Here is a 57,671-nt window from a genome sequence, read left to right on the forward strand (position 1 = left end):
TGTGTTTTCGTTATTATAAATAGAAACTGTCTCGTCTGTTGACCAGCTCATCGAGCAATGATCTACCATCAGATTCTTGATGAACCTTGCTCCTAATGCATCGCCTTCAAAGTTTTTTTGGTCACCCATTCTGAAACGCATATATCGTATCATCACATTGTCTGCACCGACAAAGGTTTCGTAGTTGGCAACCGTGATTCCGTCTCCTGGAGCTGTTTGTCCGGCAATCGTAAGATTGCCTTCTTTTATTTTTAAAGGAGATTCCAGATAAATGGTTCCTCCTGTTTTAAATACAATATATCTCGCACCTTTCTGTTCTAAAGCATATCTTAAAGTTCCTTCTGAGCCGTCATCTGAAAGTTTGGTTACAAAATACACCTTTCCGCCACGGCCACCTGTTGTATATCTTCCAAAACCTTCTGCACCGGGAAAACTTAACACATTCTGAGCGTTAATGAATATGGAAATACCACATACAATTCCTATCGTGAAGAGTTTTGTGAACTGTTTTTTCATGACTGAAAATTCTTTGGTGTTTTTTAGGTTTAATTTATTTTAAACTTTTTGACGGGCTCCAGTTGTCTTTTCCTTTCAGAATATTCTGTGTGGTGTATTTTTTACTTTCTTCTTCGGTTATCTGATGTGACCAAGACACTCTTTTGGAAATATCAGATCCGTTTCCTTTGGAATTGAATTCCGCATACAAAGTGGTCTTTTCAGCATCAGGTTTATTCCAGTTGTGCCATCCTACAGGTTGTATGGTTGAATTAAGCTCGCAATTGACATAAACTGTCTTGGCAAAAGGTCTCCAGGGTCTTCCTAAGTAGACTGAATTTTCTTTTGCATTTCCAATGATTTTTGAATTAATAAAAACAAATCCGAATTCGTTTTCCTGTGGGGTAGAAGCGGCTGTAACGTAACTTGCTGTTTCTTTAGAATAAATTGTACAGTTTTCAAAAACAGCAGTTCCGGCTCCGAAGATATAATCGGTGGTTCCTTCTATATAGCAGTTTTTAAAATAATTTCTCGATGGTTTTGTTTTATCCGGTGAATCCTGAACTCCTTTTAAGTATAAAGTGTCCTGGTTTCCTAAGAACCGGCAGTTTTCAAAACTGATTCTGTCACCGGAAGTTAAAACTGCAACGGCTTGTCCCACTCTTCCTGAACTGTTTTCAAATGAAACATTTTTGGCTGTAAAATTATTGGAGTAAATAAAAACCGTAGAAGAACCTGTAGTTCCGATCTCTTTTCCTTCCGGATTCTTTTTTGATGCAAAATCATCGTAAGTGATGATCGTGTTTTGAGGATTTTCTCCTTCCAGTACAATAGCTCCTTTAGTTTCGGGAATGGTAATTTTTTCTTTGTAAATTCCTGCTTTAATTACAATTTTTGTTCTTGTGGAAAAACCATTTTCAACGGCATCGATGGCTTGCTGTACGGTAGTAAAGTTGCCTTTTCCGTCTTTTGAAACCACGATCGTTTTATCTTCAGTTTTAAAAGAAAGAAAACTTAGCAGGAGAATCAAAAAGATTGAAAATGCGGTTAAATTTCTAAGAAAAGAGGAAGCGTTCATTGAAAAATTTTTAGTTAAAATACAGACTTCTCTTTGTGGGATGAAGCCTGTATTTCTTTGATATGAATGTGAAATTTTTATCTAGTAACCATAATCCTGGGTAAGGTTATAGTTAGAGTTGATGACATCCAAAGCTATTGGAAGCAATTCTTTCCTGTTTGCCTGGAAATAGTACGCATAACTCTTGATAGGATCACCACTGATGTATGGCTGAGTCATGGCAAGTCTCCAGTTTACTTTTGTATAGCCAGAAGGTGTCGCCACACTTTGGTTCGGGCTATAGAAAACGTCTGATTTTGCAACTCCAGTCGCAGTATAGAAGTCGATGTCTGTAACGTTTTGTTGTGCTGTTTTCGTTTTATCGTAAGCTACTTTTTTATAGAAAATATATTCAGGAACATTAGCATAAATACCTGTACCATTCATGAATTGGGTAAGCTTAGTTCTCGTTTCGTTAATTTTTGTTTCCAATAAGTTCCAACGAATTAAGTCATATTTTCTAAGTCCTTCTCCACCGAATTCCAGTTGTCTTTCTTTTACGATATAATTAAAAAAACCCGTTTTGTCTGTTGGAATAGTTCCAACTTGTCCTAAATTTCCCGCATAAGCTCTTTGTCTTACAGCTAATACAGCATTTATAGCTTCTTGAGATGGTGCGCTATGGAGTTCGTTATCAGCTTCTGCAAACATGAGAAGTATATCTGCATATCTGATCATTGGCCAGTCGATTCCAAGATTCTGAGAAGTCCCGGTAATTGATGTCCAGGATTTTCTGAATTTTCCGTCATTCCAGTTAATAGAAGTCTGAAGTTCTTCTTGTTTTGAAGTATTTACTCTGAAGATCGCAATATTAACATCTCTTCTCAGATCATATTTTGTAAATTCATAGAAGTACACCGGAATTGCATTAATTCCTCCTGAAGATTTCCAGTCAGTATCATCATGTCTTAAGCCGTTATAATACCCGATTTTACTGTCTGTTTTTGAGTTTCCTCCAAATGCTCCGATGGCATAGATCACCTCATTGGTAGCATCCTGAGTGTTGGTGTGTAATGATCTGAACATTCCCTCATAACTAGGATTAAGCTGATGCTGTCCGGAATTGATAATGTCCTTACATTCATCATAAGCAATCTGATAGTATTTTTGAGGATTGGATCCCTGTAACATCTGTTGTGGAGCTCTTCTTAATGAATATCCGGCTCTTGCTAAAGCGATTCTTGCTCTTAATCCTTTCACAGCGCCTTTTGAAATTCTTTGTGCGGTTGTATTCCCTTCTGATCTCCAAGGAACAAGGTTTTCTGCTTTTAATAAATCATCCAGAAGTTTTTCATAGATAACATCTCTGTCTGTTTTCGCTAAATACACACTTGGAAGATCTGCTGAAGGAACATCCTGAAATGGGACATCACCCCAGTTTTTTATAAGGTCATAATAGAAAAGAGCCCTTAGTGTTAAAGCTTCTCCCAAATATCTGTCCATTAATTTTTTATCTTCGGCTGAACCTGTCTGGTATACCGGAGAGATTGGGATATTTTTAATAACAAGATTTGCTCTTTCAATCCCCGCATAAGTGTCTAAGAAAGGTCTTAAAAGCTCCGTATTGGTAGGGATGGCTCCAAAACAGCTTACCCCTCTTCTGTCATTGGCATTATAATCGCCAGAAGTTCTTAAATCATCTCCTGATTGAGAAAGGATAAGATTCATTCTCTGTCCGTAGGTATTGTCACCCATCGTACTGTTATATACTCCCACTAGAGCGGAAAAAGTATCTGCTGCAGAATCAAACTGTTGTTTTTCAGCAGTATTGGATAAGCTTTCTACTTCCAGATAGTCATTACAGGAGCTTAAAGATAGTACTCCCGCAACAGCCAATAGAATTGTTAAAAATTTATTTTTCTTCATAATATAGGGTTTAAAAAGTTATATCAACTCCTGATAAAATAAATCTGCTGCGCGGATAAGCTGCATAATCTACACCAGGTGTTAAAGGATTTCGTCTTGTATTGGCTTCAGGATCATATCCGGAATATCCAGTAATGGTAAGTACATTATTCATGGTGAAATACAATCTGAAGTTAGTAAGACCTAACTGTTTAGTAAATTCTTTACTAAGAGAATATCCTATGGTTACATTGTTTAATCTTAAAAAGGATCCATCTTCGATAGCATATGAATGAAGGAAATAAGCTCCTGCAGGAGGTGTCCATCCTGTGGTATTAGCGTTTAATGCGGCTAATGCTGTAGGATCGTTTACTTTATTTCCTGCATCATCAAACCATCTCCATCGGTTAGCTACCTCTGCTAACATATTATTATCTCTATATAAATATTGCGTTGAATATTCAATTTTGTTGGCATTATATACTTTGTTGCCTACAGAAAAATTAAACAATAAACTCATATCCCAGTTTTTATACCGGAACGTCTGATTGAAACCTCCATAAAATTTTGGCTGAGCATTTCCCAGATCAGTCATATCTTTAGTGTCGATAACGCCGTCACCATTCAGGTCCTGAAGCTTCAGATCTCCTGGCTGTACTGCTTTTGCCCCATTCGCCACCGCAGCTGAACTTGCAATCCCTGATTTCAGGGTATAGGTAAGGGTAGCCGGATCATAGTTAAAATCACTTATTTCATATCTCCCGGCTGTCACATATCCCCAGTAAGTTCCTACAGGTTTCCCAACCTGTACCAGGAAGTCATTTAAATTATTTTGCCAACCTGAAGGATAGTAATAGTAGTTGGCGCTTGCAGAGGCACTATTTCCTAAACTTTTAATTGTGTTTTTGTTTGAAGAGATATTCGCATCAATTTTCCACGTGAAATTTTTATTATTGATGATGGCACTTCCCACAGAGAATTCTATTCCTTTATTGGTAGTACTTCCTGAATTTTGATACTGATATTCATATCCTGAAGTCTGAGGAATTTTTGCTAAAAGAAGCAGGTCCTTTGTATCTGTTTGATAAAGATCCAGGGTACCATATACCTTTCCTTTAAATAGTCCAAAGTCTAGCCCAAGATTTTTTGAAGTAGCCGTTTCCCATTTTACATTTTTATTGGCCATAATATTACCCGTAGTGGCACCAGGAGTTACATTTGTTCCAAATGCATATCCATAGTCAGACGAGGTGATAAAAAAAGTATCGTATAAAAACGAGCCAATTCTGTTATTTCCAGATAAACCATATCCTAAACGTAGCTTCAAATCAGTAATGGTCTGGCTGTCTTTTAAGAATTTTTCTTCACCAATTTTCCATGCGGCAGAAGCAGCGGGGAAGTACCCCCATCTGTTGCCCGGTCCAAACACACTTGAGCCATCAGCTCTCATAGAAGCGGTTAAAATATATTTATTCTTATAAATATAATTGGCTCTGGTAAAGAATGAGGCTAATCGGTCCGGTACTCTTCCTGCTTTTGGAGCATCCTGCACCAAACCTGAAGGAGGAGCGGCAACCTGGATATTGGCAAATGCTTCCTGTGCGGAGATTGATTTTGGGAACCATTTAACATTGATTGCTAATGATTCTCCGTCTGTTTTCACAATCTCTTGTCCCACCAATACATCTAATTTATGATTACCAAATGTTTTCTTATAATTCAAAGTATTGGTATTGGTAATTCTTCTTGTTTGGGTCTGGCTTAAGAACACGACCGGCTGATCGTTGTTTTGTCTTGCAAGGCTGGTAATAGGACCTGAAAACTGGTTAACATATTCATCCCTCTGCACATATCCGATTACACTTCTGAATGTAAAATCCTTACTGATTTTATAATCCACGGTTCCGTTGAGCATTAAGTCATTTCTGCCGTTTTCCTTGATTTCATTGTTAGCTAAAAGAACAGGATTTACAAGGTTGGTCTCGTTGGCAAATAATGGGTCAAAATCGTCTACATTTACTGTAGATCCTCCTTCAAACGGTTGGTATCTTACGGCATTTCTTAATCTGTTGGTTCCCTGTGAGCCTGTAGAAGAGGTTCCTGCACCGAAAATCGTTTGTCTGCTGTATCTGGCATTCAATGTGAGGCTTACTTTTTTCGAAAGATCATAGTCATATTTGAAATTGGCCATGTTCCTTTTAAATCCTGACCCGATCATAATTCCGTCCTCCTGCACATTATTTAATGATAATGAGAAAGATGAGTTGTCAGATCCTCCCGTAATAGAAAGATTATGGGTAAAGTTGAATGCTTCTCTTCCGAAAACTTCATCCTGCCAGTCTCTTTTCTTAATATCTTTATATTTTGTAGCAAGTTGATCATAGGTACCGTATCTTGACTTAAAAGCATCAATATCTGTCTGGACTCCGGCTTTATTGTATAGTTCGTACTGGTAGAGCACATACTGATACGGATCTAATACGTCAATCGTATTCTGAATTTTTCTTACCCCTAAAAATCCGTTATAGTTAATAGAAGTCTTTGCTTTTTTGCGGCCTCCCTTTGTGGTAATCAGAACCACCCCGTTTGCTCCTCTGGCTCCGTAAATGTTGGTAGAAGAAGCATCCTTTAAAACTTCAATAGACTCAATTTCTTTTGGGGATAAAATGGATAGTGCATTATCCATCTGAACTCCGTCTACAATATAAAGTGGGGCATTGCTCCCCGTAATAGAGTTTCCTCCTCGGATCACAATGTCTACATCTGCGCCGGGCGAACCTTCACTTAGTGAAACCTGTACTCCGGCCATTCTCCCCTGAATTGCTTCTGCAGCATTGGTAGAAGGCATATCTTTGATCGCATCTGCCTTTACAGAAGAAACCGCATTCGTTACATCTTTTTTGGAAACTTTTGTATAGCCTACCAAAACCACTTCATCAATAGTGGTTTCTTTTTCCTTTTTTGGTTCTTTTTGTTGAGCCATTGCAAGGACAGGAAGTAGAAAAACAGTTAAATATAACCATTTTATCGATTGTACTTTTTTATCCATTTTGTATCCTTATAGTTTTAATTTTGGTTGAAAAGTTTTTTTCAATCCCTGTGTTTTTCTTGTGGATTTTGTAAGTATTTTCCTGTATTGTTTAGTAGTAAATATTTCTAAAAAACTTTTACGCATTTAAATGTGCAATCGATTGCGTAATTTTTCATTATAAATATCTTGGCTTCTAAACTAATATTATTTTCCAATATGCAAAGAAAAAAATATTATTTTTTCATTAATTCGGATGTTTAAAATCTTAAAATGAAGCAAACATTTGTTCGTTAGTTTTATTTAAATTATTGATAATTAATGAACTGTGTTTTTGTTTTTGCTGTTTGATTATTTTCAAAAAAAATGTAAAAATTCTTCTGTTTAAAGTTTAAAAACTTAAAATTTGCTTAAAAAATCACTCTTTTTGATCTTAAAAATTTCCCCAAAATTGATAGCCGGGAAGAAAATTTCAGCAGTTTTCCTGATTTTTGTCATCTTTTTAGAGGATTATGATAAGCTCTATTTTATACTTTATAAAAATTAAACTTATTATATATAATATAAAGACTAAATAATACTATTTTTTATCAAATTAACAGATTAGATTATCATTCGTTTTTTTGGCATGATTTTATATATAACTATAAGTTAAGTATTAATTTTGGTTAATCTAAAACATGAAATTTTCTTAAAATATTTCTTTTTTCTTCCTGTTTTTAATTTTATGTATTTGTAAATCATTGATTTATAATTTTAAATTAATTTTTTGTTAACTAATTGAAGAATAATTATATATTTAACGACAAGTATTCCTATTATTTTTTAGTGTAATTTTATGCAATCGATTACGCAATGTTTAACAGGTTTTGATAAAACCGCAAAAAGAAATAGTATAAAGTAGTATGTCACAATCAGAATTTCGTTACGCCCATCATCCTGAAGATGTAAAAAAATATACAACTGAAGAGCTGAGAAGGGAGTTTCTAATCAATGATTTATTTAATGAGGATAAGATAAAATTAGTTTATTCTATGTATGACAGGCTTATTGTAGGAGGTATCATGCCTTCGACACAGGCTTTAAAACTGGAACCTACAGACGATTTGAAAGCTCAGTATTTCCTTGACAGAAGAGAATTGGGGATCATCAACGTTGGGGGCACAGGAAAAGTTACAGTAGATGGAGAAGTATATGAGCTTGGAAACAAAGAGGCTTTATATATTGGTAAAGGAGCAAAAGAAGTTGTTTTTGAGAAAACAGGTGATGCACAGCCTTATTTTTACATCAACTCTGCTCCGGCGCACCATACTTATCCAAACAAAAAGATCACGAAGAACGAAGCTGAAATTGTAGAGCTTGGTGAAGAAAAATACGCAAACAAGCGCACCATCAATAAACTGATTGTAAATTCGGTATTAGAAACATGCCAGCTTCAAATGGGAATGACGGAACTTCATCCGGGAAGCGTTTGGAACACGATGCCTGCACATACTCACACAAGAAGAATGGAAGCCTATTTTTATTTCGACCTGGAAGAAGGACAGACGGTGAGTCACTTTATGGGGCAGCCTCATGAAACACGTCATATTTTTATGACCAACAGACAGGCGGTACTGTCTCCGGAATGGTCGATCCACTCAGGAGTCGGAACTTCCAATTATACTTTTATCTGGGGTATGGCCGGGGAAAATATGGACTACGGCGATATGGATGGTATCAAAACTAACGAACTAAAGTAATTTTTCTAATGAATTTATTTGATTTATCCGGCAAAGTAGCGGTCGTTACAGGCGGTACTCACGGATTAGGAATGGCAATGGCAGAAGGCCTTGCTGCTGCAGGTGCTGAATTGGCGATCACAAGTACTACACCGTCAAAATTAGAGGAAGCTTTAAATTATTATCATTCCAAAGGATATAAAGCGACCGGATATATTTTTGATGTAACGGATGAGCTTGAAGCCGTTCAGAAAGTAGCTTTAATGGAAGCTACACATGGAAAAATAGACATCCTTGTCAACAACGCAGGAATCATCAAACGTATTCCGGCAATTGAGATGGAAGTGGAAGACTTTAGAAAAGTAATCGATGTGGATCTTACGGGACCTTTTATCATGTCCAAATTAGTTGGAAAATATATGATTAAAAGAAAGTCAGGAAAGATCATTAACATCTGCTCGATGATGAGTGAGCTTGGTCGTGATAATGTAGTGGCATATGCTTCTGCAAAAGGCGGTCTTAAAATGCTTACTAAAAATCTGGCTACGGAATGGGCAAAACACAATATTCAGGTGAACGGAATCGGTCCCGGATATTTTGCAACTTCTCAGACAGAACCCATAAGAGTGGATGGGCACCCATTCAACGAATTTATCATCAGCAGAACGCCGGAAGGAAGATGGGGAAATCCGGAAGACCTTGCAGGAACGGCTATTTTCTTAGCTTCGGAGGCAAGTAAGTTCATCAACGGACAGATTATTTACGTTGATGGCGGAATTCTTGCAACCATCGGAAAACCTGCTAATGAATAACAACAGAATCAGACTAGAATGAAACCTTTTATTACAGATCAATTTTTACTACAAAATAAATACGCCGAAGAATTATACTTCAATTACGCAGAAAAACAACCCATCATTGATTATCACAATCACTTGATTCCTAAAGATATAGCTGAAGACACTGTTTTCGAAAATATCTCTAAGGTTTGGATTGCAGGAGATCATTACAAATGGAGAGCGATGCGTACCATGGGCGTAAACGAAAAATTCATCACAGGAGATGCTTCAGACAAAGAAAAATTTGAAGCATGGGCAAAAACAGTTCCGTATACCTTAAGAAACCCTTTATATCACTGGACACATTTAGAATTGAAAAGATATTTCGGAATCGATGAATTGCTGAACGGAGACAATGCATCAGAAATCTACGAAAATATCTCATCTCAGCTTCAGACTCCTGAAAAATCAACAAAAGGTTTATTAAAAATGATGAACGTAGAATCTCTGTGCACAACAGAAGATCCTACAGATATTTTGAATTACCATCAGGATTTGGCGAAAAGTGACTTCTCTATTAAAGTAAGTACGGCTTTCCGTCCTGATAAAGCAATTTTAATTGAAAACCACAACTTTGCAGATTATATTTCTAAACTAGGCGAATCTGCCGGAATTGAAATTAATTCTTACCAGACGTTATGCGATGCTTTACTTAAAAGAATTGAATATTTCCATGAAAACGGATGCCGACTGTGCGACCACGGATTGAATAACATTTCTTTCGAAGAAGCCTCAGATGCTGAAGTTGAAGCTATTTTCAATGATAAAATTTCAGGGAAAGTAATCGCTGAAAAGCAGGTAAATCAATTCAAAACCGCTATTTTATTATTCTTGGGTGAAGCTTACCATAAATATGGCTGGGTTCAGCAGTTCCACTTAGGTGCTTTGAGGAATAATAACGAAAGAATGCACAGAATTCTTGGACCGGATACAGGTTGGGATTCTATCGGTGACTTCGTTCAGGCTGAAACGTTGTCTAAACTGTTAAACACGTTAGACGGAAAAGATAAATTAACAAAAACCATTTTATACAACTTAAATCCTGCCGACAACGAAATTTTCGCCACAATGATCGGGAATTTCAATGACGGAAGCATCAAAGGAAAAGTACAGTTCGGTTCAGGATGGTGGTTTTTAGACCAAAAAGACGGAATGATCAAGCAGATGAATGCCCTTTCAAACATGGGATTGATCAGCTGTTTCGTCGGAATGCTTACGGATTCCAGAAGTTTCCTTTCTTTCCCGAGACACGAATATTTCAGAAGAGTATTGTGTAATTTATTCGGTGAAGAAATGAAAAATGGTGAATTACCTGACGATATTGAGCATATTGGAAAAATAATTTCTGATATTTGTTATCATAATGCCAAAAATTATTTCGATTTTTAATTAAATAAAAACCCTCGCAAATTTTGCAGATGATTATGCTTTAACAAATATCTGCGTGATCTGTGTAATCTGCGAGAGATAAAAATAAAATTTTTAACCATTAAGGAAATTAAGAAGTTAAGCTTAATTAAGTAAAATCAAATTGATTTAAAAAGTTAAAAGCGAAGCTTGACTTAATTCTTCAAAACTCCTTAAATAAAATCTTAATGGTTAAAAAATAAGTATCTGTAATAAGAAACTTCGAGATCTTAGCTAAGTGAAACGCCTTTGCGAACTTAAAAACATTTAGTAGTCAAAAAATCTTTGCGCACTTTGCGTTTAAAAACAGATATAAATTAAGAACATTTGTAAAAAAAATGAGCAACAAAATAGTCACATTCGGAGAAGTCATCATGCGACTTTCGCCACCCGGAAACAGAACCATGAAGCAAAGCCATGAGATGGAATTCTTTTTCGGAGGAACAGAGCTTAATGTAGCGTCTTCATTGGCAACAATGGGCTGTAATGTACGACATATCAGCAGTGTTTCTGATGATTTTGTGGGCGAATCAGCATTGTCTTTCATCAAAAGTTTTGGGATTGATACTTCTTTCATCGGCAAAAACGAACATCCTTTAGGATTATACTTTTTGGAGGTGGGTTCATCAGTTCGTGCAAGCAGGATTGCTTATAACAGATTGAATGGTTCTTTTTCGAATATTCAGCCCGAAAATATTGACTGGAAAAAAGCTCTTGAAGGCTGTACGTATTTTCATTGGACAGGCATTAGTCCCGGAATTTCCAAAACGGCTTATGAAACCTTAAAAGAGGGTTTGCAAACGGCTCGTGAATCAGGAATTGAAGTGACAACTGATCCTGCTTACCGTTCCAATCTTTGGAAATATGGTAAAAATGGAAACGAAGTTTTAAAAGAACTGGTTTCTTATTCCACCATTTTCATCGGAGGAGTAAATGAAATTAATGAGATTTTAGGAACTCAGTTTTCATCAGATAAAGAAGGCTTCTTGAAAGCTTGCCAAGAATTAAAACAACAATGTCCTTCCATTCATAAAATTTTCGATAAAATAAGAATCGGAGTTACGGCAAGCTCCCAGCAAACGCAGGGAAGAGCTTTTAGCAATGATACTTATTTTGAAACTGAACTTTTAGAAGTAAATCCTGTAGTTGACAGAATCGGGACAGGGGATGCTTTTGCAGCAGGATTAATCTATGGTTTAATCAATTTCGATGACGAAAAAGCATTGAATTTTGCTAACGCAGCTTGTGCAATAAAACATACCATTTTAGGTGACATTAATTACAGTAGTGTAGAGGATATTTTGGAAGTAATGCAGGGAAATTCGGGAGGAAGGATAAAAAGGTAGTTTGCTTCTGGCTATTTGCTTTTTGCAACTTGCTTATCATTCAAAACTAAACGTTATGGACTTGGTTAAGTGAAATGCTTTTGCGTTGAAAATAAAGACCTTGAGGTATAGTATACAAAGGATGGATTGAATTCCATCAAAAATTATTTTTAAACAAGATAATTAAACAAAATGACAAAAATTCAAACCGTTACCAACGCCATCATCAATCAGGGGATTTTACCTCTGTATTACAATGCTGATGAAACGGTAACTATAGAAATACTGAGATCACTTTACAAAGCCGGAATCCGTGCGGTGGAGTATACAAGCCGTGGGGAAGCTGCGTTACATAATTTCACCAAAATGGTAGAAGTTCGCAATGCAGAAATGCCAGAAATGCTTTTGGGAATAGGAACGATTAAAAATATTGCGCAAGCAGAAGAATATTATAAAGCAGGTGCAGATTTTTTCATCAGTCCGGGTTTTGTTGCCGAAGTAGCAGCATTTCTGATTCCAAAAGATATATTTTACAGTCCGGGTTGTATGACGCCGACTGAAATCATCACTGCGGAAGCTGCAGGAGTAACTTTCATTAAATTATTCCCTGGAAATGCTTTAGGGACAGGATTTATGAGTGCCATTAAAGATGTTTTTCCCAATCTGAAATTTATGCCGACTGGAGGAGTTGATACTACAAAGGAAAGCATTGAAAGCTGGTTCAAGGCAGGTGTTTCTGCTGTAGGAATGGGAAGTAAGCTGGTAAGCAAAGAGCTGATGCTTGCTAAAGATTATGTGACTATTGAAAATGAAACTAAAAAAGTGCTGGAAATTATTCAGACTTTAAAATAACAACTCAATTCAAAAGATTAATATGAGTTCAGTTAAATCTATTAAACCAACGAATTTCAGATGGACCATCTGCGTATTGCTGTTCATTGCAACAACCATTAATTATCTGGATCGTCAGGTTTTATCGTTAACATGGAAAGATTTTATCGCCCCGGAATTTCACTGGAATAATAACGACTACGGAAATATCACGGCTCTCTTCTCGATTTTTTATGCGATAGGAATGCTTTTCGCTGGAAAATTTGTGGATTGGATGGACACTAAGAAAGGTTTCCTTTGGGCGATCGGGATCTGGTCTATTGGTGCTGTTTTACACGCTTTTTGCGGAATTGCAACCTCAGGATTTCTTACCGGAAATTGGTTTGCGGGTTTTCACGGATCTAAAGAATTAATCGCAACGGTTTCCGATACGTCTGCCATCATCAGTACAAGTGTATCATTATTTATTTTTGCCCGTTTTGTGTTGGCCATTGGTGAAGCTGGAAATTTCCCTGCAGCGATTAAAACTACGGCAGAATATTTTCCTAAAAAAGATAGGGCATTATCAACCAGTATCTGGAACGCAGGAGCAACAGTCGGAGCGTTGGCTGCACCTATTACAATTCCTTTCATTGCAAAATCAATGGGATGGGAATGGGCTTTTATTATTATAGGAGCACTAGGATTTATATGGATGGGACTTTGGGTATTTTATTATAAAAAACCTCACGAGCATCATAAAGTTAACGAACATGAACTAACCTATATCCAGCAGGATCATGAAGAGATCCCGGCCGAAGAAAATGTGGTACCGGCTGAAGAAAGAAAGTTCTCTTTCAAAGAATGTTTCAGTCACAGACAGACTTGGGCATTTGCCTTTGGTAAATTTATGACAGATGGAGTCTGGTGGTTCTTTCTATTCTGGACTCCGGCCTATTTAAGTTCGGTTTATAAAATGGATTCCACACAAAGTGCATTCCCGCTATTCGTTCTTTACATGATCACCTTATTGTCAATCATCGGAGGGTGGCTTCCAAAATATTTTGTGGAAAAGAAGGGAATGAATGCCTATTCAGGAAGAATGAAAGCGATGTTAATCTTCGCGTTTTTCCCGCTATTGGCTTTATTAGCCCAGCCTTTAGGTTCAACAACGTACTGGATTCCGGTTTTAATTATCGGTATTGCAGGTGCAGCGCATCAGGCCTGGTCGGCAAACATTTTCTCCACAGTTGGCGATATGTTCCCGAAAAAAGCGATTGCAACCATTACAGGAATCGGAGGTATGGCAGGTGGAATTGGCTCATTTATTATCAATAAATCTTCAGGTGTACTATTCGACCACGCTCACAAAGCTTGGTCAACGGTAGATGGAATACCCTTACTGGAAAAATATCCGCAATACATCAACGAAAGATTACCTGATGGATTCTTCGAGCAATTGGAAAAATCAGGAGCAGTCGTTGTAGATGGAATTGATAAGGGGTATATGATTATTTTCTCAATCTGTGCCGTAGCATACCTTATTGCATGGAGTGTAATGAAAACATTGGTTCCAAAATATAAAGTGATTAAATAATTTTAAACCATTAAGAATATTTAAGGCGTTAAGAACTATTAAGAATTTGCAAGCAAATTAAAGGCACGAGCTTAAGAAATTTATTTCTCTAAAATCATCTTAATTCCTTAATAAAAATCTTAATGATTTAAATCAATATAGAAAGTAAATTGAATTAAAACTTTGTGGTCTTATTTAAGTGAAATCGAAGATTCGACGTAGGCCTTTGCGAACTTAAAAATACACATCAAATTTTAAAAAGAAATCTTAGCGTCCTTAGCGTTTAAAAACAACGCAACAATATTAGAAAAGATGGAAAATCAGATAAAACAAAAATTAAGTCGTGAATTAAACAATTCTCAGGAAAAGCTTCCCATCAAAATCGTACAGTTTGGTGGCGGAAATTTTATGAGAGGATTCACAGATTATGTGATTGATAAATTAAACAAAGAAGCGGGGTTCAATGCGGGAATTGTAAACGTACAGCCCACTCCAAATGGTTCGGTTCATAAACTGGAGGAGCAGGATAATTTATATACGCTTTTCACAAGAGGAATTAAAAAAGGAGAAATTATCGATGAAAAACAGGTGATTTCTGCCATACAGAAATCGATTAATCCTTATACAAACTATGATGAGTTTCTGGCACTGGCAAAAGAAGAAGAATTAGAATTTATCTTTTCCAATACAACAGAAACAGGAATTGCTTATGACGAAATTGAAAATAATTATCAAGGGCCACACAAAAATTTCCCTGCGAAATTAACGGTTTTATTGTACGAAAGATTTAAGCAATTCAACGGAGCTGCTGACAAAGGCTTAAGAATTATTCCTTGTGAACTTATTGAAGATAATGCATTTGTTCTAAGAGATATCACTATTAAATATGCACAGCTATGGAATTTAGGAGATGAATTTGTGCAATGGATTACACAAAATAATTATTTCCATAATACGCTGGTTGATAGAATTGTACCAGGTTATCCGAAAGACGATGTTGAATCTTATGAGAATCAGCTTGATTATGAAGACCAGATGATGGTTGTTTCTGAAACATTCCTGCTTTGGGTGATTCAGGATGCCGGTAATTTAAAGACAAGAATTCCTTTTGATCAGATTAACGAGCAGATTTTAGTGGTTGATGATATTCAGCCGTACCGATTAAGGAAAGTAAGAATTCTGAATGGAGGCCACACCTTAATGTTGGCTCCGGCAGTTTTATCAGGTAAAGAAACGGTAAAAGAATCCATCTATGATGCTTTTATAGGTAAATTTTTAAGTGAAACCATTTTCAATGAAGTTAATCCAACCTTAGGATTAGATATAAACGAATTGAAAGAGTTTGCGGAGGAAGTTTTTGACAGATTCAGAAATCCTTTCATCAAACATTATCAGGCAAGCATCGCTTTGTATTTTGTTTCAAAATTTAAAGTGAGAGTTCTTCCGAGCCTATTGGGATATATTGAAATTAATAAAAAATTACCGCTGAATTTAACGTTCTCTTTGGCGAGTTTAATCAGATTCTATCAGGGAAGTTTTGGTGAAAGATCCTTACCAATCAATGATGAAGAAGCTATTGTTGCTAAATTCAAAGAGATTTGGGCGAACGAAGATTACGAAAAGGTTGTGGAATTATCATTAAGTGAAACAACTTTTTGGGAAACAGACCTCACTAAGGTTGAAGGCCTTAAGGATGCAGTAGTAAAAGCTTTGTGGGAAATAGACCGTAATGGCGTGGAAACTGCATATAACAACTTTATACAATTTTATTCTTAGGAAATCATGCAAAAGAAAGTACTGAAAGTAAATCCTAAAGACAATGTTATCGTAGCATTGCAGGATTTGCATGCAGGAGAGTCGGTACATCTTGACGGTGCAGATTACACGATTCTCAAAGATATAAAAGCAAAACACAAATTCGCTGCTTTAGATTTTAAAGATGGTGACCACATCATTATGTATGGGGTAATTGTAGGAAAGGCAAATCAGCCGATCAAAAAAGGCGAAGTAATCACTACCGAAAATGTAAAGCACCAAAGTGCAAAAGTAGAAGGAAAAACGGCTACTTTAGGCTGGACTCCTCCTAATGTAGAGAAATGGAAAGACCGTACCTTTATGGGGTATCACCGCGAAGACGGACAAGTGGGTACTGAAAACGTATGGCTGTTTTTTCCTTTGGTATTCTGTGAAAACAAGAATATTGAAACCCTGAAAGATATTTTTGAAAAAGAATTACTGCATGATAAAGCAAGCAAACATCAACTGTTATTAAGGTCGTTATTGAATGGTGGAACCGATGCTGATGTTGCAGTGGAAGAGGAAGAACAGGATACAAGAATATTTAAAAATATCGATGTAAGATTCATTACCCATCAAGGCGGTTGTGGCGGAATTCGTCAGGATGCCGAAGCATTGGGAAGATTATTTGCAGGATATGTGAACAATCCGAATGTTGCCGGTGCTACGGTTCTCAGCTTAGGCTGTCAGAATCTTCAGGTGCAGATTTTTATGGATGCGCTTCACGCGCTGGCTCCAAATAATAAAAAGCCAATTGTTGTTTACGAACAGCAAAAGTCGGGTACCATAGATGAAATGCTTACCGGGGTTATTAAAGATTCTTATGAGGGTATTAAGAAAGCAAACGAAATAGAAAGAAAACCTGCATCCATCACTAAACTGAATATTGGTTTGGAATGTGGTGGTTCGGATGGTTTTTCCGGAATTTCGGCAAATCCTGTTTTAGGTGAAGTTTCCGATATTATGTCTGCAGTAGGAGGAACAACTATGCTTGCTGAATTTCCGGAGCTTTGCGGGGTAGAGCAGGAGCTGGTTAACCGTTGTGTGAATGATGAAGATGGAATAAAGTTCCTTAAGCTAATGAAAGATTTTGAAAAGTCTGTTGTAGCAGCAGGATCAGGTTTTGATATGAATCCATCGCCCGGAAATATCAAAGACGGTTTAATTACCGATGCGATGAAATCTGCAGGTGCTGCTAAAAAAGGCGGTGCTGCACCGATTGTGGAAGTTCTTGATTTTACAGAATATGCTACGAAGCCTGGACTTAATCTTTTGTGTACACCAGGAAATGATGCCGAATGTACAACAGCTTTAGCAGGATCAGGTGCTACTATTGTACTTTTTACAACAGGTCTTGGAACGCCGATGGGAAATCCGATTTCTCCGGTCGTTAAAATTTCTTCTAATTCTGTTTTGGCAGATAGAATGCCGGATATTATAGATTTTAATGCTGGTACTGTAATCACCGGAGAAAAAACAATTCCGGAAGCTGCAGACGAACTTCTTGAATTTATAATCAAAGTAGCAAGCGGCGAGGTAAAAACCAAAGCTGACCAACTTAATCAGAATGACTTCATTCCATGGAGACGAGGTGTCTCACTGTAGTGGATTATTATATTAAATATTAGGGTTGAAAATGCTTCTTACGCTTTTGTAAGGAGCATTTTCTTTTTGATAAGTAAAGAATTTCATAAAATCGCATATAAAACTACGGTATATCGTTAATTTAAATATTAAGAATTTCACTAAGTTATTGATAGTTAGTGTTTTGTGATTCACGCATAGTTGTTGGTAACACATATTTATATTTTTAAATAATAATTATGAGTACTAAAGAATTTAAAACGTTTAATATGCCTTGGGAAAAGGTATATGGATATGTACAATCTGTAAAAAATGGTAATACAGTATGGATTTCTGGACAGTTGGGGCACGACATGGATGGAAATCTTACAGACGGGATGGAAAACCAGTTCAGGCAGTCGTACAGGAATATTGAAAAGCTTTTAGCTGAATATGAAATGGGCGCTGGAAATGTTGTGGAAGAAGTAATTTATGTGACAGATATGAAAGAAGGTTTCGAAAGCAGAAAAATAACAGGGAAAGAATTTTATGGTGAAGAATGTATTGTGGCAAGTACCATTATAGGAGTAACAGAATTGGCACTTCCAGGTCAGAAAGTAGAAATTAAAATTGTTGCTAAAAGTTAACTTCGCAGATTAAACACAGAATCCGCAAAATTGTAAATCTTGCGGATTCTGTAATTATTAGAACTACTTTCTTTTCGAAGACTTTCTAATATAAATCTGCGGTTTTAAAACCACTTTTTTCTCAATAGAAACACCAGAAGAATTGTCTTTAATATGGTCTAAAAAGACTTGTCCTGCCATTTGTCCCATCGTAACGGGAGTTTGGTCAACTGAGCTTATCGGAAGCTCCATAAACTGGGTGAAAGGTTCATTAGAAAAACCAATAACAGCTACTTCTTCCGGAATCTTTATTTTACGCTTTTTCAATTCCTGACAGGCACCTAATGCGGCAAAATCACTCGAAGAAAAAATAGCATCCGGAACCGATTTTTTGCTCCAGAGTTTCTTTATCGCTTCAATACCGGCATCAATAGAACTTCCGGTAGATATGATGTTATCTTCGTTTACGGGTAAATGATGATCAAGTAAAGCCTGTTTGTAGCCATTTAAACGGTTTTGATAAATTTCCAGGTTGAGATCCCCTGAAAAATGGCAGATATTTTTGTAGCCTTCCTTGATGAGGTGTTCAGTGGCCATATAACCTCCTCTGTAATCATCTATAGTTACCGTACTGATCCCCGGAATATCTTTCTTACGGTCAAAAAATATGATCGGGGTGTTGGAAGTGTTTAAAATATGCTGAATATGCTCTGTATCTACGGTGGTTCTGGAAACAGACATGAAAATTCCGTCAACCTGAGCATTGAGCAATGTATTCAAATGCCTTTTTTCAATATTGACATCTTCATGGCTTTGACAGATAATGACATGATAGCCATAGGTAGAAAGTTCTTCTTCGATACCGCGAATAACCGATGAGAAAAAATTGGTGTTTACAAACGGAACAATGATTCCTACATTTTTGGTTTCCCCACTTTTTAATGCCTTGGCAAGATTATTCTGCTTGTAGTTCATTTCCTTTGCGGTTTTCACTACAAGTTCTTTCGTTGCCTGGCTGATTCTCGGATGATTGTTTAATGCCCTTGAAACGGTTGCTACACTTATGTTTAGCTTTTTTGAGATGTCATAAATAGTGGCATTTTTCTTTGTCATAGGTATTCTGGACTAACGTTAAATTTTCCTCCCATACTCCTTTCAGAATAGACGTAAATTTAATCAAATTAATGATACCGATAGCCGAAAAACTGCTTTTTTCTTATTTTTTATAAAGAGCAATCTTTCTTTCAGGATATTCAGTTTTTAAAACAAGTTTATCATCCTTAATAGTGATAATTTTGAATAACCTGTTAGAAGTATCTTCCAGCTCAGGACCCTCATACAATAAAGTCAGAACATCGTTCCCGATTTGATAGCTTCCTGTAGTAATTGTTGTAATATCAAATGAGAAGGTCTCTTTAAACTTGTTCCCCTCCAAAATGTGTAAACAGTATTTTTCAGTTTTTGTACAATATTTACCGGGTTTAAATTCTTTCGTTTGTGAAAAGAGGAGATTGAAGCTGAAAACTAAAAACACAAGAAGGCAAAAAAGTAGTGTTTTTTTCATATGCTACTGGTCTTTTTTTAATAATCTTCAAGTTTAAGAATTTTCTTTTAAAAATTTGAGAAATAATTTGAGAAATTAATAAAAAGTGGAATCAAATTCTTAGTACTTCTCATCCAACTTTATATAGAATATTTAAATAGTTTTGTTATGTATAAAAAATTTTTGATGACCATGAAATTGTAGGGAAAGTATTAGATGCTTTTTTAATTTTAAAATTTTTTCAGGAAATCTTTTTTCGCGGCATCAACTTTTTAATTTTAGAGTAAAAATGGATTTTTAGTATGGGGTAATTTTATTGAAATAGCTTATCCGCTTCAAAAGGAAATACGCTTGTTATTCCGATTCTAAAACCAATTTTATATGTACGCCGGAAAATAACTTCACATAAAGTATGAACAACAGAAATCGAGGAAAGAACACAGGAGATGATACATTATTCGGTCCACAAAAACAGAGGGAAAAATTAACATCGGCAGTCCAGGATATGTACTATCTATTGAGCCGTGGTTATGCTGAAAAAGCCTCTGCTGAATTGGTAGGGAACAGATATAGACTGAAAACCCGTCAGATTCAGTCAGTTCGTGGAGCTTCCGCTTCCGCTGCTCAAATTCAAAACAGAAAATCAAAACGGCTGAATGTTTCAGATCTTCAGGATAAAGTCGTTTACCTGGATGGTTTCAATGTTTTGATCTTACTTGAAAGTTTGCTTTCAGAGGCATATATTTTTGAAGGTTTAGACGGTTGTTTTCGCGACCTTTCTGAAGTTCACGGAACTTATAAGAGAGTAAATCAAACTCTCGCTGCAATAGAATTAGTTGCTAAATTTTACCGCTATTCAGCAGTTCAAAAGGTGATCTGGATATTTGATAAGCCGGTTTCCAACAGTGGAAGAATTAGACAAATGATTCTGGACTTTGCTTTGGAAAATAATATGAAATGGGAAATAGATTTAGAATTCAATCCGGATAAATTTTTAGTAGAGAATGCTGAAATCGTTGTTTCTTCTGATGCGTGGATTTTAGATCATTGTAAAAACTGGTTCAATCTTATTCAATATCTGATTGATAAAGAAAAGCTTTCCGTTAATCTTGTAAAAATGCTTGAAGAATGAATCTTTTTGAAAAATATATTCCTTTGTTTTCTAAGGCATGGAAAGAAAAATATCACGCCATTTTTGAGACTGAACATTTAAACGCCTTACATGACAATATTCAGAATTTTCAGCATAAAATTTCAGATTGGAAACTTCCTTATTTTAATGAAGAAATAAAAATCGACAGGGAGAAAAGCTTTGATTTGTTTTTAAGCATTTTCAACATTGAAGGGCCGGACGAAATTAAAGTTCAAAAGTTGGAAGAAATATCCTTAGAACACTGGCTGAATATTTTAGGGCAAAGAATAACTTCTGCGAGTATTCGCGATGAAAAAGCAATTCCACCTTCAAGAAAAGTGCTGATTGAAGCCTGCCAAAAACCGTTTAATGAAGAAATAACCATCGCTCAGAGAGCCTGGGAAAAACATGTAGGGAGAATGGAAGATCAGTTTTGGGGCGAAGTAAAAGGAAACAACCGGCAGAAACAGGAAAAGGTAATGGCGAAAATTAATTTCATCTTAGATAACAAAACCTGGTGGAATGTCTTCTTTCATTATAAACATGAGCTGGTGTTTGAAGTGAGAGAAAAAGGAGGTCATGGAATCCGCTGGAGTCATGGCGGAAAGCATTTAATTGGCTTTCTTGAAGTTTTTATCAACGAATAATTTAAGTGAAATATTTTTGTGTACGTAAAAACATTGCGTACCCATCCAATAATTTTGTAAGTGTAAAATAAAAAGTAATGAATTTTTCTAATCACAACTTTACGAAAAACGAATGGGAAGTATGTCTCAAGATTCTTCATGCTTTGAAAGATGAGCCATTTCAAAATCCTGATAATAAAACTTTTTCGGGATTAATTACAAAAATTCATAAGAATGCCAAAAAACAAAACCGCCAGGAAAGTTATTCAGAAATGAAAGCTCATGATTTGGAAATTAATTCTGAATCTGTCCTAATGAAAAAGGCTTTGGCAGGAATTTCTGCTTTTTATGACGATCAGAAAGATGAAACACAACTGACAAAGTTACAGATTCCGAAAAACTGTTACTGCTGTAACCAAAGTTATCAGTATGCCCATTCTTTTTACACGAGATTGTGCCCGAAATGCGCTGATGAAAATTACGAAAAACGTTTTTTATCAGCTGATTTAGAAGGGAGAAATGTGATCTTAACGGGAGGACGAGTAAAGGTAGGTTTCGCAACAGCGTTGAAATTGTTGAGAAGTGCTGCCAATTTGGTTTTGACGACCCGTTTTCCGGCTTTGGCATTGGAAACTTTACAGCAGGAAGCAGATTTTGATGAATGGAAAGATAGATTTTGGGTGTACGGATTGGATCTTAGAAATTTAAAGGCAATTCAGGAATTTATAGATTTTTATAAATCGAATTTTGAAACGTTGGATATTTTAATCAATAACGCAGCGCAGACAATTAAATATCCGGATCAATATTATTTACCCATCATCAAGCGTGAAAATGAGATGTTGGTTGAATTTAAAAACAATAAGAAATTAATTCCGAACACAACAGAAATTTCCACAGAAATTGGAAAACTGGAGTATGCACAAAATGAAGAAACGAATATTGTTTTAACGCGTTTCGGACAACCTGTCGATAATCGTGACAAAACAAGCTGGAATTCTACATTGGAAGAAATTTCGATGTATGAATTGGTTGAGGTTAATTTAATTAATCACATTGCCCCTTATTTTTTGATTAAAGAATTAAAACCTGTAATGAAAAAATCGGCTTTTAAAGAAAAGTTTATTGTCAATGTGACGTCTTCGGAAGGTATTTTCAGTTATGATAACAAAACGATTTTCCATCCGCACACAAATATGACGAAGGCTGCCTTAAATATGATGACGCTGACTTCCGCAAAAGAATTTGAAAAAGATCAGATTTATATGACTGCGGTTGATGTTGGTTGGATTTCTACAGGAGCAAAGGAAAGTTTGAGAAAGAAACAGTTTGAGCGGGGATATATTCCGCCGTTGGACTCTGTGGACGGAGCAGCGAGAATTCTGCATCCGATTGTGGAAGGAATCGATGGGAATTATTTCAGTGGAGTTTTATTGAAAAATTATAAAATTAATAACTGGTAAAGATAGAGGAAGCGTTAGCTCAGCTGGAAGAGCGCCTGTCTTACACGCAGGAGGTCGTGGGTTCGAGTCCCACACGCTTTCCAGAACGGAGATAATAGTAATAAAGGAAAAATACATTTTGCTAAAATGAGTTGCAGGTTCGATTCCTGCTTATCTCCCAAAATAGAAATGTTAGCTCAAAGGAAGAGTACTGACCCTCCAAGTCAGAGGTTGCGGGTTCGAATCCTGTACATTTCACAGGAATATATTGTCTAACGGAGGGACTCTATTACTTCATGATAGCAGTGCAGGTTCGAATCCTGTTATGTTCCCAAAATGAATACAATAATTTTAGTGTTATAAACGCTCACAAAACCGACCTAGGAAACTGAAGCGTTAAGAAAATTAAAATTTAATCCGTTAATAAATTCCCATTGTCCGAAGCGCGATACGAATATTGAACCGAAGAATAAATATTCAATTCGTGCAAGTTTTGGGAATTTTAGGATTAATTTTTAATTTTTAGCATTCAGGTTCCAAGTCTTGAATTTTTGTTTCTTTTGCTTCAAGACAAAAGAAAATAATTATTGAAAAACAAAAATAAATTTAATGAAAACAAAAAAATGAATATACTTATCGACATTGGTATTAACCTAACCAATAAACAATTCTACAACGAACAGGAAGAAATCATCAATCGTGCGCTTGACAATGGCGTAGAGCAAATGATTCTCACAGGAACAAGTGTTCGTGGCAGTAAAGAATCTGCGGCTATTGCAGAAGATTATCCTGAGATTTTATTTTCAACAGCAGGAATTCACCCGCATGATGCAAAATCCTTTACTCATGAAAGTATCAGTGAACTCAGAAAATTATTAAAACAAGATCACGTTGTTTCCGTCGGGGAATGTGGACTGGATTTTGACAGGGATTTTTCTCCAAGACCTGTTCAGGAAAAATGCTATCTTGCCCAACTTGAATTGGCCATAGAAGTAAACAAACCGCTTTTTCTTCATGAAAGATCGGCTTTCAAAAGGTTTAATGAGGTTACAGACGAATATCTTCCTAAATTTCCAAATGCAGTCGTTCACTGTTTTACCGGAACTTTAGATGAAGCCAAAATATATTTAGACAAAGGGTTCTATTTAGGGTTTACTGGGGCAATCAGCGATCAGAATAGATTCAAACATCTGGAAGAGGTTATTAAATATGTTCCTCTCGATCGTGTAATGATTGAAACCGATGCGCCATTCATGCTGCCGAAAAATATGCCTAGAATGCAGAACCGTAGAAATGAGCCGGCCTTTTTACCTTACGTTGCCCAGACAGTTGCGAATCTAAAGAAAATCAGTATTTCAGAAGTCGCCAGTGAAACGACAGAAGTCGCCAGGAATTTTTTCAGGATATAAAAAAGAGTTTTACAGATGAAGTAAAACTCTTTTTTTTATTTTAAAGCAATCAATTTATTTGTTTGCTTTCTAAGATTTATAAGTAATCTTTACTTTTTATAAGCTTTTAATGGCAGATTCCAAAGCAAGCTCCATCATTGGTTTCAAAGCTGTTTCCCTTTCATCAGCAGAGATTTTCTCATGAGTTGGGATAATATCGGTTACCGTAAGAATGGTTGCCGCATTTTTTCCTAAATATTGAGCATTGGCGAACAATCCAAATGCTTCCATTTCTACTGCCGGACAGTTATATTTTGTAGCAATAGAAGGAACGGCAGGATCTTTTCTATAAAAAATATCACTACTGTGAACGTTGATTGCTTTTGGGGTTAAAGATAATTCCTTAGCAGTTGTCTTGATGGTGTCAAAAATACTTCCCTGGTGAGAAAGAATTTCATCTTCAATTTCCCAGGCAAATTTGGCGTAGGTACTTTCACTCGCTGCCTTTTCAACGTTTAAGATATCAAAAGTTTTCAGGTCTGTTGTGTAAGCTCCACAGGTTCCGATTCTGATGATTGTATCCACCTCATATTCCGTAAACAGTTCGAAAGAATAAATTCCGATACTTGGGAATCCCATTCCACTAGCACCTACAGTGATTTCTTTTCCCTTGTAAAGACCTGTATAATAAAAAATGCCTCTCGTTTTGCTTACTAATTTTGCATTTTCCAGATAGTTTTCAGCAATATATTGTGCGCGAAGCGGATCTCCCGGCTGCAACACGACTTTAGCAATTTCTCCTTTTTTTGCACTAATGTGAATACTCATAATTTTATTTTGAAGCTGCAAATATAACAAATATGTGAATAGAGAATTGATAATTTAGTGTTTCAAGAATTTTTTTTAATTGATAATACTTTTTAGGTAAAATTTATTAATCAAGCCTTCTTTTAAAGTATTTAGGAAAAGTTGTAAACACGAATTTAAATTTATTCACAATATTTATTTCAATAGTTTTGTTTATTTGAAACAAGGATTAAACAAAAATTAATATAAAATAAAGATTACATGAAAATAGAACACGTAGCTTTTTGGGTAAAGGATTTAGAGAAGATGAGAAGCTTTTATGAAAAATATTTTGGCGCAATTTCCAATGAAAAATATCGTAATCCTGTAAAAAATTTTGAATCTTATTTCCTAAGTTTTGAAAACGGAAGCAGACTGGAAATCATGACAAGACCGGATATTCAGGAGGGAAACAATTCTTTTGAAGCTCAGAAATTCGGAATTATTCATCTTGCATTTTCTACAGGAAGCAAGGAAAAGGTGGATGAATTAACTGAAATACTTAGAAATGACGGCTACAAAGTGGCCGGAGAACCCAGAACTTCGGGTGATGGCTACTACGAAAGCGTAATTCTCGATCCTGAAAACAATATCATTGAGATTATAAAATAGTTCTAGTTCTCAAGTAGGCTTATTACTTGGCTCGGCTCAGATCGAAGATCTGAGCCGAGCTTTATTGGCCGTATTCATTTTCTGTCGTTTTAATCTTTATCAAGAAAAATAGTATTTAATTCTTAATCATTGAATTAAAAATTTTATTCTCAGAGAAATAATTATATTTTTGTTTATGATGGAAACCAAATCCCCGTTTTTAGATACTTTATTTCTGCTCCGGAAAGAAGAATGCATCACCATTTTTGCGGATGTAAAACAAATTTCATTAAAGGAGGAACAGGAAGTGGCAGAATATTTTGAAACCGAATTTGAAAAAGAAAGACTGGAGTTCTTATCTGATCAGATTCCGTTTGATAAAGAAGTCGCAGTTTGGGCGGCAAAAATCCTGTATCATAGCGTTCAGCTTTATCTGGTTAGGGAAAATACAGCCAAAGATCTTGCTAAACTGATTCCGGAGTTTAACGGGAAGCTTAATCCTTCTGCAAGGCTATCTGCAGATCTTTCATTAAGGTTCTTACCGCAGATTATAGTCGCTCTGAAAAACGTAGATGCAGATGATCCTTTGATCGCATTACTTGAAAATATTTTAAAACAATTCCATTATTCTGGAATTGAAGCAGACATAGAAGTGGAACATCTGAACTGGGAAGAAGAGCTGAAAGATACAACCTACAGAAAACTCTATCTTGAAAGAATTGTAGACAATAAAGTATACAGACTGGCTGAAATTCCTTATATCAATAAATTACTGAATGCAGAATTTGGATGGTATAAAAATGCTTTCTGGAAAGAATTAAAAATAAATGAAACACAAGAAAATGAGCCAAGAGACAGTATTTGATTTTGTAAAAGACCCCACCAAAGAAAATTTTCTGAAATCCAGAGAATTAATTATAACCAATCCGGGATATGATCCCTATTCTGATGATTTAGAGATCATGGAAAAACTGTTTGAGAATAAGGAATATGATAAGCTTAATTATTATGTTACCATTAACGTATTACTAAGTCCCAGAGCACATTTTATAAAATACTTTTCTTTAAAGCAGGTTGGAAATACAAAAGCGGCAGAAAGTATCATGTTCATTTGTCATAATATTTTAAGCTGTATAGAGAAAACGGGAGATGGAACCCTGCAGAATCCATATATCGTCACTAGAGTTTCTGATGAAAAAGATTTTTTGCAGCTTCATTTGAGAAAAGAATATACTCAACAAAGGTTGATGGAATATGAAGACAAATATTTAGATGTCCTAACATTAGAGGATGGCTCAGAAATATATTTCGATATTACCGTTCCTTATGAAAGAATTGCTTTTTCATTAAAAAAGAGAAATGAAGAAACAAGGGAATAAAGAAGAGGAAAAGAAAAATGGTAGAAATTTTAAAACTTAACAAATGACTCAACATATTGATAAATTAAACAATGTTCTTAACTACGTAAAAAATACATTTGTAGGTAAAAACGATGTAGTGGATTTATTGGGAATCTGCTTGCTGGCAAGAGAAAATGCATTTTTATACGGCCCTCCTGGAACTGCAAAATCGGCTCTCGTAAGAACACTGGCAAAAACCGTAAAAGACGGAAAAAATTTCGAATACCTTCTCACCAGATTTACGGAACCGAACGAAATTTTCGGACCTTTTGATATCAGGAAATTAAAAGAAGGAGAATTGTTGACGAACACAGAAGGAATGATGCCGGAAGCTTCAATGGTATTTCTGGATGAGATTTTCAATGCAAATTCTGCAATTCTGAATTCCCTTTTGATGGCTTTGAACGAAAAGATTTTCAAAAGAGGAAAAGAAACGAAAAATCTCCCCGCACTGATGTTTGTGGGGGCAAGTAATGTTCTTCCTGAAGATGAAGCACTGAATGCATTGTTCGACCGTTTTCTGATCAGAATTAATGTTGATTACGTAAATCCTGAGTTGCTTCAGCAAGTACTTTTAGCCGGAAGAAAGCTGGAAAATATGGTGGATATTGAAACACCGGAAATTCTTTCCCATGAAATCAAAGAACTTCAAAATTTGTGCAGAACGGTTGATCTGAAACCTATTTATGAAGTCTATCTAAATACAATTATCACCCTTAGAAATACAGGAATTGCGATTTCCGACCGTCGGGCAGTGAAATTACAGAATCTGATCGCCGCAAGTGCATTAATTTGCGGAAGAAATGAAGCTATTTTATCAGATTTATGGGTGTTGAAACATATTTGGGACACCGAAGAACAGATCGAGATACTGGAAGGAATTATCAACAGGACGATCGAAAAAGACGACCATCCGAAATCTCATCCACAAGCCTTACAAAACAAAACTCCGAATCCGGAAGAAGTGATGAAAGATGTAAAAATCTTAGTGGAAAAATGGGAAAATGATACGCTGAGTTTTGAAGAACAGAATGTGATTAAAGATAAATTAAGATACCTTCAAACACGTTGCGACTGGATCAAGAATCCTGAACAAAAACAATATATCCAACAGGAAATCGAAAGTTTATGGCAGAAGATTCTCCAAAGCATATAAAAGAATTTTGGGCAGAGCTTCCCCGCGCAGATGAAGATTTTTTAGGTTCGATTCGTGACTGGAAAAATGTTCAGATTGCATTGGATGATGAAATAATCTGGCTGAAAGGTTTTACTGGTGAACAGGCTGTTTCACCGGAAATCCAGCAGTTGCCGAATTTTTTGCTGTATGAATTAAGAGACGGACTGTTGTTCCGAAAAGATGCATTGGTTCCGAGTAAAAAAGTGAGAACGGCTTTACTTTGGACTCCTATTGACAAAACGTTACGGTTGACTTTTCCTTCTTCCAATCATAATTTTTTCGGAATTGATGAAAAGATTGAAGTTAAATTAAAGCCAAGCGAAGAAGAACAGCCTGCAGCGGCTTTGTTGTGCTCAATTCCTGAAATTAAAGATACGATTATTGCATTGCCAAAATTTAAACTGGAAAAAATAGATTGGATTATTATTGATGATAAAGCATTATTCTTAGGAAATCCGTTGTTGAGCTTTCCGGGAAAAACGTTTTGGTCGAAAGACGGTCATCTTTTGCCGACAGGTTTTGATTTTGAATTTAAAAATTTGAGTTGTTTATTGCAAAAAAAATATAATGCAAGTAAGGATCAATGGCTTTTATGGAGTGAAGACGGAAGTGTTTTAAACATCAATAAAGAAGATCTCCGCAAGTTATCTGTAAGCTCATTCCGCCTGACTGAAAAATCACAAGAATGGATATAATTGCTTATTTTCAATCATATATAAATTATTTTTGGGAATGGACTACTGATGAAGATGTTCCCGACGATACCGGATACAATGAAAACAACCTTATTTCGATTCCGAATGTAGGGGCAATTGCTTATAGACCTTATGTGATAGAAGTTTTAAAAGAATTAAAAGATTTGGGATTTCCGCCTTTTGGTTCATTACTTCTTGCTTTATATGCTACTCAGGGTGGATATTTAAATCTGGATGGAGTTTTTTATTATTTGAACAGGCAAAAAAATACTTTGCCAGAAATAGACTCGGATATTAATTCTGCAATTAAGTTTTTAGAGAATTTAAGTCATATCGGAGCTTCATTTAAAAAAGGGCAAAATAAAATTATTCTTTTACAGACAATTTTTAGAGATTGTCATAATAAAGTTTCATCCGTAGCTTCAGAATTAATTGTAAAAATATTTGAAAAAAGACCTTATATAATTGCTGAAGCAGCGAATAAAAAAGATTTAACCTCAATTGCTATTAATCGGGATATTAAAACTTTGGCTTTACTTCACCATAAATTTCCTACAACAGAATCAATTATTAATGCGATTAGAGGAACTGTTGATATTCCCGAATTAGAAGACGAAGTCATTGAAGAAGAAACCACCGTTGAAACCGACAAAGATTTCATTCAGGAACTGATTGAAGAACCAAAAACATTTCAGGTCGGAAGTTTAATTAAAAGAATCTGGAGCGGGCTGAAAATCCCGATGCGCCACCTTTCTCCCGGCGAACAGCCGATCGGGGGAATTTCTGATATGACGAATAAAGGTGATTTCCACAGAATGCTTTTGTCAGAATTTGCCAATGAAGATGAGGTTTTCATGAATCGCGTTGCGAATAACGAAGCCCTGTATATTCAGCGTGAAATTCCACCTGAGGAAAATATTTTTGAAAGAGTGATCCTTATTGATACTTCCCTGAAAAACTGGGGAACTCCGAAGGTTTTGGGTTTTGCATCGGCGATTGCGGTAATCAAGCATCCAAAGGCGCATTCTGAATGTAAAGTTTTTGCGTTGGGACAGGCCAATATCCCGATTTCTTTGGATAAAGTGGAGCAGGTTATCGAAAATCTGAATCAGGTGAGTTCAGCTCTGGAAGTTTCTCATGCATTGGAAAAATTCTTTGAAGAAGAGCACCGTGAAAAAGATCTTGAAGTTTTTTTTATTACGCATCAGGAAAATTTAGCCCATCAAAAACTGCAGAAAGTTATCCACGAAAACAGAGATCGACTAAAATTTTTGGTAACAACTTCTGCAGATGGCGAACTGAATTTTTACAAACATCAAAAAGGAACGAGAAAACATATTCAGAAAATTCTTCTTCCCTTAAAAGAATTGTGGGCAAATCCACCACAACGTAGACAAAAAGGTGAAGATAATTCATCTAAAAACTGGAAAAAGACCGATGTTCCCATCAATTATCCGATTTTGTTTCCGACACCGGTTAATAAAATTGCGATTTTTCTATATGAGGGCGAATTTTTTATTTTAAGCAATAAAAAACAGCTGTTGAGGACTTATTTGACGGATAATTATTATAATAAAAATTATTATGATCATTACAAAATCCATCGTGGCTGTGAAGTTTTATTTGAAGGTATTTCTGTGAAACCGAGAGGGCAGTTTGCTTTGGCGAGAAATAAACAGCAGCAATTTATTTTGTGTCAATATCAACCGGATAAAAAGCTGATTTCTAAATTAAATTTAAATACTAAAGAATATTCCGAATTGAATTTGACAGGAATGGCGATTCCTAAAGAATTGAAGCTGGTATATTTTGATAAGAAATTTTATCTGTTTTTCCCTAAAAGGGATTCTATTTATGAAATTAATTTAGAAGGAAATATTTCAATTGGTCAAATTCAAAATGATCCGGAAATCGCAAAAAATTATGCTAAAGTTGAGACAGAAATTGGAAAATTAAAAACCAGCGGAATTAAAATTTTAAACAATTTCAGTAATATCGGAATTAATTCTGAGAAAAATCTTGTGGTTTCGAATAATGAATTTAATAAAGTGTATGATAATTCATTAACATTGTATAGAAACAGACATCGGATTGAAATTTTTGCCCATCAGAACAAAAACAGGTTCTCGTTTTCTGATGGGAGCGAAATTATTACAGATTCCCGCGGAATGCTGACTTTTAAAAGCAGCAACAAAAATATCCCTGAATTCTTTATTCCATCAACGGAATATGGCTTTTTGGCGTTGGCAACACATACGGAATTTGGGGGTTCAGAATATTATCTGCCGGAAAGTACTTTATTAAAAGTGAAAAAAATGGAAGATATGTATGCTGAACACTTAAGGAGATTTATAGATCAAATTTGGGAATATGGAGCTTAGAATACAGCCTTTTCCGAAAAATAATTATCCTAAAAAAGGACTTTTAATAAAAGGTCCATCACCTTTGACGTGGCTTCATGAGATGGAAATATTAGGAATAGATTTAAACCAGATCCGATCTTTTCCGATTCCTTCCAACAAACCGAATGTATTGTATGGCTGTTTCCTGATCTTTGAAAATCTGGCTCCAAACGAAATTGGAAGAAATTCTTATTTTCAGTGTATTGATAGTAAATTTTTCATTCCTGAAAACACTACTTTTTATCCTAAACTCAATCCGGAAGACTGGCAAAATGCCGATACCGAATTTCTCATTATGCATCCTGAATTTGGCTTGGTTAAATTAAATGAAGAGATCGACTGGATTTCATTAATTCAAAATCCAAAACCAACGGAAGCCAAATTGAGAAAGCCTTCAAATGGCGTGAAAATTCCTCAGAAAATTCAGAGTTACACCGTAGAAATGGATGATGAAAAGGTATTGGAAGCTCTTGAAAAGCCACAAACTGAAGAAGAATGGATGAAAAACCTTCCTTTCGACATGAAAAAAGTAATGAAAGGCAACAAAAAGGAAATCGAAAAATATTTAAAATATATTGAAAGATATCCTGACAGAGCCGTAGAATTGGGTGTTCCGCTTGATATCATGGGGACTTCACGAGGTGATGGATTCAGCAAATTTAAATTTTTAGAAGGAACCTGGCTTGAGAAATTACTTGGTGGAAAAGGTAGAGATACTGAAGGTGGAAGTTCTTCGGGACGCGGTTACAGCTGGATTTTCTGGGTAATTTTGTTATTTGTTGGATTGGTAAGAATCTTTGTTCATTTTAATAAAGAAGATTTTTCAAAAGAGACCCCGGTTTCCTCCGGGAAAATTACAAGAAAAGAAGCCGAAAATATGATGAAGCCTGTTATTGCTTATCAATCGGGCGTTACGGATATTGATATGAAGATCGATTCGATGTATGGAAAAAAGAGACAGGATTTAATGAATGAACATATAAAGGCATTGAATTTTAGTGGAAAAGATGAAAAGAGCTATGAAGAATATATAAAAAATGGAGGAAGACCGATTGATAAAATTCAGAACGAGATTTTTAGTCTGAATGATAAGACTAAATTGGCAACAGATTCGTTAAAAAGGGTTTATCGAAAGAAAATCGTAAAGTATTTAGTTCAGAACGAAGAAAAAATAAAGAAAAAAATTACTGATTCTATTAAAAAATCAAGCTCAGGAAAACCTGCAGATGAAGGCATTGTAAAAAAAATAATCATAAAAAAGCAAATGCTGATTGAAGATTCTTTAGGCAGACTTTACGGAACCAAAGATTATGTGGAACCACCTATTGATCCGAATAAGGCAAAGAAAGTGGAAACCCTGGAAAAGGAAAAACCAACCGAAAAACACGATATTTCTTTTGCCGAAATTTTCTGGCTGATTGTTGCTATGACAGGTGCTGTTGGCTTATATTCTTTCGTTGTGAAAAGAAGGTCCTTGAATGTTGGCGGAGAAAATGTTCCGAGTGGGATCAAAGTTTTTTTGATGATCGTTTTGGTGGCGATGTTGGTATATATTTTCTATCCTTTGATCGAAATGTTCGGGTACAATTGGTTTGTATGGCTTTTGATAATTTGCGTGATAGTTCTTCTTTACAGACTTTTCAGTGAAGAAAAAACGATTTTAAAATCTGATAAGGATGAATAGACAGAAGTTTGTAAATAAATTTATGGCAGCTTTTTTTATTTTGGTAATCATTAAGGTTATCGGGATATTGGCGCAGCTATTCCATCAGAGCTTTTGGAGCGTAATCGGGACTTTGCTGATTTTTGCTATCATTGCTTTTATCATTTTCGCTGTGTTGCTGCAGTTGGAAAAGAAAGAAAAGGAAAAAAATCAATCTGCAGGAAGAGTTGCAAATGGTGGCGGAAATTTTTACGTTGAAACTTCACTTTTTGATAAAATAAGAAATAAATATGAAGAATTGGCTCAAAAATACATTGACGAAAAAGATTATAAACGAGCCGCAAAAGTATATATAAATCTTCTTCGGGATAATTATCGTGGTGCAAAAACGTTGGAAGATGGTGAATTTTACAACGAAGCAGCCGTGATCTATTTAAAAAAATTAAAAAATAAATCTGAAGCAGCAAACTGTTACGAAAAAGCTAGGCAATACAAAAAGGCAATCGATTTATACAAAGAGCTTGAGCAGAAAGAAAAAGTAGGGGATCTGTATCGTGAAATTAACGATATTAAAAATGCAAATACCTATTATCAAATGGTTGTGGATGATTATGTGAACAATAATCAGATGGTAAAAGGTTCGTTGATTTACCGTAAAAAAATGGAGATGCCGGATGAAGCCCAAAAAATTCTGTTGAAAGGTTGGGAAGAAGATCATGATGCATTCAATTGTCTGAATAATTATTTTGCGAATATTCATGATGTTAAAAAATTGGAGACGGAAATTCAGGATTTATATCAAAAGACGCCTGAATATAAGAAGATCACTTATCTTGAAGCGATGAAGTATGAGTTTAAAAAAGATCCGAAACTTCAGTTCACAACAAGAAATATTGCCTATGAAATTATCGCAGAGAAGGTAGCCAACCGTTCCGAAATCGTCAATGAGCTGAAATATTTCAATCCTGATGATGAGATAATTTTAAAAGACATTTCGAGGTATAAAATGGGAAGGAATAAAATGTTTAGAAACTGATTTAAAATTAAAGATCAGTGTCTTAAATACATTTGATTTTATTACCCTTAACTGTGAAAATTACAAACTAATAAAGAAAAAGATTTATCTTTGCCCCAGAAAAATTATGACAATACAAAGAGCACATATCAGTTTAAATCTATGCGATCGCCCTGTACTAAAGGGATCGTTTGGATATGAATGGATGATATTGAATGAGGCGAAATGTGCTTGCTTTGAAAATTATTTACTGTAAACCCGTAAAAGTTTGATCAAAATACTGCAGAAACGCCTCGATTATCGAGGCGTTTTTTGTGTTTTTAGAGCAGAAATTATTTAGAATGAAAAAAAATAACCATAAAAGTGAAAATTATTTAAACAAAAATGAACAATTAATAAGAAAATAAAGCGTGATCAATAACCCGATGAGAGACAGTCATTTAGGTATTCGAGGTATCTGCAAACCATTGCGGACAGAGATTCTCTATTCTAAATTTTAATTGTATTTAACTGATTTTCAATTGTTTAAATGAAAAATAAATTTGCGAGTTAAAAAAAAACATATTTACTTTGCAACCGAAAATTGAAAGCAATAAGTTTTCAAGCCTTTCAAAAAAACTTTTAAAACAAGAATAATAAAATGAAACAATTACATAACATATCTAATTTATCTTCAAGACAACGCGGTGTAGAACCGATGGGGCAGGGGTATGCTTGTATTATTCTTCTTGATAGTGAATTTGTAGAGAAAAGGTGCTTATATACATGGGTCAGCTAACGAACTGACACGTCTAAAAATATAAAGCGCCTCCTGAAAAGAGGCGCTTTTTTTATGGTTTCTCTAGCTTATTTGGTAAAGCGTCGGTCTGTGGAACCGAAGAACAGGGTTCGATCCCCGGAGATACCCAAAATGTGAATGGTCAATGGTGAACTTTGTTTCACAAGTGAATTTAAAATTGGCAAGCAAAGCAAATTGCCACTTGACCATTCACAAATAAAAAAACAATCTCATAGCTCAATTGGTTGGAGCATCGACCTGATACGTCGAAGGGTGAAGGTTCGAGTCCTTCTGGGATTACAAAATGTGAATGGTTAATAGTGAATTTTGCTTCACAAGTGAGTTTAAAAATTGACCAGCGAAGCGGATTGACAATTCACCATTCACGTAAAAGGTTCCGTGGCTCAATTGGATAGAGCATGGGTTTTCTAAACCCAGGGTTACAGGTTCGAGTCCTGTCGGAATCACAAAAGGTCTATTGAGGTAATGGCTAACCTGCCTGACTGTCGCTCAGGCACTGCGAGTTCGATTCTCGCATAGACCGCAAAGATTCACGGAAAATTTCGGATCCGACTGTCTCTCGGAAAAGAATTGAAAGTGAATCTGCAAAACTGGAAAGATAACGGTGGTTGTTTACCCGTCTTGGACGCGGGAGGTCGCAAGTTCGAATCTTGCTTTCCAGACCATAAAAGTGAATAGTCAATAGTGAATTTTGTTTCACAAGGGAGTTTAAAAATTGACCAGCGAAGCGAATTGACCATTCACTATTCACAGTAAGTTAATTGTTTCAAAAGAGAAAAGAAAAGGTTTGTCGGGAGCAGAAGATCTTTACGCCAAAAACACGATATAATATAGGCAAACTTTTTCTTAACTCACTTGAGGCTGGAAGATTGAAGATGGATGATGAAAAGTTTTAAACATAATATAAATTTTTAGGTAAAATAAAGTTTGTCAAAGCGCAGAAGTTCTTATATCAAACAAAAATTAAGACAGGCTTTGTTTTTTTAGTAGAATTTAGAATTTAGAGATAAAATATTATCCAAAAACTATCAACTATCAACTGTCAACCAGCAACTAGTTGCAAAAACGATGGTTCGCCGAAGTGGAAGAGTCGGGGCGGTCTGCAAAACCGTTGCGTAAGCTGAGTGGGTTTGACTCCCATAACCATCTCAAATAACTAAAATGAGATGAGTTCCGAAGAAAAAAAAAAGTTTGTCGAGCGAAGAAGTTCTTATATCAAACTAAAAATTAAAGACAGGCTTTGTTTTTCTTCAAAAAATTAGAAATTGGAAAGATTAGTATGAATATTATTCATTATCAACTACTTATTGCTCATGAAAGGGAAGTGCGCCGGAGTTGGAGAGCCGGGGCAGACTGTAAATCTGTTGCTTCATTGCTGAATAGGTTCGAATCCTATTACTTACACCAACACCACTGATAATGTAATGGCAGCATGCAGGAAATGTACTCTTGTTGTTCAGGTTCGACTCCTGGTCAGTGGTCAAAGAAGGTGAATGGTGAATAATTCAATTGTCAATTTTAAAATTGACTGCAAAGCAAATTGACAATTCAGAATTCACAAAAATAACGCTCTATTCGTCTAACGGTTCAGGACGTCTGTCTTTCGAGCAGAAAACAAGGGTTCGATTCCCTTATAGAGTACAGATTAAAAGGGAAAGAGGAGGTTTTGTCAAGCGCAGAAGATCTTTACAAAAACATTACAGGCATAGTTTATAATCAGACAAGCCTTCTCAGACCTACATATAAGTAATGAGCAATGGGTAATAAGTAATCCTGACAATGCTGAATTGTGAAATAGTAAAATTTAAAATATTACTAATTACCCATTACTAATAGCTCATCAATCTGCGGGAATGGTGGAAATGGTAGACACACTTGATTTAGGCTCAAGGCTTTGGGGGTTCGAATCCCTCTTTCCGTACAACAATTGCCTCTCTATTCCAATTGGCAGAGAAAACGGCTTTAAACCCCGTAAAGTCCCGGTTCGAATCTGGGGAGAGGTACAAAATATGAGTAATGAGTAATGTGTAATGATTAAATAAATTACGCGCCAAAATATTACTAATTACTCATTACCTATAAAATTTGGAAGAGTGGTGTAGCAGGTCTGCACATTAGTCTGAAAAACTAAAGGTACAGGTTCGATTCCTGTCTGTTCCACGAAATATGGATAATCAATAATGTACAATGAGTAATAACTCAAAACTCATAATTAATAACTTATAACTAAAAAAACTGATTCATAGTGTAATTGGTCAGCACACAAGACTTTGACTCTTGTTGTTCAGGTTCGAGTCCTGATGAATCAACAAATTTCGCATTAAGAGAAACTCTGTGTTCTTAGCTGAGTGAAACGCCTTTGCGAACTTAAAAACGGATAGTAGTAAAAAAACTTAGCGCACTTTGCGTTAAAACAAATATTTAAACAAAGACAAAACATGTAGAAAAAATGGAAACGCAACAACAAACATGGCAGAACATGACCGGAAAAATTTTCCAACAGTCTATCACACAGTTGGTAGAAGAAGCCATCATCCGCGAACAGGCCAATGGACATCGACTGAAAGTATGTGTGGGTTCAGACTCTCACGTTTATGGGGATGCCATTAATTATGCTACGGCAGTTGTCTTTATTCGTGAGGGAAAAGGAGCGTTTACCTTTATCAGAAAAGAAAGAGAAATACAGAGTATCAGTATCAAAGAGCGTATGCTGAACGAGGTGAACAAATCCGTAGAAATCGCTTATGCAATTTGCTCTATTCTGGAAACTTATGATGTGGAAATGGAGGTACACGCAGACATAAACACTGATCCGGATTTCAAATCCAATGTTGCTTTGAGAGATGCAATGGGTTACATTCTGGGAATGGGATATGTGTTTAAAGCAAAACCTTATGCATTCGCAAGTTCAAATTGTGCTGATATGATGGTGTAAAATAGCTGGAAGTGGGATGATGGATGCAGGAAGTTTAAAATGCTTCGATTGCTTCCATCCTCCAGCTTCTAACTTCCATCCAAAAAAGTAATAACCTTAAAACTAATAACCATGTATTTTTTAATTCAGGCTAATGTATATTTAGATCCCGATCATTATAAAATTTTCGATGCTTTGGAAGAATTAAATATTGATTATAGCGTAATTAATATTCCTCCAACTGCAGAGAAAATCGATTTTGAAACAGACAGAAAAGATGTTTTCGTATATGGTTCGGTAACGATTGCTAGATTGGCAAAACAAAATATCGATTGGTTTCCAGGTTCTTTTTACGAAGGCAATCATTTGTATGAAGTGTATTCTCAATATTATGGCGAAAACCTTTTGAATCACAAAGTTTCCGTTCACAAAATTTCTGAAGAACTGATTTGGAAAAAAGATGAGCTTAAATTCATTAAACCTTACAATGAAGCGAAAATTTTTACAGGAAAAGTTTTCAATGAAGCGGAATGGAAAGACTTTGTTTTTGAAGCATTGGAAAATCAATCCAACAGAATTACAGAAGATTCTTTGGTTCAGATTTCCGAAGCAAAACGGACAATAAAAGAAGCAAGAATTTGGATTGTTGGCGGACAAATAATCGATGCAGGATATTATAAATTCAATGATAATACTCCTTTCGAAGAAAAAGTTTCGGAAGGCGGATTGAGTTTCGCTAATGAAATGATTCAATTGTTCAATCTTGAAGAAGCTTTTGTAATGGATATTTGTTTAACAGATGAAGGCTGGAAAATTGTTGAAATCAATTGTATTAACAGCTCCGGATTTTATCCGAATACGAATGTGAAAAGTATTATCAAAGCTTTGAATATCTACTTTTCAAATTAGAAAATAAAACAATGAAAATGACAAAAAGATTATTGTTTCTGGATGATATAAGATACCCGATTGAAGCGTATCATTATACCCAACAGGACATTTTCCTCAGAAACGACTGGCATATTGTTCGGAATTACGAGCAGTTTGTCAACAGGATTTTGGAAAAAGGACTTCCGGAGATGATCTCTTTTGATCATGATCTGGCTGATGAACATTATCTGAAACAGGATTCTCAGGAATTTGTTGAGAAAACAGGATACGACTGTGCCAAATGGCTGGTAGAATATTGTATGGATTATTATCTGGAGCTTCCAGAATTTTACTGTCATTCCATGAATCCTGTTGGAAAGGAAAATATTGAAAGTCTTTTAAAAAACTTTAAAAATTTGTAATGGACATTTTTAGATTAATGAAGGATATAAAAACGCATTTGAAACTCAGTTTTGATGAGGTCAACAGATGGTTTGATAAAGATAATGAAATATTGAATTTTCAGCCTTCAAACGGAGGCTGGACGATTCGACAGATTTTAGAACATATTTATCTCACGAACTTTTATTTGTTGATTTTAATCGAAAAAGGTTCAAAAAAAGCAATGCGTAATTATCTCGATCTTGATTTAAATCTTGAAATAGAAAATTACAGTTTCAGTCAGGATAAGTTTGAAAAAGTGGGTAAGTATGGTGCTTTCGAATGGATAAGACCGGAGCATATGGAGCCGAAAGGAGAATTGAATTTAACTGAAATCAGAAGTTTAATCTCTCAACAATATCATCAGTGTTTAAATTATTTAGACTTGATGAAAAATGGTGAAGGTCTTCTCTGCAAAACAACCATGACGGTAAATGAACTCGGGAAAATCAATGTGTACGAATACATTTATTTCCTTTCACTCCATGCTCAAAGACATCTTACTCAGATGACAAATAATGAATTAGAAGTGATTTGAATACTTGGATTGTCTTTTTTCAAACAGTGGTGAAACCTCACAGGTTTTCAAAACCTGTGAGGTTTTAAGTAAAAACAATTTAAAAATTTAAAAAATGATTTTCAAAACATATAACTCTATAGAAAATGCTTACCAGACTCGCGTGATCGATCAGATTAAGATGCAAGGGTTTGGGGATGAGGTTTTCATCGTGCAGGAGAAGGTTCACGGGGCAAATTTCTCTTTCTTTACCGACGGAAAGGAAATTAAAATCGGAAAAAGGACCGCTTTCATTGAAAAAGATGAAAAGTTCTTCAATGCACATCAGATTTTAGAACGTTACAGAAAAAAAGTAATAGAAGTTTTCGGAAGAGTGAAAACAACGTATCCCGATGTTGAAACTGTAGTAATTTACGGTGAATTATTCGGTGGCGGTTACAAACACAAAGAAGTCGAAGCTGTAAAAGATGCAGTGAAGGTGCAGAAAGGTATTGAATATGCACCTTACAACGAGTTTTACGCATTCGACATCAAATTGAACGGAACTACTTATTTGGATACGGATTTAGTGAATCAAATTTTTGAGGAAACCGGGTTTTTCTATGCAAAGATTCTATTTCAGGGAACTTTAGAAGAGGCTTTGAAGTTTCCGAATGTTTTCGATTCTAAAATTCCGGATTGGTTGGGATTACCGGAACTCGAGAACAATATGTGCGAAGGAACCATCGTGAAAACTTTGAAAACCAGATATTTTGGAAATGGCTCAAGAGTCATTTTGAAAAATAAAAATGAAAAATGGGTTGAAAAATCTAAAGTAGTAAGAAAACAGAATAAATCAGCTCAAAAACAAATCAGCTTTAGCGAAAAAGCTCAAAATATTTGGGAAGAAATCCAAAAATATGCAACTGTAAACAGGTTGAATAATGTTGTCAGCAAGATTGGCGAATTTGAACCCAAAATGATTGGTAAAGTGATCGGTCTTTTTGCACAGGATATTTTAGAGGATTTTGAAAAAGATTTTCCTGAGGTTTTCACAACCATTGAAAAAGAAGAACATAAAAGGATCAACAAAAAGTTGAATTCTTTAGTCATTGATATGGTAAAAGAAGAATTAATGACAGTAAAAGTATAGTTTCGGTAATTATTATCGAAACTTTTTTACATGTTAAATTGAACCATAAATTTCTTGATTTAATGTGTAGAAAGTTTGTCATTCTGACGAAGGAAGAATCTCTGCGTTATGTATTAGAGATTCTTCATTCCACTTTGTTCCATTCAGAATGACAGTTTTGGCATGGAATTAAAATAAAAATTACAGAAGTTTTGAAAATTATTTTTACTGTGTAAATAGAATGCGTACTGTTGGTTTTACCTTTGCAAAGCTTTAGCAGCAACGTCAATTCTTCTTCAAAGAACTTCTTCCTAATTCTCCTTCAACCAAAAAGAACCCAATGTAATGAGTGAAAACAAGTAGAATTAAATTAATCAAAATGAAAACAACTAATGAAATAATAATCATCGATCTCGAAGCCACATGTTGGGAAAACGACAGAATTCCTATTGGGCAAAAAGTCGATATCATAGAAATAGGAATTTGCGAATTAAACAGAACAACAAAAGCAATTTCCAAGAAACAGAGCATTTACGTAATTCCCGAAAGATCTAGGATCAGTAGATTTTGTACAGACCTTACCGGGATTACTCCACAACTTATCGAAGAAAAAGGAATCTATTTCGAAGAAGCCTGTGAGAAAATAAAGAATGAATACCATTCTTCTCAGCTTACCTGGGCTGGTTTCGGAAGTTTTGATCAGGAACAGATCATGGAGCAGTGTGATTATCTGGGTATTGAAAATCCTTTTTCAGAAAATTATATCAACGTGATGCATCAGTTTAAAAATTATAACGGACTTCATAAAATGATGGGGCTGAAAAGAGCTTTAAAGTTTCTGAATATGAATTTTGAAGGCAATCATCACAGTGGAGCAGATGATGCTTATAATGCCGCAAAGATTTTAAAAGAAATTTTACGGTAAATTTTTAACAATAAATAATTAAAAAAGTGAAAACAACAGACAATATATTAATTATAGACCTCGAAGCCACGTGTTGGAACGACCGGCCGCCGAGAGGTCAGGAAAGCGAAATTATTGAAATCGGAGTTTGTATTATGAATGCAAAAACCGGTAAGATTTCCCAAAATGAGGGGATTTTAGTAAAACCTCAATTTTCAAAAGTGAGTCCGTTTTGTACGGAACTGACTTCCATTACCCAGAAAATGCTTGATGATGAGGGGATTTTGCTGGAAGATGCGTTAGATATTCTGAGAGCGGAATACGATTCTGAAGACCTGACCTGGGCAAGTTATGGAAACTACGATCTGAACATGCTTCAAAATCAGGCAAGAAGATTCAATGTCGATTATCCTTTGAGTGAAGACCATATTAACGTGAAAACCTTATTCGGAGAATTGCATCCGACGGTTCGCAAAAGTGTCGGGATGGCAAGAGCATTGGGTGAACTGAATCTCAAGCTTGAAGGTACACATCACAGAGGTGTGGATGACGCTAAGAATATTGCGAAAATTTTACATTGGTGTCTGCAGCAGTAATGCAACAATTGAGCAGTACAATCTATAACAAAAACTCCCTTACGAAAAAGGGAGTTTTATTTAATTTAAATGTTATTGAATCGTGTAATTTTTAACAGCCACCTCAGATAGTCTGAAATATCCGAAAGGAAAATTATTGCTATTGCTCTGGTTAATGATATTTCCGCGTACAGCCGTCGGTATGGTAGAAAACGGATTGTCGTTATTACCAGATGCAGAAAGTATTTTTTTGAAATAATCGTAATATCTTTTGGATATTCCATAGAGTTTGATATCTACGGCATCTCCGGCTTTCAGGTCTTTGTTTGAAAAAAATATCGGGGTAAGGTTTCCCTGGTTGTTTTCATCGTTTTCCACACGGTATTGAGGAAATGCTATTTCAGGGATGGTTACTCGGTTCAGATAATAATTTTCCTGTGCTCCGTCATCATGATAATAATAAATGATCTCGACTTCATCTCCGGCTATTCCTCCTTCGTTATTTTGTTCGATATTATTTTCAATATTCGGAACGTTGATCAGCTTTTCCGTAGCGCTGTAGGTTTCGCCATTTACAACAATCTTTAACGTATAAGTTTCACCAATTACAGGCTGGAAGTTGTTGCAGATATATTCTCCCGTTCCCGGATTTTCGATGAAATTAAAAACAGTATTGGATGAATTATTCACCGTAACGCTGGCTCCGGAAACCGGGGGGAATTCATTGCTGTAATAAGCTGTTGTAGTAGATAATTTAATTTTTTGGACATTTCCTGAAGTGTTTTTTACCCAATCGATGGAAGCATCAATCACGAGCTTTGGTTCTGCTGTTTCCAGATCCACTTCAATTACTTTTTCACATGAGATGAGGGTAAAACCGGCCATGATGATTAGAAATTTTTTAAATATTTTCATGTTATATTTTCTTTAAATTAAAATTTGAAATTATAAGTCACACTCGGAATAATCCCGAAAATGGACATCCTTCTCACTTCACTGGCCCCGGTGTCTGTATTCTGCCCGAAAGTGAAAGCTGCAGCATTATTTCTTCCATAAACATTGTAGATGCTGAAAACCCATTCGCTTTTCCATCTCTTGGCTTTATCCGGCTTTGGAGTATACGTTGCAGACAGATCCAAATGGTGATAAGCTGAAAGTGAGTTTTCGTTTCTTAAACAGTAGCTGGCAATGGTAACACCCTGATAGTGATACTTTCCGTTGGGAAATGTAGCCGCTTTTCCGGACTGAAAAGTGAAAATTCCGCCAAACGACCATTTTTTACTGAACTGATACGCTGCCGTAATGGAAAAGTTGTGCATTTTATCATAATTGGCACGATACCATTCTCCGTTATTGATTCCGGGTTCGTTTGCATTTCTTCCCGGAGTTCTTTGTTCTGCCCTGGAAAGGGTATAAGACAACCAGCCTGTTAATTTTCCGGTATTTTTTTTAGCCATGATTTCCAGCCCGTACGCTCTTCCTTCGCCGTTCAGAAGAACTCTCTCAATAGCTTTGTTGGCAATAAGTTCGGCTCCGTCTATATAGTCTGCCTTATTTTTTATTTTTTTATAAAAAGTTTCCACTTCCAAAGAATATTTTCCGTTTTTAAAGTTTTGAAAATAACCCAATGCCACCTGATCCAGAATTTCAGGCTTCAGATACTGATCACTCGGTGCCCAGATATCAAGCGGGGAAACGGAAGCCGTATTGGAAATAAGATGTACATACTGGCTCATGCGGTTATAACTGGCTTTCAAAGATTGATTCTCATTGAAAGAGTAGGCGGCGGAAAAGCGGGGCTCAAGATTTCCGAAATCAATGATTTTCTTGTTTTTTTCATAAGTGACTGTTCCTGTAGGTTTTGCTTCTTCGTAAATCTGTAATTCCGGATTAAAGACCACAGGTTGATTACTTTCATATGTACTTATGGTCTCCTTTCCGAGCCTTTGAAAATAACTGTATCTAAGACCATAATTAATGGCAAGCTTCTCGGAGATTTTTTGTTCTGCACTGATGTATAAAGCGTTTTCAAAAGCATACTTTTTTGCGATCTGATCCGGATTAATGCTCGAAGTTTCGCCAAATGGCTTTATCGTTCCGGGATTAAATTGATAATAAATGGAATTAAGACCATAGCTCAGATTGAGTTTATTAGACAAATAATGTTTAAAATCATACTTAAAGTTGTAATTTTTGATATCCGATTTCCAGTCGATGCCCACAAATTTCAGCTTCAATCCATAATTATAATCACTGTAAATCATTGAGGCATTGGAAAATAACTTATCAGAAAAAATATGATTCCATCTTACATTCAGAATAGAATTTCCGTAGGTGTTGATAAACCCGTCATTGAAATTCATATTGTCATTCCCCAAATATCCGGACAGGAAAAGATTGTTTTTATCATTCAGCTTATAGTTTAATTTGGCGTTCAAATCATAGAAATAGGCAGAGTTTGGTTCATTGGCAAGCTTCATAATGAGATGTGCGTAGGAAGCGCGGCCGGCTACCACAAACGAGCTTTTTTCTTTTACAAGCGGGCCTTCAACCAGTAATCTGCTGGAGATGGCTCCAATTCCGCCGCTTGCATGATATTCTTTATTATTTCCTTCTTTTTGGTAAATATCCAGAACGGAAAAAATACGGCCCCCGAAATTGGCAGGAATTCCTCCTTTATACAATTTTAAATCTTTAATGACATCAGAATTAAAAACAGAAAAAAATCCGAATAAATGTGAAGTATTGTAAACAATAGCTTCATCGAGTAAAACCAGATTTCCGTCTACAGAGCCTCCTCTTACGTTAAATCCGGATGAACCCTCCTGTGCATTCGAAACGCCGGGAAGCTGTAAAATGGATTTCAATACATCTACCTCTCCCATTACCGCGGGCATTTTTTTTATGGTCGCAATAGATAGCTTGTTTACGCTCATCTCAGGTTTCTGAATGTTTGCCTTGGTACTGTTTGCTTTTATGACAACCTCTTCAATGGCTTTGCTTTTTTCAGACATAACGAAATTTCTCTTTATGCTTTCCGAAAGCGATATTTTTTCTTCAATATTATCAAAGCCTGTATTGCTGATGATAATGGTGTAATCTCCTTTTGGTAAAGTGATGGAGTAAAACCCGTACGAATTGGTGGTAATCGTTGTATTGATTTCAGGAATGGTAATATTGGCACCGATCAGTGTTTCATTATTAAGGCTGTTGGCAACGGTTCCGCTTAAGGTGAATTTCTGCTTTACCTGATCATTTCCCTTTTCCTGAGAATATGTCTTTAATGAAAAAGCAAGGAAAAAAAGCAGGGTGCTCTGGATTTTGTATTTCATCGTTTAAATTTTAAATAATTACTACTATTTCAGAGCGAAACTATGGTTTTAAAAGGCCGTCTTTCAATGAATTATACCAAACAAAAAAACTAATAGATAAAAGTATGTTTGATTACTACTAAAATAAAGTTGACTTATTTTATGAGACAGCGGGAAGAAACCAGCCATTTTTAATTTGGTCTATAAATCATCTGTTTTTGTATAAAATTACCATTCAGATATATTTTTACGTTATACATTTGTTTTATTATTATGGAGAAATGAATAAAGCTTTAGATAAACAATTTGCAAACGAATCCTGGGCAATCCAATTTCTGATTTCTTCCAGATACAGAATTTTCAGACATTTGCTGCTCGTTTTTATGATCAGTACGGTTCTGTACAACAGCACCTCTGAGATCACTGAGCCTACTCTGGTCTTACTTTTTGTACTGCTTTTGTTTTATATCAATATGTATGTGCTGGTACCGAAACTTTTGTTTAATAACAAATATGTCTTATATATTCTGTCAATTTTGGGAATTGTTGCAATTTCTGTTTTTGCCGGGACTTCTTTGTCTGATTCCGGGGCAGACGGACTGAATATTCCTCTTTTTGTAGCACTTGTTCTGATCCTTGTTTCCGCTTCGGCATCAATAAAGTTTTTTCAAAAATGGGTGGTTGATAAGCAGGTTATTTATGCATTGGAAAAATCGAAAATTACAACTGAGCTTGATCAGCTTAAAAACCAGATCAATCCGCACTTTCTTTTTAATATGCTCAACAATGCGAATGTTCTTACCAAAAAAGATCCGGAAAAGGCATCGCAGGTATTGATGAAGCTCAGCGATCTTCTTCGTTATCAGCTGTATGACAGCTCCAGGGAATTTGTTTTTCTGACTTCGGATATTCATTTTCTTGAAGATTTTCTGAATCTGGAACAGGTAAGGCGTGATAATTTTGATTTCCTCATTTCCAAGGAAGGGAATTTAAGCGGCGTTCAGATTCCTCCACTACTCTTTATTTCATTTGTAGAAAATGCTGTGAAACATAATAATGACTCCTCAAAACCGTCTTATGTTAATCTGTTTTTTGAGGTTAAAAATAATGAGCTTCACTTCAAATGTATCAATTCAAAGCCTGATACAAAAGCTGTACATACAGATTCCGGAGGTTTAGGGCTTGCCAATATCAAACGCAGGCTGGATCTGCTTTTTCCTTCTTCCCATTCTTTAATAATTGAAAATAATCCTGAAACATATTGCATCAACTTGACTTTTGAGCTTTAATCTAAGCTATTCATCCAATTAATAACTTTAGAAATTATGATGAACTGTATTATTGTAAATGAAGAACCTGTGGCAAGAAATGCAATTAAAAAACTTATTGGTAAAACCAAAAGCTTAAAGCTGCTGGCTACTTTTGACGACACCAGGGAAGCCACTAATTTTATGATGACCCATATGGTGAACGTTATTTTTTTCGATATCCAAACCTTGGATGCTAATGAAATTGAATTCCTGAAATTCATCCCGGAAGAAACATTTCTTCATAAGAAAGTACACCCAATTCAGGTTTTCCAACACCTTCGAGAATTGATTCAAAAACTTTATACTTCCAATTCCTTTATTTAAAATGAATGATAGGTAGATTGTATTTGGTTGCTGGTTGATAGTTGCTTATTGTTGGCTAAGCAGTTCGTTTGTCATTCAGAGCGAAACGAAGGAGCGTGGAATCTAAATTATTATAAATTTTTTTGTTAATACTTTACTTAGATTCCTCCGGAATGACAAATTTTATCGATTTTTATTTTGAAATTGCTTCGTCATTATTTTCCACTCAATAACACTACAAAATTTTATCACAGATAAAAATCCTCGCGCCTTAAAAGCTGTTTAAATTAAGAAAAACTTAGTGCCTTTGCGATTTTCCAACAAAAAAATAAAAACTTTTTTACAAAAATTTTCACTACGCAAAAACATTGCGCAAAACCTTCCTTACTTTGCATCAGAAATCAGAGAGGAGGTGATAATCCTCCAAAAATGTTTAACTAAAAACAGTAACCATGAAATTTAATTTTTTAAGAAAAGAGAATAAAGTAGTCACAAACTACGAAGGTGCAAAGGCTTACACAATGACACCTGCAGAAGAATTATATAGTGCTGTTGTTACAACAGGATTATCAAACGCTACCTATGAAAAGGGAAATGACAGATTGGTCAGAATCCAGTCTCTGATTCTGAAAAACGATCCGGAATTCGTTGCAAAATTGGCGGTTTATGCGAGAAAAGATATGCACTTGCGTTCAATTCCATTGGTTTTGACGACCGAATTGGCAAAACAGACTTCGGGTACAGACTTGGTAAGCAGAACTGTTGAAGGAGTGATCCAAAGAGCGGATGAAATCACGGAATTATTGGCATATTACCAATTGGCAAACGAAAGAACAGATTTGAAAAAATTGAACAAACTTTCAAAACAAATTCAGAAAGGTTTGGTAAAATCATTCAATAAATTTGATGAATACCAGTTCGCAAAATACAACAGAAAAGCAGAAGTAACCTTGAAAGATGCCTTGTTTTTGGTTCACCCGAAGGCAAAAGATGAAAATCAACAGGCTATTTTCAACAAGATCGTCAAGGATTCGTTAGAAACTCCGTACACTTGGGAAGTAGAACTTTCAGTGTTGGGTCAGACAAAATTTGCGGATGAAGCAGAAAGAAAATCAGCTTTCAAAAACAAATGGGAAGAACTGATTTTCAGCAACAAGCTGGGTTATATGGCAACATTGAGAAACCTTAGAAATATCCTGGAAGCCAACGTTTCATCAGATGCGATGTACAAAGTGTGTAACTATCTGTCGGATGAAAAAGCGGTGAGAAATTCAAAGCAATTGCCATTCAGATTTTTGGCGGCGTACAGAGAATTGAAAAATATAGATTCAAAATATACCTCATCCATCATGGAAGCATTGGAAAATGCGGTGATGATCAGTGCTAAAAACATCAAAGGTTTTGGTTTTGATACTTCGGTTGTGATCGCGGCAGACGTATCCGGTTCGATGCAACAACCTGTTTCTCCGAAATCTAAAGTGTTGTTGTATGATATCGGTTTACTGATGTCGATGATGCTGCAGTCACAATGTAAAAATGTGATTACAGGTATGTTCGGTGACACCTGGAAAAGAGTTCCGATGCCAAAGAGCGGTATTTTGACCAACGTAGATGCTTTCTACAAAAGAGAAGGTGAGGTGGGGTATTCCACAAACGGTTATTTGGTAATTGAAGATTTGCTTAACAGACGTGAAAAAGTGGATAAAGTAATGTTGTTTACCGATACACAACTGTGGAACAGCAACGGAACCCGAAATTCTTTTGAAGATTCATGGAATCGATATAAAAACATCAATCCAAATGCAAAATTATATATTTTTGACTTGGCGGGTTACGGAAAACAACCGTTAGATGTCAGAAAAAATGATGTATACCTTATTGCAGGTTGGTCCGACAAAATTTTTGACGTATTGAATGCTTTGGAAGACCGAAAATCTGCCGTGGAAATGATTAAAAAAGTAGTGCTGTAAAAGGCACTGCTTAAAAAAAAATAACTAATAACCATTAATTTGGGATTATGAATAGAAGTTTTAATGATTCGGCAAATCAGTCAATTCAAGTTTTTACAAATCTTTTAGATAAGGTTCAAAAATCAAATATTATAGCTGGTGAGATCAAAGTAAGATTAAGTAAAATTAATTATGAAATTAATTTTGATGGACTTGATATTGTTAGAAAAATAAATGATATTGCTTCATTGATTGCTATTTCTGATCTTGATTTAGCTGTTGCAAGTAAAATATTATATAATGCCCCAAATAATTGGGAGAAAATATATAGTATTAAGAGTGCTTATTTGACAATATTTGAGGTATTTAAAACATATAATAAGCATAGAAAATTTCTTAATGAAATCTCTATAAGCTCATCTATATTTTTGAATGAAGAATTTAAGAATATAAATAATTTGATAAAGGCTTTTAAAAATAAGCATCGGTATGATAACGAAATGAGTGTTATCAGAAATAATATATGTGGACATATTAGTGATAACATTGAACTATATTACAATACTATCATTCAATTTAATGGTGAGAAGACAGGAGAGATGATAATTGAATTTTTACAAATTCTTGATATTCTTCAAAATTTTTTAATTAAGATTTTAGAGCAAGAAAAGTTGAAGTATAACCACCAGGAAATAATAAAGTTAGCAAGAAAAATGTTTCCAGACTTAAATAATAAAATTAATTTATTGTTTTAAAGATGTTTCGTCACTTCGCTGCTCGCGATGATCTAAAAGAATAGTAGTAAAAACGACCTAGGAAATTAAGGCGTTAAGAAAATTTGAAAAAAATCCGTTAAAAAATATCCACTGTTTGAACAAGCGTTGGAAAAAGCTAGGCGTGAGTTTGGAGATTTTAGGAAGTTTTTAAAATTTTTAGCCCGAGTTTCCAAGTCTTGAACTTTTGGTTCTTTTGCTTCAAGGCAAAACGAACAAAATAAAAACAACCGATGCCGTAAGAAAAGAATTTCTTCGATTTCCACTTGAACAAGAGTCTTTTCGATGTATTGCTCGGTTTAAACTAACCAATGTCGTTATCATAAGAGTTTCATCGTCAAACTTCCAATTTGAACAACATTCAAAGCTCTTATAATTTGTTACTTGGTTTTTAAAATAAATTTCAACTGCGTAAAAAGAATGCGCACTGAAGTGATAATTTTGCTTCAACAAAAAACAATAACCATGAACTACTATAAAAAATGTCTTAAAGGAACACTGTATTGAGGTTAATACTCAATACTTATGAAAAAATTAAAGTCATTAAGACGAGCTTTCGGAATCAATGAACAAGGGTTAATTGATTTTCCGAAGAAAATTTCAAATGTCCAGATTTCCAGAATTTTATACGGAGATGAAATGGGATGCTCCTGGTGTTTTCCACATGGCATTGAAACTATTAATTCAAAAGAAATTAAGTTTCAGAGAAATTGGAAAAAATACAGAAAAACCCAATGGAAAGACTTAAAAAAGTAAGTGTCGTAAAACAGAGTTTCTTCGTTAAGGAGCGGTTATACAGGTTCGAGTCCTGTTTCCGAACATTTGGAATGACGTAATTGGCAGCGTGCCGTATACAAAGTCTCTGTTTGATTTTTTACCTTACTTTAAAATAATCGGATGCCGTAAAAAAGAGTTACTTCTACTTTACATTGAAACATAATCTCTTTTTAGAAATTGCTCGATTTTAAAATCATTATCTAAAAACAAAAGTCAAGTGTCGTTTTAGAATCATACTTCGAGATTGAATAAACATTGGGTCGCAGGTTCGATTCCTGTTTTTTCTCGAAAGGAGAAGTAGCTCAGAGGGTAGAGCAAATGCACGGAAGATTCCATAATTATTACCTTGATTTGAACAATAAAAGAGTGTCGTTAGAGAAAACTTACTTCGGTTAATCTTATGATGTTGGTTCGACTCCAGAATAAATCTGAAAATGGTTTATATAAAGAGTTTTCTCGTCTGTTGCCTCTTTAATAAAATCACAAATAAGTGTCGTAGAGAAAGGTTACTTCGTAACTATAACGGTCCTAAGGTAGCAAAATTCGGGTGACCGAATTAGTGAGGTTGGGTTGAAAACCAACTGGGCAAAAGTTTTCGAAAGAAGACGCAAGTCTTTCGCAGAGCGGCGCTCTGAAAAGAGCATAAATACCTTTTTCGTCTTTTACCTTATCTCTTCAAAATAAAAATACAAGTGCCGTAGAATAGTGTTACTTCGCTCATCACGACGGGGTCACGGGTTCGAGTCCCGTCTTTTCCATCATAAAACACAAAACTGATATAGGAAAAGTAGCTCAGTTGGTTAGAGCACGACATTACGCTTTTTGATTGTTGCCTTGTTAAAAAATAATAGAAGTGTCGTAGAAAAAAGTTACTTCGTTACCATTGGAAGGGGAGGAATAATGTAGTCAGTTATTCTGGCAAGATTATCCGGTTCGACTCCGGCATAACGCTGCCCCATTACTTTTTTCGATAATTATCTTTTATTTCCTCTCTAAGTTTTCTATCCTCTCCAAAATATTGGCGAGGATATTTTTTGTTCAAACGAAAAGTAACCGATTATTTTTTTGTAATGCAATTTTTTTATTACCTGAAATACGAATGAATATCAGATTCTTTCAATTCCTTGCGTGAAGTTTGTATATTTGGAAACTGAGAGTGACACTATAAAAAGAATTCGTTAAAATAAATAAAAAGAATGCTCTTTAACTCTATAGAATTTTTAATTTTCTTACCAACAGTTTTTATAATATACTGGTATCTTGCCAATAAAAATCTTAAATTCCAAAACAGATTATTATTTTTAGCAAGTTACTTTTTTTATGCCTGTTGGGATTGGCGCTTTCTTTTTCTGCTGATGTTTTCCACTTTACTGGATTATTTTACAGGTTTAAAAATGCAAAAGGCAGGAAGTTTAAAAATCAAAAGGATTTGGTTTTGGTTGAGTATTATTATCAATCTCGGATTCTTAGGAGTATTTAAATATTATAACTTTTTTGCTGAATCTTTTGCTGAATTTTCTTCTCAAATAGGGTGGAAATCCAGTCCGGTGTTACTTAATGTAATTCTTCCTCTGGGAATCTCTTTTTATACTTTTCACGGCCTTTCTTATGTGATAGACGTATATAAAGGTAAAATTAAAGCAGAAAGTAATTTTGTGGATTATGCTCTGTTCGTAAGCTTTTTTCCTCTTTTAGTTGCCGGTCCTATAGAAAGAGCTACCCACCTGCTTCCACAGATCAAAGAGAAAAGAGTTTTTGATTATAATAAAGCGGTAGATGGTTTGCGACAGGTACTGTGGGGATTATTCAAAAAAATAGTGATTGCTGATAATTGTGCAGAATTTGCCAATCAGATCTTTAATCACTCTGCAGATATGAACGGAAGTACATTGGCTCTGGGAGCCGTGTTTTTTGCCTTTCAGATTTATGGAGATTTCTCAGGATATTCCGATATTGCTTTAGGTACGGCCAGATTATTCGGATTTGATCTGTTGCGTAATTTTGCCTTTCCCTATTTTTCGAGAGATTTTGCAGAATTTTGGAGACGTTGGCATATTTCACTTTCTTCATGGTTTAAAGATTACCTATATATTCCTTTAGGAGGAAGTAAAGGCGGAAAATGGATGCGGATAAGAAATACATTTATCATTTTTATAGTGAGTGGATTCTGGCATGGGGCGAACTGGACGTTTATTGTATGGGGATTATTAAATGCCATATTTATTATGCCTTCTATCCTTATGAAAACCAATAGGAAAAATTTGGAAATTGTTTCGAAAGGTAGACAATGGCCAACTATCCGTGAATTTTTACAAATACTCATAACTTTTGGACTAACTGTTTTCGCATGGATATTTTTCAGAGCTGAAAATATGACTCATGCCTATCAATATATCACTGAAATGTTTTCCGGCTCACTTTTCACAATCCCTGAATTTGCAGAGAAGAAAAAGGCGGTCATAACAATTCTTCTTGTGATCATTTTTATTCTGGTAGAGTGGAAAGGACGCGAAAATCAGTATGCGATTGAAAAACTAGGTTTGCATTGGAGGAAGCCTCTGAGATATGCCATGTATTACGCTATTATTATCTCTGTTTTTTGGTTTGGAGGAAATACGGAACAGTTCATTTACTTTCAATTTTGATGAATGATAAAGAAATTTATACTTAAAACAGCATATTTTATCCTTCCGGCAGTATTTCTGTTCGGGATTTCATTAATTGGACTGATCAGAACAGAAAGTCCGGATGTTTTAAGAATGGGAATGATTCCCAATATTTATAAACATTACAGGGATCGCTTTGATTTGTCTGAAAAAGAAAATTTTGAAAGATTATCAAAAACAAAAAAAAGGAAATTTGATTTTTTGACCATGGGAGATTCTTTTTCAGAACAGAAAGGATACGGATATAATCATTTCTTAGCAGAAAAATACACAACTTTACATGTTGATGAATTTATTTCAAATAATCAGATTCAGACCTTAATTAACCTTATCAACGGTGATTTTTTTGACCATTATACGATTAAATATGTTGTTCTTCAAAATGTGGAACGTCATTTCATCGATAATATTACAGGAATAAACTTTAACACGAAAATAGAGCAAAAGCAAATAGATTCTTTGATTTTAAATCATCATGAGGAATTAAAAGAAAATAAAACAGATTCTGAATTTTTTTCCAGATCAACCCTTCAGTTTCCGCTTTACTATATGCCTAAGTTTTTTATTTGTAAAGACTATCTCTCCAACGATTTAATTTATAATTATAATTTAAATTCGAAAAAATTATTCAGTAATGAGTCTGATAAATTGCTTTTTTACAAATACGATATCATCTCTCTTGCCGAAAGTAATAAAATCTCAAATGTCGTTTTGCTAAATAATGTACTCAATAAAATATCTCAAAAACTTCAGGAAAAAAATGTAAAACTCATCGTGTTACCGGCTCCGGATAAATACGATATGTATTATGATGACATTGCCGATAAAATCAATCTGGAGAAGCCGTTATTCTTCGAGCATATTAAACCTCTTAAAAAAAATTATTTATATATAAATTCTAAAGAAATCCTGAAAAGTCATATGAATAATGAGCAGGATATTTATTTTTATGATGATACCCACTGGTCTCCAGTAGCCTCCCGGATCATTGTCAATGAGATTGATAAAGCAGTTCATGCCAGATAGTGTGCTAGCTCTTAAATTGGAAAGTATTAAATTGTGCAATCACCTTCAAGTTTTTATCTTTGCAGAAATTATGAGGGCAAAAAACAAAATTTCTTCTGAAGTTACAACGGTTTAAGGATTGTTTGCCAACCTGTTCCGAGTTCCCGAAAATCGGGATTTGGGTGTTTAAAAAATCATAATTTACCTCCTTAAATTATTTTTTCCAATGGGAAATATTCTTAAACTTTTCGACTTTTCGCAAAAAATCAATTATAAAAACGAAATTTTAGCAGGATTTACGGTTGCCATGACCATGATTCCCGAATCGTTGTCATTTGCCATTCTTGCCGGGCTTTCCCCTCTTACAGGTTTGTATGCTGCTTTTATGATGGGATTGGTTACAGCAATTTTAGGCGGCCGTCCCGGAATGGTTTCCGGTGGAGCAGGTGCAACGATTGTTGTTTTAATTGCTTTAATCAAAAGTCATGGAGTAGAATATCTCTTTGCCACTGTTGTTCTTGCCGGAATTTTTCAGTTGTTGGTAGGTATTCTGAAACTCGGAAAATTCGTGAGATTAATTCCACAGCCGGTAATGTATGGTTTTTTAAATGGTTTGGCGGTAATTATTTTTATGGCACAGATCGAACAGTTCAAAATTACTGATGCCAATGGAACTGTAAGCTGGCTTCAGGGAACTCCATTGTATATTATGGCAACCTTAACAGTTTTAACGATTGCAATTGTTTACTTCTTTCCAAAAATTACAAAGGTGGTTCCTGCTTCTCTGGTTGCTATTTTGATTGTTTTTGGGGTTGTTTTAGGATTTGGTATTCATACCAAAACGGTTGCAGATATTGCGCATATTAGTGGTAGCTTACCGAGTTTTCATTTTCCAAGCATTCCCTTTTCATTGGAGACTTTACAGATCATTTTTCCATACGCTTTGATTATGGCAGGAGTTGGTCTGATTGAATCATTGCTGACGTTATCAATGGTGGATGAAATCACGAACTCTAAAGGAAATACCAATAAAGAATCCGTAGCACAGGGACTAGCCAATATTACAAACGGATTTTTCGGTGGAATGGGAGGTTGTGCGATGGTTGCGCAGACGCTGGTAAATTTAAATGCGGGTTCAAGAGCCAGACTTTCTGGGATTATAGCATCCATAATGATCCTGATTATTATTCTAGTAGGTGCACCATTTATCGAGAAAATTCCGATGGCTGCTTTGGTGGGAGTAATGATGATGGTGGCAATCAGTACATTTCAATGGGTATCTATCAGGATCGTCAACAAAATGCCGAAGTCTGATATTTTTGTTGGAATGACAGTGGCTTTAATTACTATTGTTCTTCACAATCTGGCATTGGCGGTTTTAGTAGGGGTAATTATTTCTGCATTGGTTTTTGCCTGGGATAATGCCACAAGAATTCGTGCCCGAAAATACACCGATGAAAACGGAATTAAGTACTACGAAATTTTAGGTCCGTTATTCTTTGGTTCAGTTAGTACATTTACAGATAAATTTGATCCGATGAATGATCCTGAACAGGTGGTAATTGACTTCAAAGAAAGTCGGATTGTTGATATGAGCGCTATTGATGCTTTAGACAAATTATCAAAAAGATATGCTCAGCAAAATAAAAAATTACATTTAAAACATCTGAGTGAAGACTGCCGGAAAATGCTGAAAAATGCTGAAGCAGTTATTGAAGTAAATATTCAGGATGATCCGACTTATAAAGTAATGCCTGAGAAATAGTAGAGTGAGGTGCTGTAGAATTGATAAATAAGTTAGAATCTTGAGGATAGATATAATCAGCAAAATCCATTATAGAAGAAACGACTATTCACCTTTATAACCCAAACAAGGACTGTAAAATAAATTTACAGCCCTCGTTTTTTAGGTTACCAATGTATTTGCAATGAAATCAGGTACCAAAGCATAGTGTGACAATTTCATACTGATCGAAGCTCTGCCGCTTGTCAACGCTCTCAGGTCAGAAATATATCCGAAAGTAGAAGCTAAAGGAACTTCCGCCGAGAAGATTTTTCTTCCTAATTTTTCATCAATCGAAGTAATGATTCCTCTTCTTTTGTTGATGTCGGCGGTCACAGCTCCCGTATATTCTTCAATACTTTGAATTTCAACCTGCATGATTGGTTCCAATAATTTCGGTTTACAACTTTTTGCCACCGCTCTGAAACCATCTCTTGCAGCCATTTCAAAATCATGAGCTCCCGAATCTTCAGAGTGGGTTGATCCATCCAAAAGCGTAACTTTCATGCTTTCCAAAGGATTTCCACTCAATGCTCCATTTTCCATCGCTTCTCTGAAACCTTTTTCAACAGACGGAATATATTCACTCGGAACAACTCCACCTTTGATTTGATTAATGAATTCTAAACCGATTCCGTTATCATTTCTAGGTCCGATTTCAAAAGTGATATCCGCAAATTGCCCGCTTCCGCCATTTTGTTTCACGAGTTTTTCTCGGTGAATTTTGGTTTCCGTTAAAATTTCCTTGTACGAAACTTTAGGTTTTCCTTGATTGATTTCAATTCCGTGATTCAATCGGATCTTTTCCAAAGTTACCTCAAGATGCAATTCTCCCAAACCGCTCAACAAAGTTTCTCCTGTCTGTCGGTTTCTTTCCACCAATAACGACGGATCTTCTTCCTGAATTTTCGCCAAAACCAATCCGAAAGATTTTTCATCAGCATTCGTTTTCGGTTCAATTGAAACTCGAATAACCGGAGCCGGAATCGTAATGGATTCAAGCAAAACAGATCGTTCAATACATGATAAAGAATCACCTGTTTTCGCACCTTTTATTCCAGTTAAAGCAACGATATCTCCCGCTTTTCCTTCTTCAATCGTTAACGTTTTGTCAGATTGCATCTGTAAAATTCTCGAAATCCTGAAACTTTCACCCGTCCTTACATTCTGAACCGTGTCACCAGATTTTATTTTACCGGAATAAATTCTCAACATAGAAAGTTTACCCATGTGTTTATCAATCACGACTTTGAAAACCAATCCTGAAAAAGTTTCTTCTTCATTTCTTTCCAATTCGATTGTTTCTTCCGTTTTCGCATCTTTTCCTTTGATAGAAGGTAGTTGATTCGGCGCAGGAAGGTAATTAACGATGGCATCAAGCAAAGGTTGAACGCCTTTATTTTTAAAAGCAGAACCACATAAAACGGGAACTAAACTTCTTGCCTGACAAGTTCTTTGGATCGCTTCACAAATCATTTCTTCAGAAATTTCGTTCTCAGAATTCATGAACATTTCAAAGAAAATTTCGTCATATTCAGCCAATGTTTCCATTAATTTTGATCTGAATTCATCAGCTTCAGTTTTATAATTTTCA

General features: G+C 35.4%; 46 protein-coding genes and 15 tRNA genes (2 of these 61 running past the window's edge). 51 read left to right on the forward strand and 10 right to left on the reverse strand.

Going from position 1 to position 57,671, the window contains the following annotated elements; genetic code table 11:
• From CLV73_RS18390 to CLV73_RS18405, 4 genes are all read right to left on the reverse strand, one after another.
• On the reverse strand, positions 1-516 hold the 5' portion of the coding sequence (locus tag CLV73_RS18390; RefSeq protein WP_100378345.1) for a pectate lyase family protein. The gene continues 897 nt to the left of window position 1, outside the view; the window shows 516 of its 1,413 coding nt (coding positions 1-516); it begins with the start codon at positions 514-516; its stop codon lies off the left edge, out of view.
• Between the two features lie 34 nt (positions 517-550).
• Entirely contained in the window at positions 551-1,573 is a 1,023-nt protein-coding gene (locus tag CLV73_RS18395) for a pectinesterase family protein (protein WP_100378346.1), read from the reverse strand.
• Between the two features lie 81 nt (positions 1,574-1,654).
• A complete protein-coding gene (locus CLV73_RS18400; protein WP_100378347.1) occupies positions 1,655-3,478 on the reverse strand; it encodes a RagB/SusD family nutrient uptake outer membrane protein in 1,824 nt (607 codons plus the stop codon).
• Positions 3,479-3,488: 10 nt separating this feature from the next.
• Positions 3,489-6,506, reverse strand: a complete 3,018-nt coding sequence (locus CLV73_RS18405; RefSeq protein ID WP_100378348.1) for a SusC/RagA family TonB-linked outer membrane protein — start codon at positions 6,504-6,506, stop codon at positions 3,489-3,491.
• Between the two features lie 884 nt (positions 6,507-7,390).
• Between CLV73_RS18405 and kduI the strand changes: the two genes are divergently transcribed.
• From kduI to CLV73_RS18450, 9 genes are all read left to right on the forward strand, one after another.
• On the forward strand, positions 7,391-8,227 hold the full coding sequence (gene kduI / locus CLV73_RS18410) for a 5-dehydro-4-deoxy-D-glucuronate isomerase (protein WP_100378349.1): 837 nt from the start codon (positions 7,391-7,393) through the stop codon (positions 8,225-8,227).
• A gap of 8 nt (positions 8,228-8,235) precedes the next feature.
• Positions 8,236-9,018 (forward strand): gluconate 5-dehydrogenase, encoded by a 783-nt coding sequence (locus CLV73_RS18415; protein WP_100378350.1) that lies wholly within the window; start codon positions 8,236-8,238, stop codon positions 9,016-9,018.
• Between the two features lie 18 nt (positions 9,019-9,036).
• Positions 9,037-10,434 carry a glucuronate isomerase gene (gene uxaC / locus CLV73_RS18420; RefSeq protein ID WP_100378351.1) on the forward strand — a complete coding sequence of 466 codons (1,398 nt, stop codon included), beginning with the start codon at positions 9,037-9,039 and terminating at the stop codon, positions 10,432-10,434.
• A 356-nt stretch (positions 10,435-10,790) separates the two neighbouring features.
• The gene (locus tag CLV73_RS18425) at positions 10,791-11,798 is read left to right on the forward strand and encodes a sugar kinase (RefSeq protein WP_100378352.1); all 1,008 of its coding nucleotides are present in this window, start codon (positions 10,791-10,793) and stop codon (positions 11,796-11,798) included.
• Between the two features lie 171 nt (positions 11,799-11,969).
• Entirely contained in the window at positions 11,970-12,629 is a 660-nt protein-coding gene (locus CLV73_RS18430; RefSeq protein ID WP_100378353.1) for a beta/alpha barrel domain-containing protein, read from the forward strand.
• A 22-nt stretch (positions 12,630-12,651) separates the two neighbouring features.
• Complete coding sequence (locus CLV73_RS18435; protein ID WP_100378354.1) at positions 12,652-14,184, forward strand: MFS transporter; 1,533 nt, start codon at positions 12,652-12,654, stop codon at positions 14,182-14,184.
• 291 nt (positions 14,185-14,475) lie between these two features.
• Positions 14,476-15,939: a tagaturonate reductase gene (locus CLV73_RS18440; RefSeq protein WP_100378355.1), complete on the forward strand. Its 1,464-nt coding sequence runs from the start codon at positions 14,476-14,478 to the stop codon at positions 15,937-15,939.
• Positions 15,940-15,945: 6 nt separating this feature from the next.
• On the forward strand, positions 15,946-17,565 hold the full coding sequence (locus tag CLV73_RS18445; RefSeq protein ID WP_100378356.1) for a UxaA family hydrolase: 1,620 nt from the start codon (positions 15,946-15,948) through the stop codon (positions 17,563-17,565).
• Between the two features lie 218 nt (positions 17,566-17,783).
• Positions 17,784-18,170, forward strand: coding sequence for a RidA family protein (locus CLV73_RS18450; RefSeq protein WP_100378357.1), 387 nt, complete (start codon positions 17,784-17,786; stop codon positions 18,168-18,170).
• Positions 18,171-18,233: 63 nt separating this feature from the next.
• On the opposite strand, the gene CLV73_RS18455 is transcribed toward CLV73_RS18450, so the two are convergent.
• Positions 18,234-19,262 carry a LacI family DNA-binding transcriptional regulator gene (locus CLV73_RS18455; RefSeq protein WP_100378358.1) on the reverse strand — a complete coding sequence of 343 codons (1,029 nt, stop codon included), beginning with the start codon at positions 19,260-19,262 and terminating at the stop codon, positions 18,234-18,236.
• A 103-nt stretch (positions 19,263-19,365) separates the two neighbouring features.
• On the reverse strand, positions 19,366-19,713 hold the full coding sequence (locus tag CLV73_RS18460) for a hypothetical protein (RefSeq protein ID WP_157798823.1): 348 nt from the start codon (positions 19,711-19,713) through the stop codon (positions 19,366-19,368).
• Positions 19,714-20,104: 391 nt separating this feature from the next.
• Here CLV73_RS18460 and CLV73_RS18465 point away from each other — a divergent pair, with 391 nt between their 5' ends.
• From CLV73_RS18465 to CLV73_RS18490, 7 genes are all read left to right on the forward strand, one after another.
• Positions 20,105-20,824 (forward strand): DUF434 domain-containing protein, encoded by a 720-nt coding sequence (locus tag CLV73_RS18465; RefSeq protein WP_100378360.1) that lies wholly within the window; start codon positions 20,105-20,107, stop codon positions 20,822-20,824.
• Positions 20,821-21,471, forward strand: coding sequence for a hypothetical protein (locus tag CLV73_RS18470; RefSeq protein WP_100378361.1), 651 nt, complete (start codon positions 20,821-20,823; stop codon positions 21,469-21,471). Before CLV73_RS18465 ends, CLV73_RS18470 begins: the two co-directional genes overlap by 4 nt.
• A gap of 77 nt (positions 21,472-21,548) precedes the next feature.
• On the forward strand, positions 21,549-22,913 hold the full coding sequence (locus tag CLV73_RS18475) for an SDR family NAD(P)-dependent oxidoreductase (protein ID WP_100378362.1): 1,365 nt from the start codon (positions 21,549-21,551) through the stop codon (positions 22,911-22,913).
• An 8-nt stretch (positions 22,914-22,921) separates the two neighbouring features.
• A tRNA-Val gene (locus CLV73_RS18480) sits at positions 22,922-22,994 on the forward strand.
• An 84-nt stretch (positions 22,995-23,078) separates the two neighbouring features.
• Positions 23,079-23,150, forward strand: a tRNA-Gly gene (locus CLV73_RS18485).
• A 3-nt stretch (positions 23,151-23,153) separates the two neighbouring features.
• A tRNA-OTHER gene (locus CLV73_RS18975) sits at positions 23,154-23,224 on the forward strand.
• Positions 23,225-23,515: 291 nt separating this feature from the next.
• On the forward strand, positions 23,516-24,301 hold the full coding sequence (locus CLV73_RS18490; RefSeq protein ID WP_100378410.1) for a TatD family hydrolase: 786 nt from the start codon (positions 23,516-23,518) through the stop codon (positions 24,299-24,301).
• Between the two features lie 96 nt (positions 24,302-24,397).
• Here CLV73_RS18490 and deoD read toward each other — a convergent pair whose 3' ends face one another.
• A complete protein-coding gene (gene deoD, locus CLV73_RS18495; RefSeq protein ID WP_100378363.1) occupies positions 24,398-25,108 on the reverse strand; it encodes a purine-nucleoside phosphorylase in 711 nt (236 codons plus the stop codon).
• A 240-nt stretch (positions 25,109-25,348) separates the two neighbouring features.
• Between deoD and CLV73_RS18500 the strand changes: the two genes are divergently transcribed.
• The 27 genes from CLV73_RS18500 (at position 25,349) to CLV73_RS18625 (ending at position 42,221) form a co-directional block, all read left to right on the forward strand.
• Positions 25,349-25,738, forward strand: coding sequence for a VOC family protein (locus CLV73_RS18500; RefSeq protein ID WP_100378364.1), 390 nt, complete (start codon positions 25,349-25,351; stop codon positions 25,736-25,738).
• A 175-nt stretch (positions 25,739-25,913) separates the two neighbouring features.
• Positions 25,914-26,582 carry a hypothetical protein gene (locus tag CLV73_RS18505; RefSeq protein ID WP_228424443.1) on the forward strand — a complete coding sequence of 223 codons (669 nt, stop codon included), beginning with the start codon at positions 25,914-25,916 and terminating at the stop codon, positions 26,580-26,582.
• Positions 26,560-27,096 carry a DUF4919 domain-containing protein gene (locus CLV73_RS18510; protein WP_157798824.1) on the forward strand — a complete coding sequence of 179 codons (537 nt, stop codon included), beginning with the start codon at positions 26,560-26,562 and terminating at the stop codon, positions 27,094-27,096. The genes CLV73_RS18505 and CLV73_RS18510 overlap by 23 nt, the downstream gene beginning before the upstream one ends.
• A gap of 43 nt (positions 27,097-27,139) precedes the next feature.
• Complete coding sequence (locus tag CLV73_RS18515; RefSeq protein WP_100378366.1) at positions 27,140-28,273, forward strand: AAA family ATPase; 1,134 nt, start codon at positions 27,140-27,142, stop codon at positions 28,271-28,273.
• Positions 28,246-28,989: a hypothetical protein gene (locus tag CLV73_RS18520; protein ID WP_100378367.1), complete on the forward strand. Its 744-nt coding sequence runs from the start codon at positions 28,246-28,248 to the stop codon at positions 28,987-28,989. The genes CLV73_RS18515 and CLV73_RS18520 overlap by 28 nt, the downstream gene beginning before the upstream one ends.
• Complete coding sequence (locus tag CLV73_RS18525) at positions 28,980-31,370, forward strand: hypothetical protein (protein ID WP_100378368.1); 2,391 nt, start codon at positions 28,980-28,982, stop codon at positions 31,368-31,370. The genes CLV73_RS18520 and CLV73_RS18525 overlap by 10 nt, the downstream gene beginning before the upstream one ends.
• Positions 31,360-33,075: a hypothetical protein gene (locus CLV73_RS18530; protein ID WP_100378369.1), complete on the forward strand. Its 1,716-nt coding sequence runs from the start codon at positions 31,360-31,362 to the stop codon at positions 33,073-33,075. The genes CLV73_RS18525 and CLV73_RS18530 overlap by 11 nt, the downstream gene beginning before the upstream one ends.
• Positions 33,068-34,090, forward strand: coding sequence for a tetratricopeptide repeat protein (locus CLV73_RS18535; protein ID WP_100378370.1), 1,023 nt, complete (start codon positions 33,068-33,070; stop codon positions 34,088-34,090). The genes CLV73_RS18530 and CLV73_RS18535 overlap by 8 nt, the downstream gene beginning before the upstream one ends.
• A gap of 813 nt (positions 34,091-34,903) precedes the next feature.
• Positions 34,904-34,976: transfer RNA gene (locus tag CLV73_RS18545), tRNA-His, on the forward strand.
• A gap of 97 nt (positions 34,977-35,073) precedes the next feature.
• Positions 35,074-35,147, forward strand: a tRNA-Ile gene (locus CLV73_RS18550).
• A gap of 93 nt (positions 35,148-35,240) precedes the next feature.
• Positions 35,241-35,314, forward strand: a tRNA-Arg gene (locus CLV73_RS18555).
• Positions 35,315-35,319: 5 nt separating this feature from the next.
• Positions 35,320-35,391, forward strand: a tRNA-Asp gene (locus CLV73_RS18980).
• A gap of 67 nt (positions 35,392-35,458) precedes the next feature.
• Positions 35,459-35,533: transfer RNA gene (locus tag CLV73_RS18560), tRNA-Pro, on the forward strand.
• A gap of 402 nt (positions 35,534-35,935) precedes the next feature.
• Positions 35,936-36,017, forward strand: a tRNA-Cys gene (locus tag CLV73_RS18985).
• A gap of 171 nt (positions 36,018-36,188) precedes the next feature.
• A tRNA-Tyr gene (locus tag CLV73_RS18565) sits at positions 36,189-36,275 on the forward strand.
• Positions 36,276-36,436: 161 nt separating this feature from the next.
• Positions 36,437-36,509, forward strand: a tRNA-Glu gene (locus tag CLV73_RS18570).
• 206 nt (positions 36,510-36,715) lie between these two features.
• Positions 36,716-36,789: transfer RNA gene (locus CLV73_RS18575), tRNA-Leu, on the forward strand.
• Between the two features lie 8 nt (positions 36,790-36,797).
• Positions 36,798-36,871: transfer RNA gene (locus tag CLV73_RS18580), tRNA-Leu, on the forward strand.
• A gap of 84 nt (positions 36,872-36,955) precedes the next feature.
• A tRNA-Phe gene (locus CLV73_RS18585) sits at positions 36,956-37,028 on the forward strand.
• 76 nt (positions 37,029-37,104) lie between these two features.
• A tRNA-Gln gene (locus CLV73_RS18590) sits at positions 37,105-37,177 on the forward strand.
• A gap of 140 nt (positions 37,178-37,317) precedes the next feature.
• Positions 37,318-37,803, forward strand: coding sequence for a ribonuclease H-like YkuK family protein (locus tag CLV73_RS18595; RefSeq protein ID WP_100378372.1), 486 nt, complete (start codon positions 37,318-37,320; stop codon positions 37,801-37,803).
• A 111-nt stretch (positions 37,804-37,914) separates the two neighbouring features.
• Entirely contained in the window at positions 37,915-38,691 is a 777-nt protein-coding gene (locus CLV73_RS18600) for an ATP-grasp domain-containing protein (protein WP_100378373.1), read from the forward strand.
• 11 nt (positions 38,692-38,702) lie between these two features.
• Positions 38,703-39,074 (forward strand): cyclic-phosphate processing receiver domain-containing protein, encoded by a 372-nt coding sequence (locus tag CLV73_RS18605; RefSeq protein WP_100378374.1) that lies wholly within the window; start codon positions 38,703-38,705, stop codon positions 39,072-39,074.
• The gene (locus CLV73_RS18610) at positions 39,074-39,631 is read left to right on the forward strand and encodes a DinB family protein (RefSeq protein WP_100378375.1); all 558 of its coding nucleotides are present in this window, start codon (positions 39,074-39,076) and stop codon (positions 39,629-39,631) included. Before CLV73_RS18605 ends, CLV73_RS18610 begins: the two co-directional genes overlap by 1 nt.
• Before the next feature lie 94 nt (positions 39,632-39,725).
• On the forward strand, positions 39,726-40,742 hold the full coding sequence (locus CLV73_RS18615) for an RNA ligase, Rnl2 family (RefSeq protein WP_100378376.1): 1,017 nt from the start codon (positions 39,726-39,728) through the stop codon (positions 40,740-40,742).
• A 358-nt stretch (positions 40,743-41,100) separates the two neighbouring features.
• A complete protein-coding gene (locus CLV73_RS18620) occupies positions 41,101-41,646 on the forward strand; it encodes a 3'-5' exonuclease (protein ID WP_100378377.1) in 546 nt (181 codons plus the stop codon).
• A 26-nt stretch (positions 41,647-41,672) separates the two neighbouring features.
• Complete coding sequence (locus CLV73_RS18625; protein ID WP_100378378.1) at positions 41,673-42,221, forward strand: 3'-5' exonuclease; 549 nt, start codon at positions 41,673-41,675, stop codon at positions 42,219-42,221.
• Positions 42,222-42,293: 72 nt separating this feature from the next.
• Here the strand turns inward: CLV73_RS18625 and CLV73_RS18630 are convergent, their stop codons facing one another.
• On the reverse strand, positions 42,294-43,115 hold the full coding sequence (locus tag CLV73_RS18630) for a DUF4249 domain-containing protein (RefSeq protein WP_100378379.1): 822 nt from the start codon (positions 43,113-43,115) through the stop codon (positions 42,294-42,296).
• 17 nt (positions 43,116-43,132) lie between these two features.
• On the reverse strand, positions 43,133-45,532 hold the full coding sequence (locus CLV73_RS18635) for a TonB-dependent receptor (RefSeq protein ID WP_100378380.1): 2,400 nt from the start codon (positions 45,530-45,532) through the stop codon (positions 43,133-43,135).
• A 260-nt stretch (positions 45,533-45,792) separates the two neighbouring features.
• Here CLV73_RS18635 and CLV73_RS18640 point away from each other — a divergent pair, with 260 nt between their 5' ends.
• The 8 genes from CLV73_RS18640 (at position 45,793) to CLV73_RS18675 (ending at position 56,059) form a co-directional block, all read left to right on the forward strand.
• Entirely contained in the window at positions 45,793-46,800 is a 1,008-nt protein-coding gene (locus CLV73_RS18640; RefSeq protein WP_100378381.1) for a sensor histidine kinase, read from the forward strand.
• 36 nt (positions 46,801-46,836) lie between these two features.
• Positions 46,837-47,145, forward strand: a complete 309-nt coding sequence (locus CLV73_RS18645; protein ID WP_100378382.1) for a response regulator — start codon at positions 46,837-46,839, stop codon at positions 47,143-47,145.
• Positions 47,146-47,576: 431 nt separating this feature from the next.
• Positions 47,577-49,094 (forward strand): TROVE domain-containing protein, encoded by a 1,518-nt coding sequence (locus CLV73_RS18650; protein ID WP_100378383.1) that lies wholly within the window; start codon positions 47,577-47,579, stop codon positions 49,092-49,094.
• Positions 49,095-49,141: 47 nt separating this feature from the next.
• Positions 49,142-49,828 (forward strand): hypothetical protein, encoded by a 687-nt coding sequence (locus tag CLV73_RS18655; protein WP_100378384.1) that lies wholly within the window; start codon positions 49,142-49,144, stop codon positions 49,826-49,828.
• Positions 49,829-50,371: 543 nt separating this feature from the next.
• A complete protein-coding gene (locus CLV73_RS18660) occupies positions 50,372-50,602 on the forward strand; it encodes a phosphate ABC transporter substrate-binding protein (protein ID WP_100378385.1) in 231 nt (76 codons plus the stop codon).
• A gap of 1,217 nt (positions 50,603-51,819) precedes the next feature.
• Positions 51,820-53,268 (forward strand): MBOAT family O-acyltransferase, encoded by a 1,449-nt coding sequence (locus tag CLV73_RS18665; RefSeq protein ID WP_100378386.1) that lies wholly within the window; start codon positions 51,820-51,822, stop codon positions 53,266-53,268.
• 3 nt (positions 53,269-53,271) lie between these two features.
• Positions 53,272-54,315 (forward strand): alginate O-acetyltransferase AlgX-related protein, encoded by a 1,044-nt coding sequence (locus CLV73_RS18670; RefSeq protein WP_100378387.1) that lies wholly within the window; start codon positions 53,272-53,274, stop codon positions 54,313-54,315.
• A 205-nt stretch (positions 54,316-54,520) separates the two neighbouring features.
• Positions 54,521-56,059, forward strand: a complete 1,539-nt coding sequence (locus CLV73_RS18675; RefSeq protein ID WP_100378388.1) for a SulP family inorganic anion transporter — start codon at positions 54,521-54,523, stop codon at positions 56,057-56,059.
• A 141-nt stretch (positions 56,060-56,200) separates the two neighbouring features.
• On the opposite strand, the gene fusA is transcribed toward CLV73_RS18675, so the two are convergent.
• Positions 56,201-57,671, reverse strand: the 3' portion of a protein-coding gene (fusA, locus tag CLV73_RS18680; RefSeq protein ID WP_100378389.1) for an elongation factor G. It continues 596 nt past the right edge of the window; 1,471 of the gene's 2,067 nt are visible here — the last part of the coding sequence; its start codon lies off the right edge, out of view; its stop codon occupies positions 56,201-56,203.

The organism is Chryseobacterium geocarposphaerae (genome assembly GCF_002797535.1).
In the GTDB taxonomy this organism is placed as follows: domain Bacteria; phylum Bacteroidota; class Bacteroidia; order Flavobacteriales; family Weeksellaceae; genus Chryseobacterium; species Chryseobacterium geocarposphaerae.

Bases quoted from the DNA above. Each gene is read 5' to 3' on its own strand.
- kduI (WP_100378349.1), top strand. From the start codon at position 7,391: ATGTCACAATCAGAATTTCGTTACGCCCATCATCCTGAAGATGTAAAA.
- CLV73_RS18525 (WP_100378368.1), top strand. From the start codon at position 28,980: ATGGATATAATTGCTTATTTTCAATCATATATAAATTATTTTTGGGAA.
- deoD (WP_100378363.1), bottom strand. From the start codon at position 25,108: ATGAGTATTCACATTAGTGCAAAAAAAGGAGAAATTGCTAAAGTCGTG.
- CLV73_RS18610 (WP_100378375.1), top strand. From the start codon at position 39,074: ATGGACATTTTTAGATTAATGAAGGATATAAAAACGCATTTGAAACTC.
- CLV73_RS18500 (WP_100378364.1), top strand. From the start codon at position 25,349: ATGAAAATAGAACACGTAGCTTTTTGGGTAAAGGATTTAGAGAAGATG.
- CLV73_RS18620 (WP_100378377.1), top strand. From the start codon at position 41,101: ATGAAAACAACTAATGAAATAATAATCATCGATCTCGAAGCCACATGT.
- CLV73_RS18490 (WP_100378410.1), top strand. From the start codon at position 23,516: ATGAATATACTTATCGACATTGGTATTAACCTAACCAATAAACAATTC.
- CLV73_RS18445 (WP_100378356.1), top strand. From the start codon at position 15,946: ATGCAAAAGAAAGTACTGAAAGTAAATCCTAAAGACAATGTTATCGTA.
- CLV73_RS18665 (WP_100378386.1), top strand. From the start codon at position 51,820: ATGCTCTTTAACTCTATAGAATTTTTAATTTTCTTACCAACAGTTTTT.
- CLV73_RS18510 (WP_157798824.1), top strand. From the start codon at position 26,560: ATGAGCCAAGAGACAGTATTTGATTTTGTAAAAGACCCCACCAAAGAA.
- CLV73_RS18630 (WP_100378379.1), bottom strand. From the start codon at position 43,115: ATGAAAATATTTAAAAAATTTCTAATCATCATGGCCGGTTTTACCCTC.
- CLV73_RS18395 (WP_100378346.1), bottom strand. From the start codon at position 1,573: ATGAACGCTTCCTCTTTTCTTAGAAATTTAACCGCATTTTCAATCTTT.
- CLV73_RS18465 (WP_100378360.1), top strand. From the start codon at position 20,105: ATGAACAACAGAAATCGAGGAAAGAACACAGGAGATGATACATTATTC.
- CLV73_RS18415 (WP_100378350.1), top strand. From the start codon at position 8,236: ATGAATTTATTTGATTTATCCGGCAAAGTAGCGGTCGTTACAGGCGGT.
- CLV73_RS18670 (WP_100378387.1), top strand. From the start codon at position 53,272: ATGATAAAGAAATTTATACTTAAAACAGCATATTTTATCCTTCCGGCA.
- CLV73_RS18605 (WP_100378374.1), top strand. From the start codon at position 38,703: ATGAAAATGACAAAAAGATTATTGTTTCTGGATGATATAAGATACCCG.
- CLV73_RS18635 (WP_100378380.1), bottom strand. From the start codon at position 45,532: ATGAAATACAAAATCCAGAGCACCCTGCTTTTTTTCCTTGCTTTTTCA.
- CLV73_RS18470 (WP_100378361.1), top strand. From the start codon at position 20,821: ATGAATCTTTTTGAAAAATATATTCCTTTGTTTTCTAAGGCATGGAAA.
- CLV73_RS18655 (WP_100378384.1), top strand. From the start codon at position 49,142: ATGAATAGAAGTTTTAATGATTCGGCAAATCAGTCAATTCAAGTTTTT.
- CLV73_RS18675 (WP_100378388.1), top strand. From the start codon at position 54,521: ATGGGAAATATTCTTAAACTTTTCGACTTTTCGCAAAAAATCAATTAT.
- CLV73_RS18615 (WP_100378376.1), top strand. From the start codon at position 39,726: ATGATTTTCAAAACATATAACTCTATAGAAAATGCTTACCAGACTCGC.
- CLV73_RS18660 (WP_100378385.1), top strand. From the start codon at position 50,372: ATGAAAAAATTAAAGTCATTAAGACGAGCTTTCGGAATCAATGAACAA.
- uxaC (WP_100378351.1), top strand. From the start codon at position 9,037: ATGAAACCTTTTATTACAGATCAATTTTTACTACAAAATAAATACGCC.
- CLV73_RS18440 (WP_100378355.1), top strand. From the start codon at position 14,476: ATGGAAAATCAGATAAAACAAAAATTAAGTCGTGAATTAAACAATTCT.
- CLV73_RS18450 (WP_100378357.1), top strand. From the start codon at position 17,784: ATGAGTACTAAAGAATTTAAAACGTTTAATATGCCTTGGGAAAAGGTA.
- CLV73_RS18520 (WP_100378367.1), top strand. From the start codon at position 28,246: ATGGCAGAAGATTCTCCAAAGCATATAAAAGAATTTTGGGCAGAGCTT.
- CLV73_RS18515 (WP_100378366.1), top strand. From the start codon at position 27,140: ATGACTCAACATATTGATAAATTAAACAATGTTCTTAACTACGTAAAA.
- CLV73_RS18460 (WP_157798823.1), bottom strand. From the start codon at position 19,713: ATGAAAAAAACACTACTTTTTTGCCTTCTTGTGTTTTTAGTTTTCAGC.
- CLV73_RS18530 (WP_100378369.1), top strand. From the start codon at position 31,360: ATGGAGCTTAGAATACAGCCTTTTCCGAAAAATAATTATCCTAAAAAA.
- CLV73_RS18455 (WP_100378358.1), bottom strand. From the start codon at position 19,262: ATGACAAAGAAAAATGCCACTATTTATGACATCTCAAAAAAGCTAAAC.
- CLV73_RS18425 (WP_100378352.1), top strand. From the start codon at position 10,791: ATGAGCAACAAAATAGTCACATTCGGAGAAGTCATCATGCGACTTTCG.
- CLV73_RS18595 (WP_100378372.1), top strand. From the start codon at position 37,318: ATGGAAACGCAACAACAAACATGGCAGAACATGACCGGAAAAATTTTC.
- CLV73_RS18435 (WP_100378354.1), top strand. From the start codon at position 12,652: ATGAGTTCAGTTAAATCTATTAAACCAACGAATTTCAGATGGACCATC.
- CLV73_RS18400 (WP_100378347.1), bottom strand. From the start codon at position 3,478: ATGAAGAAAAATAAATTTTTAACAATTCTATTGGCTGTTGCGGGAGTA.
- CLV73_RS18650 (WP_100378383.1), top strand. From the start codon at position 47,577: ATGAAATTTAATTTTTTAAGAAAAGAGAATAAAGTAGTCACAAACTAC.
- CLV73_RS18475 (WP_100378362.1), top strand. From the start codon at position 21,549: ATGAATTTTTCTAATCACAACTTTACGAAAAACGAATGGGAAGTATGT.
- CLV73_RS18430 (WP_100378353.1), top strand. From the start codon at position 11,970: ATGACAAAAATTCAAACCGTTACCAACGCCATCATCAATCAGGGGATT.
- CLV73_RS18505 (WP_228424443.1), top strand. From the start codon at position 25,914: ATGATGGAAACCAAATCCCCGTTTTTAGATACTTTATTTCTGCTCCGG.
- CLV73_RS18535 (WP_100378370.1), top strand. From the start codon at position 33,068: ATGAATAGACAGAAGTTTGTAAATAAATTTATGGCAGCTTTTTTTATT.
- CLV73_RS18640 (WP_100378381.1), top strand. From the start codon at position 45,793: ATGAATAAAGCTTTAGATAAACAATTTGCAAACGAATCCTGGGCAATC.
- CLV73_RS18645 (WP_100378382.1), top strand. From the start codon at position 46,837: ATGATGAACTGTATTATTGTAAATGAAGAACCTGTGGCAAGAAATGCA.
- CLV73_RS18600 (WP_100378373.1), top strand. From the start codon at position 37,915: ATGTATTTTTTAATTCAGGCTAATGTATATTTAGATCCCGATCATTAT.
- CLV73_RS18405 (WP_100378348.1), bottom strand. From the start codon at position 6,506: ATGGATAAAAAAGTACAATCGATAAAATGGTTATATTTAACTGTTTTT.